Annotated in this window: 61 protein-coding genes, 3 pseudogenes and 1 other annotated feature (1 of these 65 only partly in view); of the genes and pseudogenes, 58 read left to right on the top strand and 6 right to left on the bottom strand. The window is 41.0% G+C overall.

Features of this window, described 5'->3' with window-relative positions; translation table 11 throughout:
* The 14 genes from cbpE to OVN23_RS06215 form a co-directional block, all read left to right on the top strand.
* Positions 1-1,819 carry the 3' portion of a phosphorylcholine esterase CbpE gene (gene cbpE, locus OVN23_RS06280; protein WP_173218247.1) on the top strand. Its footprint begins 65 nt before the window's first position, so the window shows 1,819 of its 1,884 coding nt (coding positions 66-1,884); its start codon lies beyond the left edge, outside the window; it ends in the stop codon at positions 1,817-1,819.
* A 99-nt stretch (positions 1,820-1,918) separates the two neighbouring features.
* Positions 1,919-3,028, top strand: a complete 1,110-nt coding sequence (gene proB, locus OVN23_RS06275; RefSeq protein WP_240147146.1) for a glutamate 5-kinase — start codon at positions 1,919-1,921, stop codon at positions 3,026-3,028.
* 9 nt (positions 3,029-3,037) lie between these two features.
* Positions 3,038-4,300 carry a glutamate-5-semialdehyde dehydrogenase gene (locus OVN23_RS06270; protein WP_173218251.1) on the top strand — a complete coding sequence of 421 codons (1,263 nt, stop codon included), beginning with the start codon at positions 3,038-3,040 and terminating at the stop codon, positions 4,298-4,300.
* Positions 4,301-4,303: 3 nt separating this feature from the next.
* Positions 4,304-5,101, top strand: a complete 798-nt coding sequence (gene proC / locus OVN23_RS06265; protein WP_173249608.1) for a pyrroline-5-carboxylate reductase — start codon at positions 4,304-4,306, stop codon at positions 5,099-5,101.
* 229 nt (positions 5,102-5,330) lie between these two features.
* Complete coding sequence (gene tmk / locus OVN23_RS06260; RefSeq protein WP_164226002.1) at positions 5,331-5,969, top strand: dTMP kinase; 639 nt, start codon at positions 5,331-5,333, stop codon at positions 5,967-5,969.
* The gene (locus OVN23_RS06255) at positions 5,966-6,856 is read left to right on the top strand and encodes a DNA polymerase III subunit delta' (protein ID WP_173218255.1); all 891 of its coding nucleotides are present in this window, start codon (positions 5,966-5,968) and stop codon (positions 6,854-6,856) included. Before tmk ends, OVN23_RS06255 begins: the two co-directional genes overlap by 4 nt.
* Positions 6,857-6,895: 39 nt before the next feature.
* Entirely contained in the window at positions 6,896-7,213 is a 318-nt protein-coding gene (yabA, locus tag OVN23_RS06250; protein ID WP_000358227.1) for a DNA replication initiation control protein YabA, read from the top strand.
* 2 nt (positions 7,214-7,215) lie between these two features.
* Complete coding sequence (gene rsmI / locus OVN23_RS06245) at positions 7,216-8,094, top strand: 16S rRNA (cytidine(1402)-2'-O)-methyltransferase (protein WP_267240840.1); 879 nt, start codon at positions 7,216-7,218, stop codon at positions 8,092-8,094.
* A gap of 134 nt (positions 8,095-8,228) precedes the next feature.
* Positions 8,229-9,563 (top strand): methylenetetrahydrofolate--tRNA-(uracil(54)-C(5))-methyltransferase (FADH(2)-oxidizing) TrmFO, encoded by a 1,335-nt coding sequence (trmFO, locus tag OVN23_RS06240; protein WP_000083709.1) that lies wholly within the window; start codon positions 8,229-8,231, stop codon positions 9,561-9,563.
* An 83-nt stretch (positions 9,564-9,646) separates the two neighbouring features.
* Positions 9,647-10,384 (top strand): UMP kinase, encoded by a 738-nt coding sequence (gene pyrH / locus OVN23_RS06235; protein ID WP_039704027.1) that lies wholly within the window; start codon positions 9,647-9,649, stop codon positions 10,382-10,384.
* A gap of 8 nt (positions 10,385-10,392) precedes the next feature.
* A complete protein-coding gene (gene frr, locus OVN23_RS06230; protein ID WP_173212318.1) occupies positions 10,393-10,950 on the top strand; it encodes a ribosome recycling factor in 558 nt (185 codons plus the stop codon).
* A gap of 60 nt (positions 10,951-11,010) precedes the next feature.
* Positions 11,011-11,865 (top strand): RNA-binding virulence regulatory protein CvfB, encoded by an 855-nt coding sequence (gene cvfB / locus OVN23_RS06225; RefSeq protein WP_001095459.1) that lies wholly within the window; start codon positions 11,011-11,013, stop codon positions 11,863-11,865.
* A gap of 8 nt (positions 11,866-11,873) precedes the next feature.
* Positions 11,874-12,089, top strand: coding sequence for a YozE family protein (locus OVN23_RS06220; protein WP_001232089.1), 216 nt, complete (start codon positions 11,874-11,876; stop codon positions 12,087-12,089).
* 84 nt (positions 12,090-12,173) lie between these two features.
* Entirely contained in the window at positions 12,174-13,169 is a 996-nt protein-coding gene (locus OVN23_RS06215; protein WP_173233924.1) for a PhoH family protein, read from the top strand.
* Positions 13,170-13,224: 55 nt separating this feature from the next.
* On the opposite strand, the gene ald is transcribed toward OVN23_RS06215, so the two are convergent.
* Positions 13,225-14,337, bottom strand: a complete 1,113-nt coding sequence (gene ald / locus OVN23_RS06210; protein ID WP_267240839.1) for an alanine dehydrogenase — start codon at positions 14,335-14,337, stop codon at positions 13,225-13,227.
* 171 nt (positions 14,338-14,508) lie between these two features.
* Here ald and OVN23_RS06205 point away from each other — a divergent pair, with 171 nt between their 5' ends.
* The 13 genes from OVN23_RS06205 (at position 14,509) to OVN23_RS06145 (ending at position 25,929) form a co-directional block, all read left to right on the top strand.
* Positions 14,509-15,078, top strand: coding sequence for a GNAT family N-acetyltransferase (locus OVN23_RS06205; protein ID WP_267240838.1), 570 nt, complete (start codon positions 14,509-14,511; stop codon positions 15,076-15,078).
* A 66-nt stretch (positions 15,079-15,144) separates the two neighbouring features.
* A complete protein-coding gene (locus OVN23_RS06200) occupies positions 15,145-15,792 on the top strand; it encodes a helix-hairpin-helix domain-containing protein (protein ID WP_267240837.1) in 648 nt (215 codons plus the stop codon).
* The gene (locus tag OVN23_RS06195; protein ID WP_267240836.1) at positions 15,776-18,016 is read left to right on the top strand and encodes a DNA internalization-related competence protein ComEC/Rec2; all 2,241 of its coding nucleotides are present in this window, start codon (positions 15,776-15,778) and stop codon (positions 18,014-18,016) included. The genes OVN23_RS06200 and OVN23_RS06195 overlap by 17 nt, the downstream gene beginning before the upstream one ends.
* A 190-nt stretch (positions 18,017-18,206) precedes the next feature.
* Positions 18,207-18,395, top strand: coding sequence for a hypothetical protein (locus OVN23_RS06190; RefSeq protein WP_319946283.1), 189 nt, complete (start codon positions 18,207-18,209; stop codon positions 18,393-18,395).
* A gap of 32 nt (positions 18,396-18,427) precedes the next feature.
* Complete coding sequence (locus OVN23_RS06185) at positions 18,428-19,015, top strand: ATP-binding cassette domain-containing protein (protein WP_173252988.1); 588 nt, start codon at positions 18,428-18,430, stop codon at positions 19,013-19,015.
* A 3-nt stretch (positions 19,016-19,018) separates the two neighbouring features.
* Complete coding sequence (locus OVN23_RS06180; protein WP_173252987.1) at positions 19,019-20,200, top strand: hypothetical protein; 1,182 nt, start codon at positions 19,019-19,021, stop codon at positions 20,198-20,200.
* Positions 20,201-20,360: 160 nt separating this feature from the next.
* Positions 20,361-20,492, top strand: a sequence feature (ribosomal protein L20 leader region).
* Between the two features lie 15 nt (positions 20,493-20,507).
* Positions 20,508-21,038, top strand: a complete 531-nt coding sequence (infC, locus tag OVN23_RS06175; protein ID WP_000848180.1) for a translation initiation factor IF-3 — start codon at positions 20,508-20,510, stop codon at positions 21,036-21,038.
* Between the two features lie 32 nt (positions 21,039-21,070).
* The gene (gene rpmI / locus OVN23_RS06170; RefSeq protein ID WP_001125943.1) at positions 21,071-21,271 is read left to right on the top strand and encodes a 50S ribosomal protein L35; all 201 of its coding nucleotides are present in this window, start codon (positions 21,071-21,073) and stop codon (positions 21,269-21,271) included.
* Between the two features lie 51 nt (positions 21,272-21,322).
* The gene (rplT, locus tag OVN23_RS06165) at positions 21,323-21,682 is read left to right on the top strand and encodes a 50S ribosomal protein L20 (protein WP_000124834.1); all 360 of its coding nucleotides are present in this window, start codon (positions 21,323-21,325) and stop codon (positions 21,680-21,682) included.
* Positions 21,683-21,739: 57 nt separating this feature from the next.
* Positions 21,740-22,120 (top strand): VOC family protein, encoded by a 381-nt coding sequence (locus OVN23_RS06160; RefSeq protein ID WP_173252986.1) that lies wholly within the window; start codon positions 21,740-21,742, stop codon positions 22,118-22,120.
* Between the two features lie 248 nt (positions 22,121-22,368).
* A complete protein-coding gene (locus tag OVN23_RS06155) occupies positions 22,369-23,169 on the top strand; it encodes a dihydroorotate dehydrogenase electron transfer subunit (RefSeq protein WP_173252985.1) in 801 nt (266 codons plus the stop codon).
* Positions 23,132-24,118, top strand: coding sequence for a dihydroorotate dehydrogenase (locus tag OVN23_RS06150; RefSeq protein WP_319946282.1), 987 nt, complete (start codon positions 23,132-23,134; stop codon positions 24,116-24,118). The genes OVN23_RS06155 and OVN23_RS06150 overlap by 38 nt, the downstream gene beginning before the upstream one ends.
* A gap of 41 nt (positions 24,119-24,159) precedes the next feature.
* The gene (locus tag OVN23_RS06145) at positions 24,160-25,929 is read left to right on the top strand and encodes a glucosaminidase domain-containing protein (RefSeq protein WP_267240832.1); all 1,770 of its coding nucleotides are present in this window, start codon (positions 24,160-24,162) and stop codon (positions 25,927-25,929) included.
* A gap of 179 nt (positions 25,930-26,108) precedes the next feature.
* Here the strand turns inward: OVN23_RS06145 and pavA are convergent, their stop codons facing one another.
* Positions 26,109-27,779 carry an Rqc2 family fibronectin-binding protein PavA gene (gene pavA / locus OVN23_RS06140; RefSeq protein ID WP_267240831.1) on the bottom strand — a complete coding sequence of 557 codons (1,671 nt, stop codon included), beginning with the start codon at positions 27,777-27,779 and terminating at the stop codon, positions 26,109-26,111.
* 104 nt (positions 27,780-27,883) lie between these two features.
* Between pavA and ybeY the strand changes: the two genes are divergently transcribed.
* The 19 genes and pseudogenes from ybeY (at position 27,884) to OVN23_RS06045 (ending at position 42,373) form a co-directional block, all read left to right on the top strand.
* Positions 27,884-28,381 carry an rRNA maturation RNase YbeY gene (ybeY, locus tag OVN23_RS06135; protein WP_173218283.1) on the top strand — a complete coding sequence of 166 codons (498 nt, stop codon included), beginning with the start codon at positions 27,884-27,886 and terminating at the stop codon, positions 28,379-28,381.
* Complete coding sequence (locus tag OVN23_RS06130) at positions 28,362-28,757, top strand: diacylglycerol kinase family protein (RefSeq protein WP_173218285.1); 396 nt, start codon at positions 28,362-28,364, stop codon at positions 28,755-28,757. Before ybeY ends, OVN23_RS06130 begins: the two co-directional genes overlap by 20 nt.
* A 16-nt stretch (positions 28,758-28,773) precedes the next feature.
* The gene (era, locus tag OVN23_RS06125; RefSeq protein WP_173218287.1) at positions 28,774-29,673 is read left to right on the top strand and encodes a GTPase Era; all 900 of its coding nucleotides are present in this window, start codon (positions 28,774-28,776) and stop codon (positions 29,671-29,673) included.
* A 48-nt stretch (positions 29,674-29,721) separates the two neighbouring features.
* Positions 29,722-30,546 (top strand): DNA-formamidopyrimidine glycosylase, encoded by an 825-nt coding sequence (gene mutM, locus OVN23_RS06120; RefSeq protein WP_173282788.1) that lies wholly within the window; start codon positions 29,722-29,724, stop codon positions 30,544-30,546.
* Positions 30,546-31,151, top strand: coding sequence for a dephospho-CoA kinase (gene coaE, locus OVN23_RS06115; protein ID WP_173218291.1), 606 nt, complete (start codon positions 30,546-30,548; stop codon positions 31,149-31,151). Before mutM ends, coaE begins: the two co-directional genes overlap by 1 nt.
* Complete coding sequence (locus OVN23_RS06110; protein WP_173218293.1) at positions 31,138-32,337, top strand: multidrug efflux MFS transporter; 1,200 nt, start codon at positions 31,138-31,140, stop codon at positions 32,335-32,337. Before coaE ends, OVN23_RS06110 begins: the two co-directional genes overlap by 14 nt.
* The gene (gene rpmG / locus OVN23_RS06105) at positions 32,337-32,486 is read left to right on the top strand and encodes a 50S ribosomal protein L33 (RefSeq protein ID WP_001809104.1); all 150 of its coding nucleotides are present in this window, start codon (positions 32,337-32,339) and stop codon (positions 32,484-32,486) included. Before OVN23_RS06110 ends, rpmG begins: the two co-directional genes overlap by 1 nt.
* 39 nt (positions 32,487-32,525) lie before the next feature.
* A complete protein-coding gene (gene secG / locus OVN23_RS06100; protein ID WP_000282517.1) occupies positions 32,526-32,759 on the top strand; it encodes a preprotein translocase subunit SecG in 234 nt (77 codons plus the stop codon).
* Positions 32,760-32,859: 100 nt separating this feature from the next.
* Positions 32,860-35,214, top strand: coding sequence for a ribonuclease R (gene rnr / locus OVN23_RS06095; RefSeq protein ID WP_267240827.1), 2,355 nt, complete (start codon positions 32,860-32,862; stop codon positions 35,212-35,214).
* Positions 35,177-35,644 carry an SsrA-binding protein SmpB gene (smpB, locus tag OVN23_RS06090; RefSeq protein WP_001051750.1) on the top strand — a complete coding sequence of 156 codons (468 nt, stop codon included), beginning with the start codon at positions 35,177-35,179 and terminating at the stop codon, positions 35,642-35,644. The genes rnr and smpB overlap by 38 nt, the downstream gene beginning before the upstream one ends.
* A gap of 14 nt (positions 35,645-35,658) precedes the next feature.
* Positions 35,659-36,519 (top strand): SAM-dependent methyltransferase TehB, encoded by an 861-nt coding sequence (gene tehB / locus OVN23_RS06085; RefSeq protein ID WP_173218297.1) that lies wholly within the window; start codon positions 35,659-35,661, stop codon positions 36,517-36,519.
* 121 nt (positions 36,520-36,640) lie between these two features.
* A complete protein-coding gene (locus OVN23_RS06080) occupies positions 36,641-36,829 on the top strand; it encodes a type II toxin-antitoxin system HicA family toxin (protein WP_001122912.1) in 189 nt (62 codons plus the stop codon).
* Between the two features lie 27 nt (positions 36,830-36,856).
* The gene (locus OVN23_RS06075; protein WP_050252888.1) at positions 36,857-37,234 is read left to right on the top strand and encodes a type II toxin-antitoxin system HicB family antitoxin; all 378 of its coding nucleotides are present in this window, start codon (positions 36,857-36,859) and stop codon (positions 37,232-37,234) included.
* Positions 37,235-37,312: 78 nt separating this feature from the next.
* Entirely contained in the window at positions 37,313-38,266 is a 954-nt protein-coding gene (locus OVN23_RS06070) for a competence protein CoiA (RefSeq protein ID WP_173218299.1), read from the top strand.
* A gap of 18 nt (positions 38,267-38,284) precedes the next feature.
* A complete protein-coding gene (gene pepF, locus OVN23_RS06065) occupies positions 38,285-40,087 on the top strand; it encodes an oligoendopeptidase F (protein ID WP_173218301.1) in 1,803 nt (600 codons plus the stop codon).
* 1 nt (position 40,088) lies between these two features.
* The gene (locus tag OVN23_RS06060) at positions 40,089-40,802 is read left to right on the top strand and encodes an O-methyltransferase (protein ID WP_004259562.1); all 714 of its coding nucleotides are present in this window, start codon (positions 40,089-40,091) and stop codon (positions 40,800-40,802) included.
* Between the two features lie 66 nt (positions 40,803-40,868).
* Entirely contained in the window at positions 40,869-41,810 is a 942-nt protein-coding gene (gene prsA, locus OVN23_RS06055; protein WP_173218303.1) for a peptidylprolyl isomerase PrsA, read from the top strand.
* Between the two features lie 297 nt (positions 41,811-42,107).
* Positions 42,108-42,203, top strand: a pseudogene (locus OVN23_RS06050) (IS630 family transposase); the annotation flags it as partial.
* Between the two features lie 11 nt (positions 42,204-42,214).
* A complete protein-coding gene (locus OVN23_RS06045) occupies positions 42,215-42,373 on the top strand; it encodes a hypothetical protein (RefSeq protein WP_025173180.1) in 159 nt (52 codons plus the stop codon).
* Positions 42,374-42,637: 264 nt separating this feature from the next.
* Here OVN23_RS06045 and OVN23_RS06040 read toward each other — a convergent pair whose 3' ends face one another.
* The 4 genes from OVN23_RS06040 to OVN23_RS06025 form a co-directional block, all read right to left on the bottom strand.
* Positions 42,638-43,258: a histidine phosphatase family protein gene (locus OVN23_RS06040; RefSeq protein ID WP_267240823.1), complete on the bottom strand. Its 621-nt coding sequence runs from the start codon at positions 43,256-43,258 to the stop codon at positions 42,638-42,640.
* Positions 43,258-43,740: an aminoacyl-tRNA deacylase gene (locus tag OVN23_RS06035; protein ID WP_267240822.1), complete on the bottom strand. Its 483-nt coding sequence runs from the start codon at positions 43,738-43,740 to the stop codon at positions 43,258-43,260. Before OVN23_RS06035 ends, OVN23_RS06040 begins: the two co-directional genes overlap by 1 nt.
* Positions 43,740-44,582, bottom strand: coding sequence for a DUF368 domain-containing protein (locus tag OVN23_RS06030; RefSeq protein ID WP_173218308.1), 843 nt, complete (start codon positions 44,580-44,582; stop codon positions 43,740-43,742). The genes OVN23_RS06035 and OVN23_RS06030 overlap by 1 nt, the downstream gene beginning before the upstream one ends.
* Positions 44,583-44,676: 94 nt before the next feature.
* Entirely contained in the window at positions 44,677-45,477 is an 801-nt protein-coding gene (locus tag OVN23_RS06025; protein ID WP_267240821.1) for a glycoside hydrolase family 25 protein, read from the bottom strand.
* 144 nt (positions 45,478-45,621) lie between these two features.
* Between OVN23_RS06025 and glmU the strand changes: the two genes are divergently transcribed.
* The 12 genes and pseudogenes from glmU to OVN23_RS05965 all read left to right on the top strand — a co-directional run.
* Complete coding sequence (gene glmU, locus OVN23_RS06020) at positions 45,622-47,001, top strand: bifunctional UDP-N-acetylglucosamine diphosphorylase/glucosamine-1-phosphate N-acetyltransferase GlmU (protein WP_267240820.1); 1,380 nt, start codon at positions 45,622-45,624, stop codon at positions 46,999-47,001.
* 9 nt (positions 47,002-47,010) lie between these two features.
* A complete protein-coding gene (locus OVN23_RS06015; protein ID WP_218764130.1) occupies positions 47,011-47,556 on the top strand; it encodes an NUDIX hydrolase in 546 nt (181 codons plus the stop codon).
* 11 nt (positions 47,557-47,567) lie between these two features.
* Positions 47,568-47,882, top strand: coding sequence for a cell wall synthase accessory phosphoprotein MacP (macP, locus tag OVN23_RS06010; protein ID WP_000517865.1), 315 nt, complete (start codon positions 47,568-47,570; stop codon positions 47,880-47,882).
* A 16-nt stretch (positions 47,883-47,898) separates the two neighbouring features.
* On the top strand, positions 47,899-48,591 hold the full coding sequence (locus tag OVN23_RS06005) for a 5'-methylthioadenosine/adenosylhomocysteine nucleosidase (RefSeq protein ID WP_049534950.1): 693 nt from the start codon (positions 47,899-47,901) through the stop codon (positions 48,589-48,591).
* A gap of 76 nt (positions 48,592-48,667) precedes the next feature.
* On the top strand, positions 48,668-49,159 hold the full coding sequence (gene rocS / locus OVN23_RS06000) for a chromosome segregation protein RocS (protein WP_000021242.1): 492 nt from the start codon (positions 48,668-48,670) through the stop codon (positions 49,157-49,159).
* Between the two features lie 78 nt (positions 49,160-49,237).
* Positions 49,238-49,441 (top strand): hypothetical protein, encoded by a 204-nt coding sequence (locus tag OVN23_RS05995; protein ID WP_240153447.1) that lies wholly within the window; start codon positions 49,238-49,240, stop codon positions 49,439-49,441.
* A 12-nt stretch (positions 49,442-49,453) separates the two neighbouring features.
* On the top strand, positions 49,454-50,044 hold the full coding sequence (locus OVN23_RS05990) for a 3'-5' exonuclease (protein WP_172924589.1): 591 nt from the start codon (positions 49,454-49,456) through the stop codon (positions 50,042-50,044).
* Between the two features lie 8 nt (positions 50,045-50,052).
* Positions 50,053-51,816, top strand: a complete 1,764-nt coding sequence (locus OVN23_RS05985; RefSeq protein WP_172924590.1) for a glycerophosphoryl diester phosphodiesterase membrane domain-containing protein — start codon at positions 50,053-50,055, stop codon at positions 51,814-51,816.
* Between the two features lie 325 nt (positions 51,817-52,141).
* Entirely contained in the window at positions 52,142-53,113 is a 972-nt protein-coding gene (locus OVN23_RS05980) for an Rpn family recombination-promoting nuclease/putative transposase (RefSeq protein ID WP_267240813.1), read from the top strand.
* A gap of 14 nt (positions 53,114-53,127) precedes the next feature.
* A pseudogene (locus OVN23_RS05975) lies at positions 53,128-53,562 on the top strand (hypothetical protein); the annotation flags it as partial.
* Positions 53,559-53,987 (top strand): annotated as a pseudogene (locus tag OVN23_RS05970) (hypothetical protein); the annotation flags it as partial. The pseudogenes OVN23_RS05975 and OVN23_RS05970, both read left to right, overlap by 4 nt.
* Positions 53,988-54,707: 720 nt before the next feature.
* Positions 54,708-56,391: YSIRK-type signal peptide-containing protein (locus tag OVN23_RS05965; protein WP_267240812.1), on the top strand; the 1,684-nt coding region annotated here is incomplete at its 3' end.

The raw sequence follows: 56,391 nt of genomic DNA, 5'->3' as shown, positions 1-56,391 counted from the left end.
TGTTCAAGCTCAAGAAAGTTCAGGAAATAAAATCCACTTTATCAATGTTCAAGAAGGTGGCAGTGATGCGATTATTCTTGAAAGCAATGGACATTTTGCCATGGTGGATACAGGAGAAGATTATGATTTCCCAGATGGAAGTGATTCTCGCTATCCATGGAGAGAAGGAATTGAAACGTCTTATAAGCATGTTCTAACAGACCGTGTCTTTCGTCGTTTGAAGGAATTGGGTGTCCAAAAACTTGATTTTATTTTGGTGACCCATACCCACAGTGATCATATTGGAAATGTTGATGAATTACTGTCTACCTATCCAGTTGACCGAGTCTATCTTAAAAAATATAGTGATAGTCGTATTACTAATTCTGAACGTCTATGGGATAACCTGTACGGTTATGATAAGGTTTTACAGACTGCTTCAGAAAAAGGTGTTTCAGTTATTCAAAACATCACACAGGAAGATGCTCATTTTCAGTTTGGGGACATGGATATTCAACTCTATAACTATGAAAATGAAACTGATTCATCAGGTGAATTAAAGAAAATTTGGGATGACAATTCCAATTCCCTGATTAGTGTAGTGAAAGTCAATGGCAAGAAAATTTACCTTGGGGGCGACTTAGATAATGTGCATGGAGCGGAAGATAAGTATGGACCTCTTATTGGAAAAGTTGATTTGATGAAGTTTAATCATCACCATGATACAAACAAATCAAATACCAAGGATTTCATTAAAAATTTGAGTCCGAGTTTGATTGTTCAAACTTCGGATAGTCTACCTTGGAAAAATGGTGTTGATAGTGAGTATGTTAATTGGCTCAAAGAACGAGGAATTGAGAGGATCAACGCAGCCAGCAAAGACTATGATGCAACAGTTTTTGATATTCGAAAAGACGGTTTAGTAAACATTTCAACTTCCTACAAGCCGATTCCAAGTTTTCAAGCTGGTTGGCATAAGAGTGCGTATGGGAATTGGTGGTATCAAGCACCTGATTCTACAGGAGAGTATGCTGTCGGTTGGAATGAAATCGAAGGTGAATGGTATTACTTTAACCAAACGGGTATCTTGTTACAGAATCAATGGAAAAAATGGAACAATCATTGGTTCTATTTGACAGACTCTGGTGCTTCTTCTAAAAATTGGAAGAAAATTGATGGAATCTGGTATTATTTCAACAAAGAAAATCAGATGGAAATTGGTTGGGTAAATACTGGAGGTCAGAATTATTATTTATCCAAGGATGGTTCGCTGCAAACAGGTTGGCTTCAATATAAGGGGCAATGGTATTACTTTGCTCAATCAGGAGAAATGAAAACGGGCTGGGTAAAAGATAAAGAAACTTGGTACTATATGAATTCTACTGGTATTATGAAGACAGGTGAAATAGAAGTTGCAGGTCAACATTACTATCTAGAAGAATCAGGAGCTATGAAGCAAGGCTGGCTTAAAAAGGCAAACGATTGGTATTTCTATAAGGAAGACGGTTCACGAGCTGTGGGTTGGATCAAGGACAAGGATAAATGGTACTTCTTGAAAGAAAATGGTCAATTGCTTGTGAACGGTAAGACACCAGAAGGCTATACTGTTGATTCAAGTGGTGCCTGGTTAGTGGATGTTCCGGTAGAGAAATCTGCTACAATTAAAACTACAAGTAATTCAGAAATAAAAGAATCTAAAGAAGTAGTGAAAAAGGATCTTGAAAATCAAGAAACGAGTCAACATGAAAGTGTTGCAAGTTCATCAACTAGGCAAGATTTTACTTCATCAACTTCAAAAAGCTCTGAGACGAGTACAAACAAATCGGAATCAGAACAGTAGTAAAAAAGAAGGTTTTAGGGCCTTCTTTTTCTATCAACTCTTTTCTATTTCCTGTCATTCATGTTATAATGGATGAATATGAAGAATCGGAGTGAGACTATGAAATACAAACGGATTGTCTTTAAGGTGGGGACTTCTTCTCTGACAAATGAGGATGGAAGTTTATCACGTAGTAAGGTAAAGGCTATTACCCAGCAGTTGGCTATGTTGCACGAGGCTGGTCATGAATTGATTTTGGTGTCGTCAGGTGCCATTGCGGCTGGTTTTGGGGCCTTAGGATTTAAAAAGCGTCCGACTAAGATTGCTGATAAGCAGGCTTCAGCAGCGGTAGGGCAAGGGCTTTTGTTGGAAGAATACACGACCAATCTTCTCTTGCGCCAAATCGTTTCTGCACAAATCTTGCTGACCCAGGACGACTTTGTGGATAAGCGTCGTTATAAAAATGCCCATCAAGCCTTGTCAGTTCTACTTAGCCGTGGGGCGATTCCTATTATTAACGAGAATGACAGTGTCGTCATTGATGAGCTCAAGGTCGGGGACAATGACACTCTAAGTGCCCAGGTAGCAGCTATGGTCCAAGCAGATCTTTTGGTCCTCTTGACAGACGTAGACGGTCTATATACAGGAAATCCTAATTCAGATCCAAGAGCAAAACGCTTGGAGAAAATCGAGACTATCAATCGTGAGATTATTGATATGGCCGGTGGAGCAGGTTCGTCTAATGGTACAGGGGGCATGTTAACCAAAATCAAAGCTGCAACTATCGCGACGGAATCAGGAGTTCCTGTTTATATCTGCTCATCCTTGAAGTCAGATGCCATGATTGAGGCAGCTGAGGAGACCAAGGATGGTTCCTACTTTGTTGCTCAAGAGAAAGGACTTCGTACCCAGAAACAATGGCTGGCCTTTTATGCTCAGAGTCAAGGTTCTATTTGGGTTGATAAAGGGGCTGCAGAAGCTCTCTCCCAACATGGAAAGAGTCTTCTCTTATCTGGTGTTGTTGAAGCAGAAGGAGCCTTTTCTTACGGTGATATCGTGACAGTATTTGACAAGGAAAGTGGAAAATCACTTGGAAAAGGGCGTGTGCAATTTGGTGCATCTGCTTTGGAGGATATGTTGCGTTTTCAAAAAGCCAAGGGGGTCTTGATTCACCGTGATGACTGGATTTCCATTACTCCTGAAATCCAACTACTCTTTACAGAATTTTAGAGGTAAACTATGGTAAGTACACAAGAACAATTTGAACAGGTACAGGCTGTTAAAAAATCAATCAATACAGCTAGTGAAGACGTGAAAAACCAAACCTTGCTAGCCATGGCTGATCACTTAGTAGCTGCTACAGAGGAAATTTTAGCAGCCAATGCCCTTGATATGGAAGCGGCCAAAGGTAAAATCTCAGATGTGATGCTGGATCGTCTTTATTTGGATGCAGGTCGTATAGAAGCGATGGCAACTGGTATTCGTGAAGTGGTTGCTTTACCAGATCCAATCGGTGAAGTTTTAGAAACAAGTCAGCTTGAAAATGGTTTGGTTATCACCAAGAAACGTGTGGCCATGGGTGTTATCGGTATAATCTATGAAAGCCGTCCAAATGTGACGTCTGATGCGGTTGCTTTGGCTCTTAAGAGTGGAAATGCAGTTGTTCTTCGTAGTGGTAAGGATGCCTATCAAACAGCACATGCTATTGTCACAGCCTTGAAGAAGGGCTTGGAGACGACTACTATTCACCCAGATGTGATTCAACTGGTGGAAGATACCAGCCGAGAAAGCAGCTATGCCATGATGAAGGCAAAGGGCTATCTAGACCTTCTCATTCCTCGTGGAGGAGCTGGTTTGATCAATGCCGTAGTTGAGAATGCTATCGTACCCGTTATCGAGACAGGAACTGGGATTGTCCATGTTTATGTCGATAAGGACGCAGATGACGACAAGGCACTGTCTATCATCAACAATGCTAAAACAAGTCGTCCTTCTGTCTGCAATGCCATGGAGGTTCTGCTGGTTCATGAAGACAAGGCAGCAAGCTTCCTTCCTCGCTTGGAGCAAGTTCTAGTTACAGAGCGTAAGGAAGCTGGACTGGAACCAATTCAATTCCGCTTGGATAGCAAAGCAAGTCAGTTTGTTTCAGGCCAAGCAGCTGAGGATCAAGACTTTGACACCGAGTTTTTGGACTATGTCCTAGCTGTTAAAGTAGTTTCAAGTCTTGAGGAAGCCGTCGAGCATATTGAAGCACACAGTACTCATCATTCGGATGCCATTGTGACGGAAAACGCTGCAGCTGCAGCTTACTTTACAGATCAAGTGGACTCTGCAGCGGTTTATGTCAATGCCTCAACTCGTTTCACAGATGGAGGCCAATTTGGTCTGGGTTGTGAAATGGGAATTTCTACTCAGAAACTGCACGCGCGTGGTCCAATGGGCTTAAAAGAATTGACTAGCTACAAGTATGTGGTTACTGGTGACGGACAGATAAGGGAGTAAGAGATGAAGATTGGATTTATCGGATTGGGGAATATGGGTGCTAGTTTGGCCAAGGCTGTTTTGCAGGCCAAGACGGGTGCTCAGATTCTCCTTGCCAATCGTAGCCAAGACAAGGTGGATGCTTTCATCGCCAACTTTGGTGGTCAGGCTTCCAGCAATGAAGAAATTTTTGCAGAAGCAGATGTGATTTTTCTAGGAGTTAAGCCTGCTCAGTTTTCTGAACTGCTTTCTCAATACCATACTATCCTTGAAAAGCGAGCATGTCTTCTTTTAATCTCCATGGCAGCTGGATTGACTTTAGAAAAACTAGCAAGTCTTATCCCAAATCAACACAGAATTATTCGTATGATGCCAAATACCCCTGCTTCTATTGGTCAAGGAGTCATTAGTTATACCTTGTCAGCCAACTGCCAAGCAGATGATAAGGAAGTCTTTTGTCAACTTTTACAACATGCCGGTTTATTGTTTGAAATCAGTGAAGGCTTAATCGATGCAGCGACAGGTCTTGCAGGCTGTGGGCCGGCCTTTGTCTATCTCTTTATTGAGGCCTTGGCAGATGCAGGTGTTCAGACTGGATTGCCACGAGAGACAGCATTGAAAATGGCGGCTCAAACTGTGGTAGGAGCTGGTCAATTGGTCCTAGAAAGCCAAGAGCATCCTGGAGTATTGAAAGACCAAGTCTGCAGCCCAGGAGGTTCGACTATCGCTGGTGTAGCAAGCTTAGAAGCGCATGCTTTTCGAGGAACAGTCATGGATGCAGTTCATCAAGCCTATAAACGAACACAAGAATTAGGTAAATAAGAGGTGGATTTGTCTGCCTCTTTTATGGTGGTTGATACTCTTCGAAAATCTCTTCAAACTGCGTCAGCTTCCATTTGCAACCTCAAAACAGTGTTTTGAGCAACCTGCGGCTAGCTTCCTAGTTTGCTCTTTGATTTTCATTGAGTATGAAATGAGAAGACAAAAAAGATTGTCACAAACCTCTATTTTTTTGATAGAATAGAAGTAGTAAAAAAGAAATGAGTTAGACATGTCAAAAGGATTTTTAGTCTCTCTTGAGGGACCAGAGGGAGCAGGAAAGACCAGTGTTTTAGAGGCTCTGCTCCCAATTTTAGAGGAAAAAGGGGTAGAGGTGCTGACGACCCGTGAACCTGGCGGAGTCTTGATTGGGGAGAAGATTCGGGAAGTAATTTTGGATCCAAGTCATACTCAGATGGATGCGAAGACAGAGTTGCTTCTTTATATTGCCAGTCGCAGACAGCACTTGGTGGAAAAAGTTCTTCCAGCACTTGAAGCTGGCAAGTTGGTCATTATGGACCGCTTCATCGATAGTTCGGTTGCCTATCAGGGATTTGGTCGTGGCTTGGACATTGAAGCCATTGACTGGCTTAACCAGTTTGCGACAGATGGCCTCAAACCCGATTTGACACTCTATTTTGATATTGAGGTGGAAGACGGACTGGCTCGCATTGCTGCTAATAGCAATCGTGAGGTCAATCGTTTGGACTTGGAAGGGTTGGACTTGCATAAAAAAGTCCGTCACGGTTACCTTTCTCTTCTGGATAAAGAGGGAAATCGCATTGTCAAGATTGATGCTAGTCTTCCTTTTGAGCAAGTTGTGGAAACTACCAAGGCTGTCTTGTTTGACAGAATGGGCTTGGCCAAATGAAACAAGATCAACTAAAGGCTTGGCAGCCAGATCAGTTTGACCGCTTTGTCCGTATCTTGGAGCAAGACCAGCTCAATCATGCCTACCTCTTTTCAGGTTTCTTTGGAAGTTTGGAAATGGCGCAATTTTTAGCTAAGAGCCTCTTTTGTACGGATAAAGTTGGCGTCTTACCATGTGAGAAATGCCGAAATTGCAAGCTGATTGAACAGGAAGAGTTTCCAGATGTCACCTTGATTAAGCCAGTTAATCAGGTCATTAAGACAGAACGCATTCGGGAATTGGTGGGTCAGTTTTCCCAAGCAGGGATTGAAAGTCAGCAACAGGTCTTTATTATCGAGCAAGCTGAGAAAATGCATCCTAACGCAGCCAATTCTTTGCTCAAGGTCATCGAAGAACCCCAGAGTGAGGTTTATATTTTCTTCTTGACTAGCGATGAGGAAAAGATGTTGCCGACAATCCGAAGTCGGACCCAGATTTTTCACTTTAAAAAGCAAGAAGAGAAGCTCATCTTGCTCTTAGAACAAATGGGGCTGGTTAAGAAAAAAGCAACTCTATTAGCCCAGTTTAGTCAATCGCGAGCTGAAGCAGAAAAGTTAGCCAATCAGGCAAGTTTTTGGACCTTGGTCGATGAAAGTGAACGCCTGCTGACTTGGTTAGTAGCTAAGAAAAAAGAAAGTTATTTGCAAGTTGCCAAACTAGCTAGCTTGGCAGATGACAAGGAAAAGCAGGATCAGGTTTTACGGATTCTTGAAGTGCTCTGTGGGCAGGACCTCTTGCAAGCAAGAGTAAGGGTGATTCTACAAGATTTGCTAGAAGCTAGAAAAATGTGGGAAACTAATGTCAGCTTTCAAAATGCCATGGAATATCTGGTCTTGAAAGAAATATAAACTAAAAAATGAATGATAAAGAAAGGAAAGGGCTGGTTTATGGACAAAAAAGAATTATTTGACGCGCTGGATGATTTTTCCCAACAGTTATTGGTAACCTTAGCTGATGTGGAAGCCATCAAGAAAAATCTCAAGAGCTTGGTAGAAGAAAATACAGCTCTTCGCTTGGAAAATTCTAAGTTGCGCGAACGCTTAGGTGAGGTGGAAGCAGATGCTCCCGTCAAGGCCAAGCATGTTCGTGAAAGTGTTCGTCGCATTTACAAAGACGGATTTCACGTATGTAATGATTTTTATGGACAACGTCGAGAACAGGACGAAGAATGTATGTTCTGTGACGAGTTGTTATACAGGGAGTAAACATGCAGATTCAAAAAAGTTTTAAGAGGCAGTCTCCCTATGGCAAGCTGTATCTAGTGGCAACACCGATTGGCAATCTAGATGATATGACCTTTCGCGCCATCCAAACCCTGAAAGAAGTGGACTGGATTGCGGCTGAGGACACGCGCAATACAGGTCTATTGCTCAAGCATTTTGACATTTCTACCAAGCAGATTAGTTTTCATGAGCACAATGCCAAGGAAAAGATTCCTGATTTGATTGGTTTCCTGAAAGCAGGGAAAAGTATTGCTCAAGTATCCGATGCGGGTCTGCCTAGTATCTCAGACCCTGGTCATGATTTGGTTAAGGCAGCTATTGAGGAAGAAATTGCGGTTGTCACAGTCCCAGGTGCTTCTGCAGGGATTTCTGCCTTGATTGCCAGTGGTTTAGCGCCACAGCCACATATCTTTTACGGCTTTTTACCAAGAAAATCAGGCCAGCAAAAGCAATTTTTCGATTTGAAAAAAGACTATTCTGAAACACAGATTTTCTATGAATCCCCCCATCGTGTGGCGGATACGTTGGAAAATATGCTAGAAGTCTACGATGATCGCTCGGTCGTCTTGGTCAGGGAATTGACCAAAATCTATGAAGAATACCAAAGAGGTACCATTTCTGAATTGCTGGAAAGCATTTCTGAAACGCCACTCAAGGGTGAATGCCTTCTCATCGTTGAAGGTGCCAGTCAGGATGTGGAAGAAAAAGACGAGGAAGTCTTGTTCTTAGAAATCCAAGCCCGTATCCAGCAAGGCATGAAGAAAAATCAAGCCATCAAGGAAGTCGCTAAGATTTACCAGTGGAATAAAAGCCAGCTTTACGCTGCCTACCATGACTGGGAAGAAAATCAAGAAAATGACTAAACAGGGAAGTTTGCCTTCTTCCCTTTTTTTGTTATACTAGTAGAAGAAAAAAATAGAAAGATTTGTGGGTGTCAAACAGTCCAGTGGGGTGTTTTGATATGGACTTACGTCCCACCCAAAGAGGTATTAGTGTCGTGTCTCAATCTTATATCAATGTTATCGGTGCTGGTTTGGCAGGTTCTGAAGCAGCCTACCAAATTGCAGAACGTGGTATTCCAGTTAAACTTTATGAAATGCGTGGTGTCAAGTCAACACCTCAACACAAAACAGATAATTTTGCAGAGTTAGTTTGTTCTAATTCCTTGCGTGGGGATGCCTTGACTAATGCTGTTGGTCTCCTCAAGGAAGAAATGCGTCGCTTGGGTTCTGTTATCTTGGAATCTGCTGAAGCAACTCGTGTTCCTGCAGGAGGAGCGCTTGCGGTGGACCGTGATGGTTTCTCCCAAATGGTGACCGAAAAAGTGGCCAACCACCCCTTGATTGAAGTGGTGCGTGATGAAATTACAGAATTGCCGACAGATGTTATTACGGTTGTCGCTACTGGTCCTTTGACTAGCGATGCCTTGGCTGAAAAGATTCATGCCCTTAATGATGGCGATGGTTTCTATTTCTACGATGCGGCAGCGCCTATTATCGATGTCAACACTATCGATATGAGCAAGGTTTATCTCAAGTCTCGTTATGATAAGGGAGAAGCCGCTTATCTCAACGCTCCCATGACCAAGCAGGAGTTTATGGATTTCCATGAAGCCTTGGTCAATGCAGAAGAAGCACCGCTCAATTCCTTTGAAAAAGAAAAGTACTTTGAAGGCTGTATGCCTATCGAAGTTATGGCCAAACGTGGCATTAAAACTATGCTTTATGGTCCTATGAAACCAGTCGGTTTGGAGTATCCAGACGACTACACAGGACCTCGTGATGGAGAATTTAAAACACCTTATGCGGTTGTGCAACTTCGTCAGGATAATGCAGCTGGTAGCCTATACAATATTGTTGGTTTTCAGACCCACCTCAAATGGGGAGAACAAAAGCGTGTCTTCCAAATGATTCCAGGTCTTGAAAATGCCGAGTTTGTCCGTTATGGTGTTATGCATCGCAATTCTTACATGGATTCACCAAATCTTCTTGAGCAGACTTACCGTTCTAAGAAACAACCAAATCTCTTCTTTGCTGGTCAGATGACGGGTGTGGAAGGCTATGTTGAGTCCGCAGCGTCAGGATTAGTTGCGGGTATTAACGCTGCTCGTCTCTTCAAGGGAGAAAGCGAGGCTATTTTCCCAGAGACAACAGCGATTGGAAGTCTGGCTCATTACATCACCCATGCTGACAGCAAACATTTCCAACCAATGAATGTCAATTTTGGGATTATCAAGGAGTTGGAAGGCGAACGTATTCGTGATAAGAAGGCTCGTTATGAAAAAATTGCAGAGCGTGCCCTTAGTGACTTAGAGGAATTTTTAACGGTCTAATTTTTTTGAAAGAATTGCTCATGATACTATAAAAATCTTAGAAATTGTGATAAAATAGGTAGGATAAAAGAAGGAGAGTGAAAATGGCGAATCCCAAGTATAAACGTATTTTAATCAAGTTATCAGGTGAAGCCCTTGCCGGTGAACGTGGCGTAGGGATTGATATCCAAACAGTTCAAACAATCGCAAGAGAGATTCAAGAAGTTCATAGCTTAGGTATCGAAATTGCCCTTGTTATTGGTGGAGGAAATCTCTGGCGTGGAGAACCTGCTGCAGAGGCAGGAATGGACCGCGTTCAGGCAGATTACACAGGAATGCTTGGGACTGTTATGAATGCTCTTGTGATGGCAGATTCATTGCAACAAGTTGGGGTTGATACACGTGTGCAAACAGCTATTGCCATGCAACAAGTGGCAGAGCCTTATGTCCGTGGACGTGCCCTTCGTCATCTTGAAAAAGGCCGTATCGTTATCTTTGGTGCTGGAATTGGTTCACCTTACTTCTCAACAGATACAACAGCGGCCCTTCGTGCAGCTGAAATCGAAGCGGATGCTATCCTTATGGCTAAAAATGGCGTAGATGGTGTTTACAATGCCGATCCTAAGAAGGACAAGACAGCTGTTAAATTTGAAGAATTGACTCACCGTGACGTTATCAATAAAGGTCTTCGTATCATGGACTCAACAGCTTCAACCCTCTCAATGGACAACGACATTGACTTGGTTGTCTTTAACATGAACCAACCAGGTAACATCAAACGTGTCGTATTTGGCGAAAATATCGGAACAACAGTTTCAAATAATATTGAAGAAAAGGAATAAGAAAGATTATGGCTAACGCAATTATTGAAAAAGCTAAAGAGAGAATGACCCAATCTCACCACTCACTTGCTCGTGAATTTGGTGCTATCCGTGCCGGTCGTGCTAATGCAAGTTTGCTCGACCGTGTACATGTAGAATACTATGGAGTAGAGACTCCTCTTAACCAAATCGCTTCAATTACGATTCCAGAAGCGCGTGTTTTGTTGGTGACACCATTTGATAAGTCTTCATTGAAAGACATCGAACGTGCTTTGAACGCTTCTGATCTTGGTATCACACCAGCTAACGATGGTTCTGTGATTCGCTTGGTTATCCCAGCTCTAACAGAAGAAACTCGTCGTGATCTTGCTAAAGAAGTGAAGAAGGTCGGTGAGAGTGCTAAAGTGGCTGTCCGCAATATCCGTCGCGATGCTATGGATGAAGCTAAGAAACAAGAGAAAGCAAAAGAAATCACTGAAGACGAATTGAAGACTCTTGAAAAAGACATTCAAAAAGTAACAGACGATGCTGTTAAACACATCGACGACATGACTGCCAACAAAGAGAAAGAACTTTTGGAAGTCTAAGAAATAAACAGAAAAACTCAGTTGGCATTGCTGGCTGAGTTTTATTCGAAAGAAGGAAATATGAATACAAATCTTGCAAGTTTTATCGTTGGACTGATCATCGATGAAAACGATCGTTTTTACTTTGTGCAAAAGGATGGTCAAACCTATGCTCTTGCTAAGGAAGAAGGTCAACATACAGTAGGGGATACGGTCAAAGGTTTTGCCTACACGGATATGAAGCAAAAACTCCGCCTGACAACCTTAGAAGTGACTGCCACTCAGGACCAATTTGGTTGGGGAACTGTAACGGAAGTTCGTAAAGACTTGGGTGTCTTTGTGGATACAGGTCTTCCTGACAAGGAAATCGTTGTGTCACTCGATATTCTCCCTGAGCTCAAGGAACTCTGGCCTAAGAAGGGCGACCAACTCTACATCCGTCTTGAGGTGGACAAGAAAGACCGTATCTGGGGACTCTTGGCCTATCAAGAAGACTTTCAACGTCTGGCTCGTCCTGCCTACAACAACATGCAGAACCAAAACTGGCCAGCCATTGTTTACCGTCTCAAGTTATCAGGAACTTTTGTTTACCTGCCAGAAAACAACATGCTTGGCTTTATCCATCCTAGCGAGCGTTACGCAGAGCCACGTTTGGGGCAAGTGTTGGATGCGCGCGTTATTGGTTTCCGTGAAGTGGACCGTACCTTGAACCTCTCCCTCAAACCACGTTCTTTTGAAATGTTGGAAAATGATGCTCAGATGATTTTGACCTATTTGGAAAGCAATGGTGGTTTCATGACCTTAAATGATAAGTCATCTCCAGACGACATCAAGGCAACCTTTGGCATTTCTAAAGGTCAGTTCAAGAAAGCTTTAGGTGGTCTTATGAAGGCTGGTAAAATCAAGCAAGACCAGTTTGGGACAGAGTTGATCTAGGGTGACTTATGAGAAAATCATTTTACACTTGGCTCATGACCGAGCGCAATCCTAAAAGTAACAGTCCCAAAGCTATCTTGGCAGACCTAGCTTTTGAAGAGTCATCTTTCCCAAAACACACAGATGATTTTGATGAGGTGAGTCGCTTTTTGGAAGAACATGCCAGTTTTTCTTTCAACCTAGGAGACTTTGACGCTATCTGGCAAGAATACTTAGAACACTAGCATGATTCATTGGGTTTGGGCTAGTAATTTCTCCACCCCTTTGCTATAATAAAAAGAAATAAAAGGATTAGAGAGGTTCTTTATTTGAAGGAACATTCAATAGACATTCAACTGAGTCATCCAGATGACCTGTTTCATCTTTTTGGTTCCAATGAACGCCATCTTCGTTTGATGGAAGAAGAGCTTGATGTGGTAATTCATGCTCGTACGGAGATTGTCCAGGTTTTGGGAGAAGAGACTGCCTGTGAGGAAGCCCGTCAAGTTATTCAGGCTTTGATGGTCTTGGTAAATCGTGGGATGACCGTTGGTACACCAGATGTGGTCACTGCGATTAGTATGGTCAAAAACGATGAAATCGACAAGTTTGTCGCCCTTTACGAAGAAGAAATCATCAAGGATAATACTGGTAAACCTATTCGTGTCAAAACCCTAGGGCAAAAACTTTATGTGGGCAGTGTTAAACAGCATGATGTGACCTTTGGAATTGGGCCAGCAGGTACAGGGAAGACCTTCCTTGCAGTGACATTGGCAGTGACTGCCCTTAAACGTGGGCAGGTCAAGCGGATTATCTTGACACGTCCAGCGGTGGAAGCAGGAGAGAGTCTAGGTTTTCTTCCGGGTGATCTCAAGGAGAAGGTAGATCCTTACCTTAGACCTGTTTATGATGCCTTGTATCAGATTTTGGGGAAAGACCAAACGACTCGTCTTATGGAGCGTGAAATTATCGAGATTGCACCCCTTGCTTACATGCGTGGAAGGACCTTGGATGATGCCTTTGTCATTCTCGATGAGGCGCAAAATACGACCATCATGCAGATGAAGATGTTTTTGACTCGTTTAGGCTTTAATTCTAAGATGATTGTCAATGGAGATATCAGTCAGATTGACCTTCCGCGTAACGTCAAGTCTGGTCTGATTGATGCTCAAGAAAAACTCAAGAACATCCATCAGATTGACTTTGTTCATTTTTCAGCTAAGGATGTGGTTCGCCATCCTGTTGTCGCTCAGATTATCCGAGCTTATGAACCAGCTCCAATTAAAAATGAAGAGAATGAAGAAGTCCAAGAAGAAACAGAATAGCAAAAAAGAGCAGTTCGGTTGGACTTGCTCTTTCTTTTATCTGATAATTAGATTTTTATACTAGTTCATCAATTGGAGTATGTTTTTTATTGAGGCCTTGGGCTACTGGAAGACTGGTTAAGTAACCTTGATAAGTGGTAACACCTTGGCGCAAGCCCTCATCTTCAGCAATTGCTTGCATAAATCCTTTACCAGCCAAAGCTTCGATATAAGGAAGAGTGACATTGGTTAGGGCAATGGTTGAAGTACGAGCAACCGCACCAGGTATATTGGCAACGGCATAGTGGAGAACACCGTGTTTTTCATAGACAGGTTCATCATGCGTTGACACACGGTCAGCTGTTTCGATAACGCCACCTTGGTCAACGGCAACATCCACAATGACTGAACCTGGGCGCATTTGCTTGACCATCTCATCAGTCACCAATTTTGGTGCTTTGGAACCAGGGATAAGAACCGCTCCGATCACCACATCCGCATCTCTCACACTTGCTTCGATGTTAAATGAATTTGACATAAGTGTTTGGATTTGATGGCCAAAGACCTCCTCTAAAATGGAGAGACGTTTAGCACTGTTATCAAGGATGGTTACTTGTGCACCAAGACCAAGAGCAATTCGAGCAGCATGGGTACCTACGACACCGCCACCGATGATGGTTACTTTCCCTTTAGGTACACCTGGCACACCACCCAGTAAGACACCAGAACCTCCTGCTTGCTTAGTTAGGAAATGAGCACCGATTTGGACTGCCATACGGCCTGCAACCTCACTCATAGGTACGAGGAGTGGTAATTGACCTTGGGAATCACGGACAGTTTCATAGGCAATCCCAGTTGTTTTTGCTTCCAACATAGCATCTGCTAATTCTGGAGCAGCGGCCATGTGCAAGTAGGTGAAGAGAAGCAGGTCGTCACGTAAGTAATCATATTCAGAAGCTAATGGTTCTTTTACTTTCACGACTAACTCTGCAGACCAGGCCTCACCAGCAGTAGCGACAATTTCAGCTCCTTGCTTTTGATAGTCAGCATCAGTAAAGCCAGAACCGAGACCAGCATTTGTTTCGATAAGGACACGATGACCACGACCGACTAAGCTGTGGACACCAGCAGGTGTGAGGGCAACACGGTTTTCATTATTCTTAATCTCTTTTGGAATTCCGATTAACATAGAGAAAAACTCACTTTCTATTGACGGGTTGTAAATGATTTATCACAATTATCTATAAAATAAGGTGATGATTTTATTCTATATGAAACCGCTTTAAAAAGCAAGAAAAATTTGTTATCACTTCTTTTTTATGCTATACTGATAGAAAATACTTTTGAATGGTAGAAACGTATGGAATCAATTTTTGTAAAACTTGCCCAGTATCCGTCTATAGAAACGGAGCGTTTATTGCTTAGACCTGTAACTTTGGACGATGCGGAAGCAATGTTTGACTATGCCTCGGACAAGGATAATACACGTTACACTTTTCTAACCAATCAAAATTTAGAAGAAACCAAAAATAATATTGCTCAGTTCTACTTGGCTAATCCCTTGGGACGTTGGGGAATAGAACTAAAAAGCAATGGTCAGTTTATCGGAACCATTGACTTGCACAAGATTGATTCTGTTCTTAAGAAGGCAGCTATTGGCTACATTATCAATAAAAAGTATTGGAATCAAGGATTGACGACAGAATCCAATCGTGCCGTAATTGAGCTGGCTTTTGAGAAGATTGGAATGAACAAGTTGACCGCCCTTTACGATAAGGCTAATCCCGCGTCAGGAAAGGTCATGGAGAAATCAGGAATGCGTTTTTCACATGAAGAACCATATGCTTGTATGGACCAGCATGAAGAAGGCCGAATTGTTACAAGAGTTCATTATGTCTTGATCAAGGAAGACTATTTTGCAAATAAATAAGCAGTTGAAAAGAAATTTTCGACTGTTTTTTCTTTCTCTTACGAATAATCTAAGAGAGGAGAAAATATGGAAGCAATTATCGAGAAAATTAAAGAGTATAAAATCATTGTCATCTGTACTGGTCTGGGCTTGCTTGTAGGAGGATTTTTCCTGCTAAAGCCAACTCCACAAACACCTGTAAAAGAAACGAATTTGCAGGCAGAAGTTGCAACTGTTTCCAAGGATTCATCGACCGAAAAGGAAGTGAAGGAAGAAAAGGAAGAACCCCTTGAACAAGATCTAATCACAGTAGATGTCAAAGGCGCTGTTAAAGCACCTGGAATTTATGATTTGCCGGTAGGTAGTCGGGTCAATGATACTGTTCAAAAGGCGGGTGGCTTGACAGAGCAAGCAGACAGCAAGGGGCTCAATCTAGCTCAGAAAGTTAGTGATGAGGCTCTGGTTTACGTCCCAACTAAGGGAGAAGAATTAGCTAGTCAGCAGGCAGGTTCTGGGACAGCTTCTTCGACGAGCAAGGAAAAGAAGGTCAATCTCAACAAGGCCAGTCTGGAAGAACTCAAGCAGGTCAAGGGACTGGGAGGAAAACGAGCTCAGGACATTATCGACCATCGTGAAACAAATGGGAAATTCAAGTCGGTTGATGAACTCAAGAAAGTCTCTGGAATTGGTGCTAAAACGATAGAAAAGCTAAAAGACTATGTTACAGTGGATTAAGAATTTCCCCCTTCCCCTAATCTATCTGAGTTTTCTGTTACTTTGGCTTTACTACGCCATTTTCTCAGCATCCTATCTTGCTTTGTTGGGCTTCGTTTTTCTGCTCGTCTGTCTCTTTATTCAATTTCCTTGGAAATCATCAGGCAAAGTTCTAGTGATTTGTGGAATATTTGGATTTTGGTTTCTGTTTCAAACTTGGCAACAGAGTCAAGCTAGTCAAAACTTAGCGGATTCTGTTGAGAGGGTACGGATTTTGCCTGACACTATTAAGGTTAATGGTGATAGTCTATCCTTTCGTGGTAAGTCTAACGGTCGTGCTTTTCAAGTTTATTATAAACTCCAGACAGAGGAGGAGAAAGAAGCCTTTCAAACCTTGACAGACCTTTATGATATAGAACTAGAAGGGAAGCTTTCGGAGCCAGAAGGGAAGAGAAATTTTGGTGGCTTTGACTACCAAGCCTATCTGAAGACTCAGGGAATTTACCAGACTCTCAATATCAAAAAAATCCAGTCAGTTCAAAAGGTTGGCAGTTGGGATATAGGTGAAAACCTGTCCAGTTTACGTCGAAAGTCTGTGGTTTGGATTAAGACGCACTTTCCAGACCCTATGCGAAATTATATGACAGGGCTCTTGTTAGGACATTTGGACACTGACTTTGAGGAGATGAATGAGCTTTATTCTAGTCTAGGAATTATCCACCTTTTTGCCTTGTCGGGCATGCAGGTAGGTTTTTTCATGGATGGCTTTAAGAAAATCCTCTTGCGATTGGGCTTGACCCAAGAAAAGTTGAAATGGCTGACTTATCCCTTTTCCATTATCTATGCAGGTATGACAGGATTTTCAGCTTCGGTTATTCGCAGTCTCTTGCAAAAGTTACTGGCTCAACATGGTGTTAAGGGCTTGGATAATTTTGCCTTGACGGTGCTTGTCCTCTTTATCATCATACCCAACTTTTTCCTGACTGCAGGAGGAGTCTTGTCCTGCGCTTATGCTTTTATCTTGACCATGACCAGCAAAGAAGAGGAGGGGCTTAAGGCTATTGCCAGAGAAAGTCTGGTTATTTCTTTGGGAATATTACCCATTCTATCCTTCTATTTTGCAGAATTTCAGCCTTGGTCCATCCTTTTGACCTTTGTCTTTTCCTTTCTTTTTGACTTGGTCTTCTTACCGCTCTTGTCCATCTTATTTGCCCTTTCCTTTCTCTATCCAGTCATTCAGCTGAATTTTATCTTTGAATGGTTAGAGGGAATGATTCGCTTTGCATCACAGGTGGCAAGTAGACCTCTGGTCTTTGGACAACCTAATGCGTGGCTTTTAATCTTGTTGTTAATTTCCTTGGCTTTGGTCTATGATTTGAGGAAAAACATTAAAATGTTAACGGTATTGAGCTTATTGATTACAGGTCTCTTTTTCCTGACCAAGAATCCACTAGAAAATGAAATCACCATGCTGGATGTGGGGCAAGGCGAAAGTATTTTCCTACGGGATGTAACTGGTAAGACTATTCTCATAGATGTCGGTGGCAAGGCAGAATCTGATAAGAAAATTGAAAAATGGCAAGAAAAGACGACGACCAGCAATGCCCAGCGAAGCTTGATACCCTATCTTAAAAGTCGAGGAGTAGCTAAGATTGACCAGCTAATTTTGACTAACACGGACAAGGAGCATATTGGCGATTTGTTGGAGGTGACCAGGGCTTTTCATGTAGGCGAAATTTTAGTGTCAAAAGGCAGTTTGAAACAGAAGGAATTTGTGGCAGAACTAGAGGCGACTCAAACCAAGGTTCGTAGTGTGTCAGTGGGAGAGAATTTGCCAATTTTCGGAAGTCAGTTAGAAGTCTTATCTCCAAGGAAAATTGGAGATGGAGGTCATGAAGATTCCATAGTTCTGTATGGGAAACTCTTGGATAAGCACTTCCTCTTCACAGGAAACTTGGAGGAGAAAGGAGAGAAGGACTTGCTGAAGCACTATCCAGACTTGAAGGTGGATGTCTTGAAAGCTAGCCAACATGGCTCCAAAAAATCATCAAGTTCAGCCTTTTTAGAACAGTTCAAACCAGAGATGACTCTCATCTCAGTTGGAAAGAATAATCGAACGAAATTACCCCATCAGGAAACCTTGACCCGACTGGAAGATATCAATAGCAAAGTTTACCGAACTGACCAGCAAGGAGCTATACGCTTTAAAGGGTGGAGGAGTTGGAAAATAGAAAGCGTTCGATAGGAAGGACAAATATTATATATTAGTAAAATAAATCCAAAAAACTATTGCATAACAGAGGAAAAAATGATATAATTAAAGCGCTTTCGAAAGTAAATATATTAGTGAGGTGAAAACCATGAAAAAATCAGCAAAAGTTGTTTTATTAGCTACTTTGTTATCACTTGGTCTTTTTCAGTCCAGTGTATCTGCTGTGAGCGTTCTTAAAACTTATCGGTATGATTGGAATATCTTCTATAGGTCTAGTATGAATTATCACAAACATAGATATAGTGATATTCCGGAATGGTCTCGTTATTACAGCTATTCTGAGTATAAAGTTGGCGGAGGTTGGAACTATGATCGTTATGAGGTAATAAACTACTACAGCGGAGGCTATTAATCCTTAAAGAGTGATAAAAAGGAGGACTAGATATGTTGCAGCTTACTCATGTGACCTTAAAAACGCGACAAGTCATCTTACAAGATGTTGATTTTACATTTGAAAAGGGTAGGATTTATGGTATTCTTGCTATCAATGGTTCTGGAAAGACGACACTATTCCGCGCCATTAGCAATTTAATTCCTATAAGTAGCGGAAATATTGCAGCCCCTCCTTCTTTATTTTATTATGAGAGCGTTGAATGGCTGGATGGAAACTTAAGTGGGATAGACTATCTTCGCCTTATCAAAAATATCTGGAAGTCAGGTCTGAACTTGAGGGATGAAATTGATTACTGGGAAATGTCTGACTATATCAGCCTTCCCATTCGCAAGTATTCCTTAGGCATGAAGCAACGCTTGGTGATTGCCATGTATTTCCTGAGTCAGGCCAAATGCTGGCTCATGGATGAGATTACAAATGGCTTAGATGAGTATTATCGACAGAAGTTTTTTGATAGGCTTGTACAAATCGATAGGCAAGAACAGCTGGTTCTTTTAAGTTCCCACTATAAGGAAGAGTTGGTTGATGTCTGCGATAGAGTAGTAACCATTCATCAGGGGCAGATAGAAGAGGTTTAGTTTATGAAAGATGTTAGTCTATTTTTATTGAAAAAAGTTTTCAAAAGTCGCTTAAACTGGATTATCTTACTTTTATTTGCATCTGTACTCGGTGTTACCTTTTATTTTAATAGTCAGACTGCAAACTCAGTCAGCTTAGAGACTAGCTTGGATGCCCATCTTGTAGCAAATGAGAGAGCTATCAATGAAAATGAAGCGAAACTTTCCCAAATGTCTGACACCAGCTCGGAGGAATACCAGTTTGCTAAAAGTAATTTAGAATTACAAAAAAATCTTTTGAAGCGAAAGACAGAAATTTTGACTTTATTAAAAGAAGGGCGCTGGAAAGAGGCCTACTATCTGCAGTGGCAAGATGAAGAGAAGAATTATGAATTTGTATCAAATGACCCGACTGCTAGCTCTGGCTTAAAAATGGGGGTTGACCGCGAACGGAAGATTTACCAAGCCCTGTATCCCTTGAACATAAAAGCACATACTTTGGAGTTTCCGACCCACGGGATTGATCAGATTGTCTGGGTTTTAGAGGCTATCATCCCAAGCTTGTTTGTGGTTGCTATTATTTTTATGCTAACGCAACTATTTGCAGAAAGATATCAAAATCATCTGGACACAGCTCAGTTATATCCTTTTTCAAAAGTGGCATTTGCCATGTCCTCTCTTGGAGTTGGAGTGGGCTATGTAACTGTGCTGTTTATCGGAATCTGTGGATTTTCTTTTCTAGCGGGAAGTCTGATAAGTGGTTTTGGACAGTTAGATTATCCCTACCCGATTTATGGCTTAGTGAATCAAGAGGTAACTATTGGAAAGATACAAGATGTGTTATTTCCTGGCTTGTTCTTAGCTTTCTTAGCCTTTATCGTCATTGTGGAAGTAGTGTACTTGATTGCTTACTTTTTCAAGCAAAAAATGCCTGTCCTTTTTCTTTCACTCATTGGGATTGTTGGCTTATTGTTTGGTATCCAAACCATTCAGCCTCTTCAAAAGATTGCACATCTGATTCCATTTACTTACTTGCGTTCAGTGGAGATTTTATCTGGAAGATTACCTAAGCAAATTGATAATGTCAATCTAAATTGGAGTATGGGGATGTTCTTACTTCCTTGCCTGATTATCCTTTTGTTAGTGGGGATTCTATTTATCGAAAGATGGGGAAGTTCACAGAAAAAAGAATTTTTTAAGGCTTAGTTTTCCTATAGGGAAAATAAGTAAAAACTAACATAGAGAGGGAATCAACTTGGTTCTCTCTTTTTGATGCGTAAACCAAGTCAAAATACAAACAGAAACTTTTCAAAAAAATAACTTTTTATCTTGACAAGAGCTAGAAAACTTGGTATCATATAAAAGTTGAGAAAAGCAGAAGTGAGAGCTTCTCGCCTTGTGACATTAAGTTGCCTGGCCCTACGGATGAAAAGTTTCTAAGAAACGCTATCATAACGTGCGGGCTTGTATATTTACGAGTCCGCTATTGTTTTTCTCTAATAAAACAAAAGAGGTGAAAACCATAGCAAAGCAAGACTTATTCATCAATGATGAGATTCGTGTACGTGAAGTTCGCTTGATTGGTCTTGAAGGAGAACAGCTAGGCATCAAGCCACTCAGTGAAGCGCAAGCTTTGGCTGATAACGCTAATGTTGACCTAGTATTGATTCAACCCCAAGCCAAACCGCCTGTTGCAAAAATTATGGACTACGGTAAGTTCAAATTTGAGTACCAGAAGAAGCAAAAAGAACAACGTAAAAAACAAAGTGTTGTTACTGTGAAAGAAGTTCGTCTAAGTCCAACGATTGACAAGGGTGACTTTGATACAAAACTTCGCAATGCACGCAAATTCCTTGAAAAAGGAAATAAAGTTAAGGTATCTATTCGCTTTAAGGGTCGTATGATTACCCATAAAGAGATTGGTGCAAAAGTTTTAGCCGAGTTTGCTGAAGCAACTCAAGATATTGCCATCATCGAACAACGTGCTAAAATGGATGGACGTCAAATGTTCATGCAATTGGCGCCAGCGACTGACAAAAAATAATTGTCAGAAAGTTAAATAAAGGAGAAAAAATCATGCCAAAACAAAAAACACACCGCGCATCAGCTAAACGTTTCAAACGTACAGGTTCTGGTGGACTTAAACGTTTCCGTGCTTACACTTCTCACCGTTTCCACGGAAAAACTAAGAAACAACGTCGTCATCTTCGTAAAGCATCTATGGTGCATTCAGGAGATTACAAACGTATCAAAGCAATGCTTACTCGCTTGAAATAATAGCTTGACTGTAAGTAAACAATTCTAGGAAATATTTGGAGGAAATAAAACATGGCACGTGTTAAAGGTGGCGTTGTATCACGCAAACGTCGTAAACGTATTCTTAAATTAGCAAAAGGTTACTATGGAGCTAAACACATCTTGTTCCGTACTGCAAAAGAACAAGTAATGAACTCTTACTACTATGCATACCGTGACCGTCGTCAGAAAAAACGTGACTTCCGCAAATTGTGGATCACTCGTATCAACGCGGCAGCTCGTATGAACGGACTTTCATACTCACAATTGATGCATGGTTTGAAATTGGCTGAGATTGAAGTTAACCGTAAAATGCTTGCTGACTTGGCTGTTAACGATGCAGCAGCTTTCACAGCTCTTGCAGATGCGGCTAAAGCAAAACTTGGTAAATAATAACTGATAAGACTGGAACAGGATTGTCCAGTCTTTTTAAAAATAAAGGAGAAAAATATGGCTTCAAAAATGCTACACACTTGCTTGCGAGTAGAAAATCTTGAAAAATCAATTGCATTCTATCAAGATGCTTTTGGATTTAAAGAATTGCGTCGCAGAGATTTTCCAGATCATGCCTTCACGATTGTCTATCTAGGACTTGATGGTGACGATTATGAGTTGGAGTTGACTTATAACTATGATCATGGCCCTTATGTAGTTGGAGATGGTTTTGCCCATATCGCCCTAAGTACACCTGATCTTGAGGCTCTTCACCAAGAGCACAGTGCAAAAGGCTATGAAGTGACTGAGCCAAATGGTCTACCAGGAACTGCACCAAACTATTACTTTGTCAAAGACCCTGATGGATACAAGGTCGAAGTCATTCGTGAAAAATAATCCCGTGAAGTCAAGTAGAATGTTCGTTTTCTACTTGACTTTTTTTAGCTGAAAGAGTATACTAGTAAAAATTTAACCTTTAAGGGGAGTCCAGAGAGACTCACAAGGTGTCGGATAAAAGAATAGTACAATTTTCCAGAGGAGACTTTTTGAGTGTGCTCTCTTGTGTTGTACGATTTTAACTGAGGCCTTGCAATCGCAAGGTCTTTTCTTTGTCTGGTCCCCTTAAAATTTAAGGAGGAAAAATCATGAATCCCACATGTAAGAAGCGTTTGGGTGCCATTCGTTTGGAAACCATGAAGGTGGTTGCACAGGAGGAAATTGCGCCAGCAATCTTTAAATTAGTCCTAGAAGGGGAAATGGTTGAAGCTATGCGAGCAGGTCAATTTCTTCATCTGCGTGTGCCTGATGATGCCCATCTCTTGCGTCGTCCTATTTCAATTTCGTCTATCGATAAGGTTAAGAAGCAGTGTCGCCTTATTTATCGGATTGAGGGAGCTGGGACAGCTATTTTTTCAACCTTAGGTCAGGGAGATACTCTTGATGTGATGGGGCCTCAGGGAAATGGTTTTGACTTGTCTGAACTGGACAATCAGAGCCAGGTTCTCTTAGTTGGTGGGGGGATTGGTGTTCCGCCCTTGCTTGAAGTAGCCAAGGAATTGCATGCGCGTGGTGTGAAAGTGGTGACAGTCCTTGGTTTTGCTAACAAGGATGCTGTTATCCTTGAAACGGAATTGGCCCAATATGGGCAGGTCTTTGTAACGGCAGATGATGGTTCTTATGGCATCAAGGGGAATGTTTCTGTTGTCATCAAGGATTTAGACAGTCAGTTTGATGCTGTTTATTCTTGTGGGGCGCCTGGAATGATGAAGTATATCAATCAAACCTTTTATGACCACCCAAGAGCCTATCTATCTCTGGAATCTCGTATGGCTTGTGGGATGGGTGCCTGCTATGCCTGTGTCCTAAAAGTGCCAGAAAGCGAGACGCTCAGCCAACGTGTCTGTGAAGATGGCCCTGTTTTCCGCACAGGAACAGTTGTATTATAAGGGGAAAATCATGTCTACAAATCGTTTACAAGTTTCTCTACCTGGTTTGGATTTGAAAAATCCGATTATTCCAGCATCAGGCTGTTTTGGTTTTGGACAAGAGTATGCCAAGTACTATGATTTAGATCTTTTAGGTTCTATTATGATCAAGGCGACAACCCTTGAAGCCCGTTTTGGCAATCCAACTCCAAGGGTGGCAGAAACACCTGCTGGCATGCTCAATGCAATTGGCTTGCAAAATCCTGGTTTGGAAGTTGTTTTGGCCGAAAAGCTACCTTGGTTGGAAAGAGAATATCCAAATCTTCCTATTATTGCCAATGTGGCTGGTTTTTCAAAACAAGAGTATGCGGCTGTTTCTCATGGTATTTCCAAGGCAGCTAATGTAAAGGCTATCGAGCTCAATATTTCTTGCCCCAATGTTGACCACTGTAATCACGGACTTTTGATTGGTCAAGATCCAGATTTGGCTTATGATGTGGTGAAAGCAGCTGTGGAAGCCTCCGAAGTGCCAGTTTATGTCAAATTAACCCCGAGTGTGACCGATATCGTTACTGTCGCAAAAGCTGCAGAAGATGCGGGAGCAAGTGGCTTGACCATGATCAATACTCTAGTTGGAATGCGCTTTGACCTCAAAACCAGAAAACCAATCTTGGCCAATGGAACAGGTGGAATGTCTGGTTCAGCAGTCTTTCCAGTAGCACTCAAACTCATCTGCCAAGTCGCCCAAATAACAGACCTGCCTATCATTGGAATGGGGGGAGTGGATTCGGCTGAAGCAGCCCTAGAAATGTATCTGGCTGGAGCATCTGCCATCGGAGTTGGAACAGCCAACTTTACCAATCCCTATGCCTGTCCTGATATCATCGAAAATTTACCAAAAGTTATGGACAAATACGGCATTAGCAGTCTGGAAAATCTCCGCAAGGAAGTAAAAGAGTCTCTTAGGTAAACTGCAATCAATCTGTTCTTGATTTTTTATTAGTTTGTAATATGAATTTAGGAGAATTTTGGTACAATAAAATAAATAAGAACAGAGGAAGAAGGTTAATGAAGAAAGTAAGATTTATTTTTTTAGCTCTGCTATTTTTCTTAGTTAGACCAGAGAGTGCAATAGCCAGTGATGGTACTTGGCAAGGAAAACAATACCTGAAAGCAGACGGCAGTCAAGCAGCCAATGAGTGGGTTTTTGATGCTCATTATCAATCTTGGTTTTATATAAAAGCAGATGCTAACTATGCTGAAAATGAATGGCTGAAACAAGGTGACGACTATTTTTATCTTAAATCTGGTGGCTATATGGCCAAGTCAGAATGGGTAGAAGACAAGGGAGCCTTTTATTATCTTGACCAAAATGGAAAGATGAAAAGAACTGCTTGGGTAGGAACTTCCTATGTTGGTGCAACAGGTGCCAAGGTAATAGAAGACTGGGTATTTGATTCTCAATACGACTCTTGGTTTTATATAAAAGCAGATGGCCAGCACGCAGAGAAAGAATGGCTCCAAATTAAGGGCAAGGACTATTATTTCAAATCTGGTGGTTATTTGCTAACAAGTCAGTGGATTGACCAGGCTTATGTGAATGCCAGTGGTGCCAAAGTGCAGCAAGGTTGGCTTTTTGACAAACAATACCAATCTTGGTTTTACATCAAAGAAAATGGAAAACATGCTGAGAAAGAATGGATTTTCGAAAATGGTCACTATTATTATCTAAAATCCGGTGGCTATATGGCAGCCAATGAATGGATTTGGGATAAGGAGTCATGGTTTTACATCAAATCTGATGGTAAAATGGCTGAGAAAGAATGGCTATACGATGCTAAAAGTCAAGCCTGGTACTACTTCAAATCTGGTGGCTACATGGTGAAAAATGAAACAGTAGATGGTTATCAGCTTGGAAACGATGGTAAATGGCTTGGAGAAAAAGCTACAAATGAAAATGCTGCTTATTATCAAGTAGTACCTGTCACAGCAAATGTTTATAATGCAGATGGTGAAAAGCTCTCCTATATATCGCAAGGTAGTGTCGTCTGGCTAGATAAGGATAGAAAAAGTGATGACAAGCGCTTGGCTATTACTATTTCTGGTTTGTCAGGCTATATGAAAACAGAAGATTTACAAGCGCTAGATGCTAGTAAGGACTTTATCCCTTATTATGAGAGTGATGGACACCGTTTTTATCACTATGTGGCTCAGAATGCTAGTATTCCAGTAGCTTCTCATATTTCTGATATGGAAGTAGGCAAGAAATATTATTCGGCAGATGGGCTGTATTTTGATGGTTTTAAGCTTGAAAATCCCTTCCTTTTCAAAGACTTGACAGAGGCTACAAACTATAGTGCTGAAGACTTGGATAAGGTATTTAGTCTGTTAAATATTGACAATAGTCTCTTGGAAAATAAGGGAGCTACCTTTAAGGAAGCCGAAGAGCATTACCATATCAATGCCCTTTACCTCCTTGCCCATAGTGCTTTAGAAAGTGATTGGGGACGAAGTAAAATTGCCAAAGATAAGAATAATTTCTTTGGAATTACAGCCTATGATACGACACCTTACCTTTCTGCCAAGACATTTGATGATGTGGATAAGGGAATTTTAGGAGCAACCAAGTGGATCAAGGAAAATTATATCGATAGGGGCAGAACTTTCCTTGGAAACAAGGCGTCTGGTATGAATGTGGAATATGCCTCAGACCCTTATTGGGGCGAAAAAATTGCTAGTGTGATGATGAAAATCAATGAGAAGCTAGGTGGTAAAGATTAGTCATATAATTGGATATGATTTGAGTGAATAGTAAGTTAAAAATAGTCGGGGACAAAAAGATTTTGATTTTAGGAATTCTTTATTATAAGTTTTTAAAATCGATAGATTAGACAAAAAAGCGAACAAAACAGAATTCTGAGTGTCAGATAACTTGTTTTGTTCGCTTTTTATATTTAAGGTTAGACTTTTGTCCCAGACTCTTTTTTCATGGATGCAATTTTTTCTGGGTCTGGTGTGACACGGAGGGTCTTTTGTCCTGTGTAAGTGACAAATCCTGGTTTTCCACCAGTTGGTTTATTGAGTTTTTTGACTTCAATCATATCTACTTGAACTAGATTTGATAAGCGCCCTTGAGAGAAGAAGGCAGCCAGCTCTGCTGCGTCTGTCTTGATTTCATCAGATGGGTCAAGATTGCCTGAGATGACAACGTGGCTTCCAGGAATGTCCTTGGCATGGAACCAAAGTTCCTCCTTGCGGGCCATTTTAAAGGTTAGCTCCTCGTTTTGTAGGTTGTTTCGGCCGACATAGATGATGGTTTTGCCATCGCTTGCTAGATATTGTTCTGGTTTTTTGCGTTTCTGTATTTTCTCCCGTTGTCTTCTGCGGATAAAGCCAGTTTGAATCAATTCTTCACGGATTTCAGCGATTTCTTCCAGTCCAGCTTGGTTGAGGACGGTTTCTACACTTTCCAAATAGAGAATAGTGGCCTTGGTTTCTTCAATCAGATCAGTCAAGTATTTGACAGCTTCTTTGAGTTTCTGGTAACGTTTAAAATAGCGTTGGGCATTCTGGTTGGGAGTCAGAGCCTTATCAAGCGCAATCGTGATAGGTTGGTTGGTGTAGTAGTTGTCTAGGATAACCTGGTCTTGGTCGTTTGGCACTTGATGAAGGAAGGTTGTCAGCAATTCTCCTTTTTGACGAAATTCTTCAGCATTGTCTGTCGCCAGTAACTCTTTTTCTTGTTTTTTCAGCTTATGACGATTTTTTTGAAGTTCATTTTCAACACGACGAATGAGTTCACTAGCTTGCTGTTTGACGCGGTCGCGCTCAGCCTTATCCTTATAGTAGGTGTCCAACAAATCAGAAAGACTGGAAAAAGGCTCTCCCACCTGATTTGCAAAAGGAACTGGGCTGAAGGAAGTCTCAGTCAAGCATGGTTTGGTTTCTTGATTGAAAAAGTTTCGGAAAGTAGATAGTTTATCAATAATCAGAATGTTTTCCAATTCATTTGCCGTATCGCGTCCCAGACCTTGAAAGAGGCTTTGAAGGTTTTTAGCTGTCGTTTCCTGTGTTTGTAGGATTTCAAAGAGTTTCTCGTCCTTGATTGTAAAAGGATTGAGAGATTCCGTACTTGGCGGAGCGATGTAGGTCGACCCAGGAAGCAAGGTACGGTAGCTATTTTGTGAAAAACCAACATGTTTGATGACTTCGAGGATTTTGTGGCTACTTTTATCAACCAGTAGAATATTACTGTGTTTACCCATAATCTCAATAATCAAGGTAGCCTGGATATGGTCTCCAATCTCGTTTTTATTGGAAACTGTCATTTCCACAATACGGTCATTTTCCACTTGCTCAATCGACTCAATCAGGGCACCCTGCAAATATTTTCTCAAAACCATGATAAAGGTGGAAGGTTGAGCTGGATTTTCAAAAGTCGTTTGGGTCAGCTGAATGCGTCCAAAAACTGGATGGGCAGAAAGGAGCAGGCGATGACTTTGGCGATTGCTACGGATTTGCAAGACCAACTCTTGTTCAAAAGGTTGATTGATTTTCTGAATGCGACCGTTCACTAATTCTCTTCGCAATTCCTCAACCATGTGGTGTAAAAAAAATCCGTCAAATGACATCGTTCTCTCCTTGTGATTGTATTCCATAGTATTATATCAAAAAGGTAGAATAAAATCATGGAAATGTGGTATAATAAAGCCAAGTAAAGAGAAACGAGAAGCACATGTATATTGAAATGGTAGATGAAACTGGTCAAGTTTCAAAAGAAATGTTGCAACAAACCCAAGAAATTTTGGAATTTGCAGCCCAAAAATTAGGAAAAGAGGACAAGGAGATGGCAGTTACCTTTGTGACCAATGAGCGTAGTCATGAACTCAATCTGGAGTACCGTGACACAGACCGTCCGACAGATGTTATCAGCCTTGAATACAAGCCAGAGTTGGAAATTGCCTTTGCCGAGGAAGATTTGCTTGAAAATCCGGAATTGGCAGAGATGATGTCTGAGTTTGATGCCTATATTGGGGAACTGTTCATCTCTATTGATAAGGCTCATGAGCAGGCCGAGGAATACGGTCACAGCTTTGAGCGTGAGATGGGCTTCTTGGCAGTACACGGCTTTTTACATATCAACGGCTATGATCACTACACTTCGGAAGAAGAAGCGGAGATGTTCGGTTTACAAGAAGAAATTTTGACAGCCTATGGACTCACAAGACAATAAACGAAAATGGAAAAATCGTGACCTGATATCCAGTTTAGAATTTGCCATCACAGGGATTTTTACTGCTAGCAAGGAAGAACGCAATATGCGAAAACATGCCGTGACGGCTCTAGTGGTCATCCTTGCAGGTTTTGTTTTTCAGGTGTCACGAATCGAATGGCTCTTTCTCTTATTGAGCATTTTCTTGGTAGTAGCCTTTGAAATTATCAACTCTGCTATTGAAAATGTGGTGGATTTGGCCAGTCACTATCACTTTTCCATGCTGGCTAAAAATGCCAAGGATATGGCAGCTGGCGCGGTATTAGTGGTCTCTCTTTTCGCAGCCTTAACAGGCGCATTGATTTTTCTCCCACGAATCTGGGATTTATTATTTTAAACAGTAAGAGGAAATTATGACTTTTAAATCAGGCTTTGTAGCCATTTTAGGACGTCCCAATGTTGGGAAGTCAACTTTTTTAAATCATGTCATGGGGCAAAAGATTGCCATCATGAGTGACAAGGCGCAGACAACGCGCAACAAAATCATGGGAATTTACACGACTGATAAGGAACAAATCGTCTTTATCGACACACCAGGGATTCACAAACCTAAAACGGCCCTTGGAGATTTCATGGTCGAATCCGCCTACAGCACCCTTCGTGAAGTGGATACTGTTCTTTTTATGGTGCCTGCGGATGAAGCGCGTGGTAAGGGGGACGATATGATTATCGAGCGTCTTAAGGCTGCCAAGATTCCTGTTATTCTGGTGGTGAATAAAATCGATAAGGTTCACCCAGACCAGCTTTTGTCTCAGATTGATGATTTCCGTAATCAGATGGACTTTAAGGAAATCGTTCCAATCTCAGCCCTTCAGGGGAATAACGTGTCTCGTCTAGTGGATATTTTGAGTGAAAATCTGGATGAAGGATTCCAATATTTCCCAGCTGACCAAATCACAGACCATCCAGAACGCTTCTTAGTATCAGAGATGGTTCGCGAGAAAGTCTTGCACCTAACTCGTGAAGAAATTCCGCATTCTGTTGCAGTAGTAGTGGATTCTATGAAACGAGATGAAGAGACAGACAAGGTTCACATCCGTGCAACCATCATGGTCGAGCGCGATAGTCAGAAAGGGATTATCATCGGTAAAGGTGGCGCTATGCTTAAGAAAATTGGTAGCATGGCCCGTCGTGATATTGAACTCATGCTAGGAGACAAGGTTTTCCTAGAAACCTGGGTCAAGGTCAAGAAAAACTGGCGCGATAAAAAGCTAGATTTGGCTGACTTTGGCTATAATGAAAAAGAATACTAAGTAGAGGTGGGCTCATGCCTGCTTCTTGTTTTTACAGAAGGAGGACGTATGCCTGAATTACCTGAGGTTGAAACCGTTCGTCGTGGTTTAGAAAAATTGATTCTGGGTAAGAAGATTTCGAGTGTAGAAATTCGCTATACCAAGATGATTAAGACAGATTTGGACGAGTTTCAAAAGGAGGTGCCTGGTCAGATTATTGAGTCAATGGAACGTCGGGGCAAATATTTGCTTTTTTACCTGACAGACAAGGTCTTGATTTCCCATTTGCGCATGGAAGGCAAGTATTTTTATTATCCGTATCAGGTTCCCGAACGCAAGCATGCCCATGTTTTCTTTCAGTTTGAGGACGGTGGCACGCTTGTTTATGAGGATGTTCGCAAGTTTGGTACTATGGAACTCTTGGAGCCTGATCTTTTAGACGCCTACTTTATTTCTAAAAAATTAGGGCCTGAACCAACAGACCAGGACTTTGATTTAGAGAATTTTATAGGTGCCCTGAAGAAATCTAAAAAGCCTATCAAATCCCATCTCCTAGACCAGACCTTGGTAGCTGGACTTGGCAATATCTATGTGGATGAGGTTCTCTGGCGAGCTCAGGTTCATCCGGCAAGACCTTCCCAGACTTTGACAGCAGCAGAAACGACAGCCATTCATGACCAAACCATTGCTATTTTGGGCCAGGCCGTTGAAAAAGGTGGTTCGACCATTCGGACCTATACCAATGCCTTTGGGGAAGATGGAACCATGCAGGATTTTCATCAGGTCTATGACAAGGCTGGTCAAGAGTGTTCACGCTGTGGGACAGTGATTGAGAAAATCCAACTAGGCGGACGTGGAACCCACTTTTGTCCTCAGTGCCAAAGGAGGGGCTGATGGGAAAAATCATCGGAATCACTGGGGGAATTGCCTCTGGTAAGTCAACCGTGACAAATTTTCTAAGAAAGCAAGGCTTTCAAGTAGTGGATGCCGACGCAGCCGTCCACCAACTACAGAAACCTGGTGGTCGTCTGTTTGAAGCTCTAGTCCAGCACTTTGGTCAAAAAATTATCTTAGAAAATGGAGAACTCAATCGCCCTCTCCTAGCTAATCTCATCTTTTCAAATCCTGAAGAACAGGAATGGTCTAAGCGAATCCAAGGAAAGATTATCCGTGAGGAACTAGCTACGTTGAGAGATCAGTTTGCTCAGACAGAAGAGATTTTTTTCATGGATATCCCCTTACTTTTTGAGCAGAACTACGTCTCTTGGTTTGATGAGACTTGGTTGGTCTATGTGGACCGAGATGTCCAAGTAGAACGCTTAATGAAAAGGGACCACTTGTCCAAAGATGAAGCTGAGTTTCGTCTGGCAGCCCAGTGGCCTTTAGAGAAAAAGAAAGATTTGGCCAGTTATGTTCTAGATAACAATGGAAATCAGGACCAGCTTCTTACTCAGGTGTTCTCCCTGCTTGAGGGAGGTAAGCAAGATGACAGAGATTAACTGGAAGGATAATCTGCGCATTGCCTGGTTTGGTAATTTTCTGACAGGAGCCAGTATTTCTTTGGTAGTGCCCTTTATGCCCATCTTTGTGGAAAATTTAGGTGTAGGGAGTGATCAAGCTGCTTTTTACGCAGGTTTAGCTATTTCTGTCTCTGCCATTTCTGCAGCACTTTTCTCTCCTATCTGGGGCATCCTTGCTGATAAATACGGTCGAAAACCCATGATGATTCGTGCTGGTCTGGCCATGACTATCACTATGGGAGGCTTGGCCTTTGTGCCAAATATCTATTGGTTAATCTTTCTTCGTTTACTGAATGGTGTATTTGCGGGTTTTGTTCCCAATGCAACGGCCTTGATAGCCAGTCAGGTTCCAAAGGAGAAATCAGGCTCTGCCTTAGGTACTTTGTCTACTGGCGTAGTTGCAGGTACTCTAACTGGTCCCTTTATCGGGGGATTTATCGCAGAATTATTTGGTATTCGTACAGTTTTCTTACTGGTTGGTAGTTTTCTGTTTTTAGCTGCTGTTTTGACTATTTGCTTTATCAAGGAAGATTTTCAACCAGTAGCCAAGGAAAAGGCCATCCCAACAAGGGAATTATTTACATCAGTTAAATATCCCTATCTTTTGGCCAACCTCTTTCTGACCAGTTTTGTCATCCAATTTTCAGCCCAATCAATCGGCCCTATCTTAGCTCTGTATGTACGCGACTTAGGGCAGACAGAGAATCTTCTTTTTGTATCTGGTTTGATTGTATCCAGTATGGGCTTTTCCAGTATGATGAGTGCAGGAGTCATGGGAAAGCTAGGTGACAAGGTGGGCAACCATCGCCTCTTGGTTGTAGCCCAGTTTTATTCAGTCATCATCTATCTCCTCTGTGCCAATGCCTCTAGCCCCCTTCAACTAGGACTTTATCGTTTCCTCTTTGGATTGGGAACCGGTGCCCTGATTCCCGGGGTTAATGCCCTACTCAGCAAAATGACTCCCCAAGCCGGCATTTCGAGGGTCTTTGCCTTCAATCAGGTATTCTTTTATCTGGGAGGTGTCGTTGGTCCCATGGCAGGTTCTGCAGTAGCAGGTCAATTTGGCTACCATGCAGTCTTTTATGCGACAAGCCTTTGTGTTGCCTTTAGTTGTCTCTTTAACCTGCTTCAATTTCGAACATTATTAAAAGTAAAGGAAATCTAGTGCGAGTAAAAATTAATCTCAAATGCTCCTCTTGTGGCAGTATCAATTACCTAACCAGTAAAAATTCAAAAACTCATCCAGACAAGATTGAGGTTTTAAAGTATTGTCCCAAGGAAAGAAAAGTAACCCTACATCTTGAATCTAAGTAGATTTTATGGTAAAATAATAAGGATTTTAAGGAGTTTGATATGTATAACCTATTATTAACCATTTTATTAGTATTATCTGTTGTGATTGTGATTGCGATTTTCATGCAACCAACTAAAAACCAATCCAGCAATGTATTTGATGCCAGCTCAGGTGATTTGTTTGAACGTAGTAAAGCACGCGGTTTCGAAGCTGTAATGCAGCGTTTGACAGGGATTTTAGTCTTTTTCTGGCTAGCCATTGCCTTAGCATTGACGGTATTATCAAGTAGATAAGAAAATAATGGGCAGGACTAGGTCTTTGCCTCTTTTTATTTTTAAAAGATATTTGAGAAGGTTTTACAGTAAAAGAAAATAAAAAATCTAGAAAGAAAATATGAAAGACAGAATAAAAGAATATTTACAAGATAAGGGAAAGGTAACTGTCAATGACTTGGCTCAGGCTTTGGGAAAAGACGGTTCCAAGGACTTTCGTGAGTTGATTAAAACCTTGTCCTTAATGGAAAGAAAGCACCAGATTCGCTTTGAAGAAGATGGAAGTCTGACCTTGGAAGTCAAGAAAAAACATGAGATTACTCTCAAGGGGATTTTTCATGCCCATAAAAATGGCTTTGGCTTTGTCAGTCTAGAAGGGGAAGAGGACGACCTTTTTGTAGGAAAAAACGATGTCAACTATGCTATTGATGGTGATACCGTTGAGGTCGTCATCAAGAAAGTCGCTGACCGCAATAAGGGAACAGCAGCAGAAGCAAAAATTATTGATATCTTAGAACACAGTTTGACAACTGTTGTTGGCCAAATCGTTCTGGATCAGGAAAAGCCTAAGTATGCTGGCTACATCCGTTCGAAAAATCAGAAAATCAGCCAACCCATCTATGTTAAGAAACCAGCCCTTAAACTGGAGGGAACAGAAGTTCTCAAGGTCTTTATCGATAAATACCCAAGTAAGAAACATGATTTCTTTGTCGCGAGTGTCCTCGATGTGGTGGGGCATTCAACGGATGTCGGAATTGATGTTATTGAGGTCTTGGAATCAATGGACATTGTATCCGAGTTTCCAGAAGCTGTTGTCAAGGAAGCAGAAAGTGTGCCTGATGCTCCGTCTCAAAAGGATATGGAAGGTCGTCTGGATCTAAGAGATGAGATTACCTTTACCATTGACGGTGCTGACGCCAAGGACTTGGACGATGCGGTGCATATTAAGCCTATGAAAAATGGAAATATCGAACTCGGAGTTCACATAGCAGATGTTTCCTATTATGTGACCGAGGGTTCTGCCCTTGACAAGGAAGCCCTTAACCGCGCGACTTCAGTCTATGTAACAGACCGAGTGGTTCCAATGCTTCCAGAACGACTGTCAAATGGTATCTGTTCTCTCAATCCTCAAGTTGACCGCCTGACCCAGTCTGCCATTATGGAGATTGATAAACATGGTCGTGTAGTCAACTACACCATCACACAAACGGTTATCAAGACTAGCTTCAGGATGACCTATAGCGATGTCAATGATATCCTAGCTGGCGATGAAGAAAAGAGAAAAGAATATCATAAAATTGTACCAAGTATCGAACTTATGGCCAAGCTTCATGAAACTTTAGAAAACATGCGTGTGAAACGTGGAGCTCTCAATTTTGATACCAATGAAGCGAAGATTTTAGTGGATAAACAAGGTAAGCCTGTTGATATCGTTCTTCGTCAGCGTGGCATTGCCGAGCGTATGATTGAGTCCTTTATGTTGATGGCCAATGAAACAGTTGCTGAGCATTTCAGCAAGTTGGATTTGCCTTTTATCTATAGAATTCACGAGGAGCCTAAGGCTGAAAAGGTTCAGAAGTTTATTGATTATGCTTCGAGTTTTGGCTTGCGCATTTATGGGACTGCCAGTGAGATTGGCCAGGAGGCACTTCAAGACATTATGCGTGCTGTTGAGGGAGAACCTTATGCAGATGTATTGTCCATGATGCTTCTTCGCTCTATGCAGCAGGCTCGTTATTCGGAGCACAATTACGGCCACTATGGACTAGCTGCTGACTATTATACTCACTTTACCAGTCCGATTCGTCGTTATCCAGACCTTCTTGTTCACCGTATGATTCGTGATTACGGCCGTTCTAAAGAAATAGCAGAGCATTTTGAACAAGTGATTCCAGAGATTGCGACCCAGTCTTCCAACCGTGAGCGTCGTGCCATCGAGGCGGAGCGTGAAGTCGAAGCCATGAAAAAGGCTGAGTACATGGAAGAGTACGTAGGCGAAGAGTACGATGCAGTTGTATCAAGTATTGTCAAATTCGGTCTCTTTGTTGAATTGCCAAACACAGTTGAAGGCTTGATTCACATCACTAATCTACCTGAATTTTATCATTTCAATGAGCGTGATTTGACTCTTCGTGGAGAGAAATCAGGAACAACCTTCCGTGTAGGTCAGCAGATTCGCATTCGCGTTGAAAGAGCTGATAAGATGACGGGCGAAATTGACTTCTCTTACATTCCAAGTGAGTTTGATGTGATTGAAAAAGGCTTGAAACAGTCTAGTCGCAGTGACAGAGGGCGTGGTTCAAGTCGTCGTTCAGATAAGAAGGAAGATAAGAGAAAATCAGGACGCTCAAATGATAAGCGCAAGCATTCACAAAAAGACAAGAAGAAAAAAGGAAAGAAACCTTTTTACAAGGAAGTAGCTAAGAAAGGAGCCAAGCATGGCAAAGGGCGAGGGAAAGGTCGTCGCACAAAATAAAAAGGCGCGCCACGACTATACAATCGTAGATACGCTAGAAGCAGGAATGGTCCTGACTGGAACTGAAATCAAGAGTGTGCGAGCTGCTCGAATCAATCTCAAGGACGGTTTTGCACAAGTAAAAAATGGGGAGGTCTGGTTGAGCAACGTTCATATCGCTCCTTACGAAGAGGGTAATATCTGGAATCAGGAACCAGAACGTCGCCGCAAACTCCTGCTCCATAAGAAACAAATTCAAAAATTGGAACAAGAGACCAAAGGGACAGGAATGACCCTGGTTCCCCTTAAAGTCTATATCAAAGATGGTTACGCTAAACTCCTTTTAGGTCTAGCTAAAGGAAAGCATGACTATGATAAACGGGAGTCAATCAAGCGACGTGAGCAGAATCGCGATATTGCGCGCGTGATGAAAGCTGTCAATCAGCGATAAAAAGAGGAATGAAGATGGAAAAACTAGTTGCCTATAAACGCATGCCTTTGTGGACTAAAGAAACTATGCCAGAGGCTGTTCAGCAGAAACACAATACCAAGGTTGGGACTTGGGGGAAAATTACTGTCTTGAAGGGAGCTCTCAAGTTTATTGAATTGACAGAAGATGGTGAGGTTTTAGCTGAGCACCTCTTTGAAGCAGGAGCCGACAATCCCATGGCACAACCTCAAGCTTGGCATCGAGTCGAGGCTGCTACAGACGATGTGGAATGGTACTTGGAGTTTTATTGTAAACCTGAAGATTATTTCCCTAAGAAATACAATACTAATCCTGTTCATTCAGAGGTCCTAGAGGCTATGCAGACAGTAAAACCAGGGAAAGCCTTGGATTTGGGCTGTGGTCAAGGCCGTAATGCATTCTTTTTAGTCCAACAAGGTTTTGATGTGACAGCTGTGGATCAAAATGAACTGGCCCTTGAAATCTTGCAAAGCATTGTGGAGCAGGAAAATCTGGACATGCCAGTTGGTCTTTACGATATCAATTCAGCTAGTATTGGGCAAGCGTATGATTTCATCGTATCGACAGTTGTTTTGATGTTTTTGCAAGCAGACCGCATTCCTGCAATTATCAAAAATATGCAGGAGCATACTACGGTCGGTGGTTATAATCTTATCGTTTGTGCTATGGATACGGAAGATTACCCTTGCTCTGTGAACTTCCCATTTACCTTTAAAGAAGGGGAATTGTCAGACTATTACAAGGACTGGGAATTGGTTAAGTACAATGAAAATCCAGGTCAATTGCACCGTCGCGATGAAAATGGCAATCGCATTCAACTACGCTTTGCGACCATGCTAGCTAAGAAAATTAAATAAACATGAATGAAGATTAGGAATTTTTCTGATCTTTTTTTTCTTTTTTTACGAATAGATAAGATAGAAGAATTGACAAAAATACGCATTATAAGTATAATTTTAGCTAGAAAGGTGACAATGAATGCCAATCACAGGTAAGGAAATGGTAAAATTAGCTCTTGCAAATGGATGGATTGAAGTTCGTAAGAGAGGAAGTCATCATCATTTTAAGAAAGAAGGAGTTCCCTATCTTGTCACTATTCCAGTTCACGGTAATGATGATCTAGGAAAAGGGTTAGAGAGAAAAATATTAAAAGATTTGGGATTGTAGTTGATTTGGAAATTGTGGAGGTGTATTATGCTAAAATCTTATCCTGCTATTTTTCATAAAGAAGGTACTGGATACTGGATTGAATTTCCGGAGTTTGGAGGTGGGACAGAGGGAGCAACGATTGAACTTGCAATGAAAAATGCTCGGGAAATGCTTGAGAGTGTTTTAGCTTCTTATATTGATGAAGGACTGGCTCTGCCTACTCCTAGTGACATTGCTGAGTTGAAAGCTCCTGATGGATTTGTGACTTTGATTCAGGTCAATCCCTTGCCTTTCGTAAAGAATAATAAAGCGATTCGAAAAAATGTTACGGTTCCAGAGTGGCTAGTCAGACTTGCAGATCGTGAGAAAGTGAACTATTCTGAAGTTTTGACACAAGCTCTTGAAAGTCGCTTGCAACTCTAAAATTATAGAGTGATGAAGATTAGGAAATTTCCTGATCTTTTTTCTTTTTTTCGAATAATATAGAAAAGGAGGGAAATCATGTTTGTTGCGAGAGATACTAGGGGAGAATTGGTAAATGTGTTAGAGGATAAGCTTGAGAAGCAAGCCTACACTTGCCCAGCTTGTGGAGGTCAGCTCCGTTTGCGGCAAGGACCAAGTGTCCGAACCCATTTTGCCCATAAATCCTTAAAAGACTGTGATTATTCCTCTGAAAATGAAAGCCCAGAACACCTGTCCAATAAAGAATCACTTTATCACTGGTTGAAAAAAGATGCAGAGGTGCAATTAGAATACCCGCTTCCAGAGCTTAAACAGATTGCGGATGTGTTTGTAAATGGCAATCTAGCTTTAGAGGTTCAATGTAGTCCCTTGCCTCAAAAAGTTCTTAAAGAGCGCAGTGAGGGCTATTGTAGTGAGGGTTACCAAGTACTGTGGTTGCTGGGGCAAAAACTGTGGCTCAAAGACCGTTTGACTCGTCTGCAACAAGGTTTTCTCTATTTCAGTCAAAACATGGGCTTTTATGTTTGGGAAGTAGACAAGGAAAAACAGGTTTTAAGGCTTAAATATCTCATCCACCAGGATCTCCGAGGCAGACTCTATTATCAAATCAAGGAATTTCCCTATGGACAAGATAGTTTACTGGAGATATTACGTCTTCCCTATAAGAAACAAAAAATATCTCATTTTACAGCTTCTCAGGACAAGGACATCTGTCGCTATATCCGGCAACAACTCTATTATCAAAATCCTTTTTGGATGAAAGAACAAGCGGAAGCCTATAAAAAGGGAGAAAATCTCCTAACTTATGGTCTAAAAGAATGGTATCCACAAATAAGACCACTAGTAGGTAATTTTTGCCAAATTGAGCAAGATTTGACTCGCTATTATCAGTATTTTCAAACCTATTACCAAGAAAATCCTCAAAATGATTGGCAAAAGCTTTATCCACCAGCCTTTTATCAGCAATATTTCTTGAAAAATATGGTAAAATAGAAAGGATGGAGGAATCTAATGGTATTACAAAGACATGAAATAAATGAAAAAGATACATGGGATCTATCAACGATTTACCCAACTGACCAGGCTTGGGAAGAAGCCTTAAAAGATTTAACAGAACAACTGGAGAAAGTAAGCCAGTATGAAGGCCATCTCTTGGATAGTGCGGATAGCCTACTCGAAATCACTGAATTTTCTCTTGAAATGGAACGCCAGATGGAGAAGCTTTACGTTTATGCTCATATGAAGAATGACCAAGATACACGTGAAGCCAAGTACCAAGAGTACTATGCTAAGGCTATGACTCTATACAGCCAGCTAGACCAAGCCTTTTCATTCTATGAGCCTGAATTTATGGAAATCAGTGAAGAGCAGTATGCTGACTTTTTAGAAGCTCAACCAAAATTGCAGCTTTATCAACACTATTTTGATAAGCTTTTGCAAGGCAAGGATCACGTTCTTTCACAACGTGAAGAAGAATTATTGGCTGGAGCTGGAGAAATCTTTGGTTCGGCAAGTGAAACCTTCGCTATCTTGGACAATGCGGATATTGTGTTCCCTTATGTCCTCGACGATGATGGTAAGGAAGTTCAGCTATCTCATGGGACTTACACACGTTTGATGGAGTCTAAAAATCGTGAGGTGCGTCGTGGTGCCTATCAAGCTCTTTATGCGACTTATGAACAATTCCAACATACCTATGCCAAAACCTTGCAAACCAATGTTAAGGTGCAAAACTACCGTGCTAAAGTTCGCAACTACAAGAGCGCTCGTCATGCAGCCCTAGCAGCCAATTTTGTTCCAGAGAGTGTTTATGACAATTTGGTAGCAGTAGTTCGCAAGCATTTGCCCCTCTTGCATCGTTACCTTGAACTTCGTTCAAAAATCTTGGGGATTTCAGACCTTAAGATGTACGATGTCTACACACCGCTTTCATCTGTTGAATATAGTTTTACCTACCAAGAAGCCTTGAAAAAGGCAGAAGATGCTTTGTCAGTCTTGGGTGAGGATTACTTGAGCCGTGTTAAACGTGCCTTCAGCGAGCGTTGGATTGATGTTTACGAAAATCAAGGCAAGCGTTCAGGGGCTTACTCTGGTGGTTCTTACGATACCAATGCCTTTATGCTCCTTAACTGGCAGGACAATCTTGACAATCTCTTTACTCTTGTTCATGAGACAGGCCACAGCATGCATTCTAGCTATACTCGCGAGACTCAGCCTTATGTTTATGGAGATTACTCTATCTTCTTGGCTGAGATTGCATCAACTACCAATGAAAATATCTTGACGGAGAAATTATTGGAAGAAGTGGAAGACGACGCAACGCGCTTTGCTATTCTCAATAACTTCCTAGATGGTTTCCGTGGAACAGTTTTTCGTCAAACTCAATTTGCCGAGTTTGAACACGCAATCCACCAAGCGGATCAAAATGGTGAAGTCTTGACAAGCGATTTCTTAAATAAACTCTACGCAGACTTGAACCAAGAGTATTATGGTTTGAGTAAGGAAGACAATCCTGAAATCCAATACGAGTGGGCTCGCATTCCACACTTCTACTATAACTACTATGTATACCAATATTCAACAGGCTTTGCGGCCGCCTCAGCCCTAGCTGAAAAGATTGTCCATGGTAGTCAAGAAGATCGTGACTGCTATATCGACTATCTCAAGGCAGGTAAGTCTGACTATCCACTTAATGTCATGAGAAAAGCTGGTGTTGATATGGAGAAGGAAGACTATCTCAACGATGCTTTTGCAGTCTTCGAACGTCGTTTGAATGAGTTTGAAGCCCTTGTTGAAAAATTGGGATTGGCATAAGATGGTTGAATCATATAGTAAAAATGCCAACCATAACATGCGTCGCCCTGTCGTCAAGGAAGAAATTGTAGACTTGATGCGTCAGCGCCAAAAGCAAGTCACAGGTTCCTTGAAAGAATTGGAAGACTTTGCCCGCAAGGAAAATATTCCCATTATTCCCCATGAAACGGTAGCTTATTTCCGTTTTCTCATGGAAACCATGCAACCTAAAAACATTCTGGAAATTGGGACGGCCATCGGTTTTTCAGCCCTCTTGATGGCGGAACATGCGCCAAATGCCAAGATTACAACTATTGATCGCAATCCAGAAATGATTGGTTTTGCCAAGGAAAATTTTGCCCAGTTTGATAGTCGTAAGCAAATCACTCTCCTAGAAGGAGATGCGGTAGATGTCTTATCAACCTTGACAGAGTCTTATGATTTTGTCTTTATGGATTCTGCCAAGTCTAAATACATCGTCTTTCTACCAGAAATCCTCAAACATTTGGAAGTTGGAGGTGTGGTTGTCTTGGATGATATTTTCCAAGGCGGTGATGTTGCCAAGGACATTATGGAAGTCCGTCGAGGTCAGCGAACCATCTATCGAGGCCTTCAAAGACTATTTGATGCAACCTTAGACAATCCAGGACTCACTGCAACATTAGTCCCTCTGGGGGACGGCATTCTCATGCTTCGTAAAAATGTAGCAGATGTTCAATTGCCTGACAGCGAATGATTTTCAGAAAAATTTAAGAAAATATAGTACAATAGATAGAGTAACACTTATCTCAAAGGAGTAGACATGAAGAAAAAACTATTGGCAGGTGCCATTACACTATTATCAGTAGCAACTTTAGCAGCTTGTTCGAAAGGTTCAGAAGGGGCAGACCTTATCAGCATGAAAGGGGATGTCATCACAGAACATCAATTTTATGAGCAAGTGAAAAGCAACCCTTCAGCCCAACAAGTCTTGTTAAATATGACCATCCAAAAAGTTTTTGAAAAACAATATGGCTCAGAGCTTGATGATAAAGAGGTTGATGATACTATTGCCGAAGAAGAAAAACAATATGGCGAAAACTACCAACGTGTCTTGTCACAAGCAGGTATGACGATTGAAACACGTAAAGCTCAAATTCGTACAAGTAAATTAGTTGAGTTGGCAGTTAAGAAGGCAGCAGAAGCTGAACTGACAGATGATGCCTATAAGAAAGCATTTGACGAGTACACTCCAGATGTAACGGCTCAAATCATCCGTCTTGATAATGAAGATAAGGCCAAAGAAGTTCTCGAAAAAGCCAAGGCAGAAGGTGCTGATTTTGCTCAATTAGCCAAAGATAATTCAACTGATGAGAAAACTAAAGCAAATGGTGGAGAAATTACCTTTGATTCTGCTTCAACGGAAGTACCTGAGCAAGTCAAGAAAGCCGCTTTCGCTTTAGATGTAAATGGCATTTCTGATGTGATTACAGCAACTGGCACACAAGCCTACAGTAGCCAATATTACATTGTAAAACTCATTAAGAAAACAGAAAAATCATCTAATATTGATGACTACAAAGAAAAATTAAAAACTGTTATCTTGACTCAAAAACAAAATGATTCAACATTTGTTCAAAGCATTATCGGAAAAGAATTGCAAGCAGCCAATATCAAGGTTAAGGACCAAGCCTTCCAAAATATCTTTACCCAATATATCGGTGGTGGAGATTCAAGCTCAAGCAGTAGTACATCAAACGAATAGTCCAAATCAATAAGTCAGGGAAAAAACTCGACTTCAGGAAAAAATGAAGTAAATCTTTCCACAATAAAACGCATAGTACAAGGTTTTCAATACCTGATATTATGCGTTTTTTGATTTTAAAGACTTTTTGACCAGACTCATTTTTTTAACTTAATACTCAGTGAAAAGCAAAGATTAAACTAGGAAGCTAGCTGTAGGCTGCTCAAAGAACAGCTTTGAAGACTTATGAGGTCACCAACATATATAATGTGAAGCTGACGTGGTTTGAATCGATTTTAGAAGAGTATGAGTCTGGAAGTTTTAATGGATAATGCAAGATTCCATAGAATGGGTAAGATAGAGTTCTTATGTGAAGAGTTTGGGCATAAACTTTTACCTCTTCCTCCCTACTCATCTTATACTCAATGAAAATCAAAGAGCAAACTAGGAAACTAGCCGCAGGTTGCTCAAAGCACTGCTTTGAGGTTGTAGATAGAACTGACGAAGTCAGCTCAAAACACTGTTTTGAGGTTGCAGATAGAACTGACGAAGTCAGTAACATATATACGGCAAGGCGACGTTGACGCGGTTTGAAGAGATTTTCGAAGAGTATTAGTATAGAAAAGTGAATCTGAACTAGTACATCACTACTTCTAAAACATTCTTATAAATTAGTTTAAATTCTCAAATCACATTATTCAGTTCTTATTTCATTTTGCTCTACAATCCTGTTGAGAAGACACGTGTTCATATCAAAAAGGTATTGGCAAGTTGCAATACCTTTTTACGAGGCTCTTTTGTCTTATTTTTGTTTCAACTGACTATATCTCCAGAAGGCTAGGCTATAATTATGATTGATAAGAAGTATCATTCCACGTATCGAGAGTGAATGTTTCAAAATCATGGGTTTCTAGAATGGTCAGGCTGGCATTTGCTAGACCGCCATCTTTACGAAGAAGTGGTTCTTTATATCCTAGAAGAGTACGAAGACTGGCAGTAAGATTGGCACCGTGACCGACAATTAGAATACGCTCAGCTGGACTATCTTTGAGTGATTTGATAAATTGGATGGTCCGTTGCGTGGTGCTATAGAGGGATTCGGCTCCAAACATTTGAGTATCAAATTGAGCAAGATTAGTACGGAAAGCCTGGATTTGTTGCGGGTAAATAGCTTCCAAGGTTGCAATTTTCAAACCTTCCAACTTCCCCAGCTGCCATTCACGAATATTAGGAACACTTTCTAAAGGACAGGGCGTCTTGAGTTGACTTTGGATAATCTCGGCAGATCTGACTGCTCGAGGTAAGTCACTTGAATAGATCTGATCAAAAGGAATATCCTTGAGATACTGGCCTAGTTGTTTTAGGGTTTCAATGGATTCAGGAAGAAGGGGGGAATCTCCACTAGCACCTTGAAAGCGTCCTTCTTGGTTCCAGACTGTACGACCGTGGCGGACAAAGTAGAGTTTCATTACTTGCTGTCCTCCAAAATATCTACAAAGTCTGCCTTTACAAAGCTAGCCAAGTCTTGTGGCACGACGATAATGCTGTGACCAACTTCCCCAGCAGAGACAATCACTTGATCCAAGTCTAGGGCGATTTTATCGATAAAAATGGGGTAATTGTGTTTCTGACGAATTCCGACAGGATTATTGGCTCCATGAATGTAACCAGTTGTTTTTTCCAAGTCCTTTTGTGGAATCATGCTCACTTTTTTATTGCCAGAAATTTTGGCTAGTTTCTTTTCAGACAAGTGTTGAGTGATAGGGACAATTCCGATAATCGGTCCTGTCTTGTCTCCCAAAAGAGCCAAGGTTTTGAAAATCTGATCTCGTTCATAACCTTGAGGAAGCTCTCCTTCCAGGGCATTGATTTGAATCCCCTGATGTGGGATACCTGCTTTAGATAGGATTTGTTCTACTAATGTTTTTTTGACTTTAACTTTTTTTGCCATTATTTATATTTATCCTCCAATTGACTCATCCAAATACCAAGCCAAATTCCTAGAGCAAAGAAGAAGGCGATGATGACATAACCGACAAGTGAAAGACCTGTGTATTGGATACTTTCAGCGTTTCCTGCATTTGGAATCAAGATCAAAAGGGTACTTGATAGGACGATACCGATGATGAAATGATAGACGCATGAGTGGTAGTTGTTTAAGGCATAATCCATCAATTTTGAAAAAACGATGAGAGTGGCACCTGCTCCGATTCCAATCGGGAAGAAGGTTCCCAAGAGGTCAAAGGTTTTAAAACCAGTCAACATCGGAGCATAGAGACCCAAAATCAAAAGTAGATTTGATGGACTGAGGCCAGGAACCAAGACGCCAAGAGCCAGCAGTGCACCTGCTAGGACCAAATTAAGAAAGCTAGCACTTAAGGTTCCAACGACAAAATTTAAGGCATAGAGTCCTAGTCCAGAAATGATAAAGGTTGTCCAGAACCAAGCTAAATCAATCTTGTCTCGGTCAGATTCTCGAGTTGATTCCTTGAGAAGGCTAGGAACTGTACCAATGATGGCACCCGCAAAGCTCCATAAGACAAAGACCTGATAATTTTCAAGCAGGTATTCAATCGGGTAGGAAAATAAGCCGATTCCCAGAAGCATACCGATGGCAACTGGAATAAAGTACAAAACATTTTCTTTAAAGTCTTTAAAGGGATGGGCCAGAAAGCCAATCATCCGTTCGTAAATGCCTAAGATTGCTGCTAGAACCCCTCCGGAAATTCCCGGTAAGATAAATCCAAGAGCAATCACAATCCCTTTAATAATGCGCGCTAACCATGAGAGCATATAGTTCCTCCAACTATTTCTATTTCAAAAAATCCTTACTATATTGTATCACAATCAAACACAAAAAGAAAAAGCAAATGCTAAACAAATGCTTTTAAGGTTTTAAAAAGATTTTTCTAAAGGTTTCTTCTTTGTTTTTTAAAGGAGAGATGACGTTGATATCCAAATCGTGGTCAAAGCCGGCAATTTTTCCTTTAGATGTGTATTGGTGAATATCATAATCTAAGTCAGTTTTAGGACTGCTCTCCAAAAATCCTGAGTTAGAGCCGTAGGACGGAATCCAAACAGAGGTAAACTTGCCTGTATCAATACTGTGTTCTTCCATGAAATAGACCCCAACGTAGATTCCGATGTTTTTAGCACCTAGTGATGCTAGTTTTGCTCGAAAGGCTTCAACACCCTCGTTCATATTGGACATGGTTTTGTCTTCTACGTCTAGCCAGTAGTAACTAGGGCTGTAAGGAGAGGCTGCATTGTAGAAAACCTCAGCGGCTTTTTCCATTTCTTGGACACTTTTTCCAGCTACATAAGTGTAGACAGCAACTGGGACATTCCGCTTTTGAAGTTCAGTGATATGACTCTTATAGGCCTTGTCTATTCCATTGATAAAGGAAGCATCATTTTCTTTTGTCGTTTGAGCACCACTGTGAACACGAACAATAGCGCCTGAAATATTTTGTGAGAGGGCGTCGTAGTTGATTTCCTCAGGACGCTGCCAGCCAGAGAGGTCAATAATCGGTTTGTCTAAGTGTTTCAAAGCCTGTGCTTCAATCTGCGCTATGTTGGATTTTGTTTTAAAGGATTGGTTGTCATTAAGTGGGCGATTGATGATTAAAATGAACATCATAATCCCAAAAAAACCAAATAAAATAAGTGGATGAATTTGTTTTCTCATATCTCATAATTTTACCCTAAAAATGAAAAAAAATCAAAAAAAATGGGTTAAGGAAAGGACTTTGGAGCATTTTTTCATTCAAGGGCGCGGAATGATTTGAAATATGGTATAATAAAAGGGAATTTCTACAGAAAAGAGAAGATTATGTCAAATTTTGCCATTATTTTAGCAGCGGGTAAAGGGACTCGCATGAAATCTGATTTGCCAAAAGTGTTGCACAAGGTTGCGGGTATTTCTATGTTGGAACATGTTTTCCGTAGTGTGGGAGCTATCCAACCTGAAAAGACAGTAACAGTTGTGGGACACAAGGCAGAATTGGTTGAACAGGTCTTGGCTGGACAGACAGAATTTGTGACTCAATCTGAACAGTTAGGGACTGGTCATGCAGTTATGATGACAGAGCCTATCCTAGAAGGTTTGTCAGGTCACACCTTGGTCATTGCAGGAGATACTCCTTTAATCACAGGTGAAAGCTTGAAAAACTTGATTGATTTCCACATCAATCATAAAAATGTGGCCACTATCTTGACTGCTGAAACAGATAATCCTTTTGGTTATGGGCGAATTGTTCGTAATGACAATGCTGAAGTTCTTCGCATTGTTGAGCAAAAGGATGCTACAGATTTTGAAAAGCAAATCAAGGAAATTAACACTGGAACTTACGTTTTTGACAACGAGCGTTTGTTTGAGGCTTTGAAAAATATCAATACCAACAACGCTCAAGGAGAATACTATATTACAGATGTTATTGGTATTTTCCGTGAGGCTGGTGAAAAAGTTGGCGCTTATACTTTGAAAGATTTTGATGAAAGTCTTGGGGTAAATGACCGTGTAGCTCTTGCGACTGCTGAGTCAGTCATGCGTCGTCGCATCAATCACCAACACATGGTCAACGGTGTTAGCTTTGTCAACCCAGAAACAACTTATATTGATATTGATGTTGAGATTGCTCCTGAAGTTCAAATCGAAGCCAATGTTACCTTGAAGGGGCAAACGAAAATTGGTGCTGAGACTGTTTTGACAAATGGTACTTATGTAGTGGACAGCACTATCGGAGCAGGAGCTGTTATTACTAACTCTATGATTGAAGAAAGTAGTGTTGCTGACGGAGTGACAGTCGGTCCTTATGCCCACATTCGTCCAGGTTCAAGTATCGCTAGCCAAGCACATATTGGAAATTTTGTTGAGGTTAAAGGGTCTTCAATCGGCGAGAATACCAAGGCTGGTCATTTGACTTATATCGGAAACTGTGAAGTGGGTAGCCATGTTAATTTTGGTGCAGGAACCATTACAGTCAACTATGACGGTAAAAACAAATACAAGACAGTCATCGGCAACAATGTCTTTGTTGGTTCAAATTCAACCATTATTGCGCCAGTAGAACTTGGTAACAATTCCCTCGTTGGTGCTGGTTCAACTATTACTAAAGACGTGCCAGCGGATGCGATTGCGATTGGTCGCGGTCGTCAGGTCAACAAAGACGAATATGCAACACGTCTTCCTCATCATCCTAAGAATCAGTAGGAGCCTATCATGGAATTTGAAGAAAAAACGCTTAGCCGAAAAGAAATCTATCAAGGACCAATATTTAAACTGGTCCAAGATCAGGTTGAATTACCAGAAGGCAAGGGAACTGCCCAACGGGATTTGATTTTCCACAATGGAGCTGTCTGTGTTTTAGCAGTAACGGATGAGCAAAAACTCATCTTGGTCAAGCAGTACCGCAAGGCCATCGAGGCTGTCTCTTACGAAATTCCAGCCGGAAAGTTGGAAGTAGGAGAAAATACAGACCCTGTCGCAGCAGCCCTTCGTGAATTAGAGGAAGAAACAGCCTATACAGGGAAGTTAGAACTCTTGTACGACTTTTACTCAGCCATTGGCTTTTGTAATGAAAAGTTAAAACTATACCTAGCAAGCAATTTGACGAAAGTGGAAAATCCGCGTCTGCAGGATGAAGATGAGACCTTGGAAGTCCTTGAAGTGAGTCTAAAAGAAGCCAAGGAATTGATCCAATCAGGTCATATTTGTGATGCCAAGACAATTATGGCTGTTCAGTATTGGGAATTGCACAAAAAATAGAGGAGGTCAGTATGGGTAAACCTTTATTAACGGATGAAATGATTGAAAGAGCTAATAGAGGCGAAAAAATTTCAGGTCCTCCTTTGCTAGATGATAATGAGGAGACTAAGATTTTACCAACATCTTCTTCCCGTTTTGGTTATGCCAATCCTAAGGATCATGGTTTTAGCCAGGAAACCTTGAAGATTCAGGTCGAACCGTCTATTCATAAAAGCCGTCGCATTGAGAATACCAAGAGAAATGTCTTCAATTCTAAGTTAAATAAAATATTATTTGCAGTCATTTTTCTCTTGATTTTGCTTGTCTTAGCAATGAAACTGTTGTAATAGAAAAGGAATTGAAATGAAAATAGGAATTATTGCTGCTATGCCAGAAGAACTGGCTTATCTGGTCCAGCATCTAGACAATGCCCAAGAACAAGTTGTTTTAGGGAATACCTATCATACAGGAACTATTGCATCTCATGAAGTCGTTCTTGTAGAAAGTGGAATTGGTAAGGTCATGTCTGCTATGAGTGTGGCGATTTTGGCTGATCATTTTCAAGTGGATGCTCTAATTAATACAGGATCAGCTGGGGCAGTAGCAGAGGGTATTGCAGTTGGTGATGTTGTGATTGCTGACAAATTGGCTTATCATGACGTGGATGTCACAGCTTTTGGCTATGCTTATGGACAAATGGCGCAACAACCGCTTTATTTCGAATCAGATAAAACCTTTGTTGCCAAAATCCAAGAGAGTTTATCTCAATTGGATCAAAACGGGCATCTTGGTTTGATTGCTACAGGAGATAGTTTTGTTGCAGGAAATGATAAGATAAAAGCGATTAAATCCCATTTCCCAGATGTTTTGGCTGTTGAGATGGAGGGGGCAGCTATTGCTCAGGCAGCGCATGCCCTTAATCTCCCAGTCTTAGTCATCCGAGCTATGAGTGACAATGCTAACCATGAAGCAAATATCTCTTTTGATGAGTTTATTATCGAAGCTGGACGTCGCTCTGCCCAAGTCTTATTAGCCTTTTTGAAGGCTTTAGATTAAGCGAAAATTTGACAGTTTTTCTAGCTTATGATAAGATTTAAGTAAAGAAAAGCTAGAAAACGTTTCAGAGGATATTATGAGTATTGAAATGACCGTCAGTGAGATTGCAGAGGTCTTAGGATTATCTCGCCAAGCAATCAATAACCGTGTCAAAGAATTACCAGAAGAAGACACAGATAAAAATGACAAAGGGGTAACAGTCGTTACCAGAAGTGGCTTGATTAAGCTAGAAGAAATCTATAAAAAAACGATTTTTGAAGATGAGCCTGTCAGTGAAGATGTCAAGCAACGTGAGCTGATGGAGATTCTAGTTGATGAGAAGAATGCAGAAATTCTCCGTCTCTATGAACAATTAAAAGCCAAGGATCGTCAGTTATCAGAAAAAGATGAGCAGATGCGCATCAAAGACCGTCAGATTGCTGAGAAAGACAAACAACTCGATCAGCAGCAACAATTGACCCTTCAAGCTATGAAGGATCAAGAAAATCTTAAGTTAGAGCTGGACCAAGCAAAAGAAGAAGTCCAATCCACTAAGAAAGGCTTTTTTGCTCGTTTATTTGGAGGATAATCAAGGAGCTGTTTAGGTTAAATGCTAACCTGATGGCTTCTTTTGTTTCTAATAGTATAGTTGCTCAAGTAATACTCAATGAAAATCAAAGAGCAAACTAGGAAGCGAACCGCAGGCTGCTCAAAGCACTGCTTTGAGGTTGTAGATAAGACTGACGAAGTCAGTTCAAAACATGTTTTTGAGGTTGCGGATAAAACTGACGAAGTCAGTAACTATATCTACGGTAAGGCGACGCTGACGTGGTTTGAAGAGATTTTCGAAGAGTATAAAATAACAGTATAGGAGAGGTAGAAAATGGAACGATTAGAAGATTATATTGCTTTTGACTTAGAATTTAATCAGCACGAAGGACAAATACACTTGATTCAAGTATCGGCAGTGCGTTTTAGAGATGGTCAGGAAATCGACGCCTATGATTCCTATGTCCATACTAGTGTGCCTCTAAAGAGTTTTATCAATGGATTGACGGGGATTACAGCTGAGACCTTAAAAGATGCTCCCCCAGTGGAGGAAGTTATCAAAGATTTCCAAGAGTTTGTGGGTTCTTTACCCATGGTAGGCTACAATGCTGCTAAAAGTGATTTGCCTATTCTAGCAGAGCATGGTTTAGACTACACCCAGCAGTACAAGGTGGATCTGTATGATGAAGCCTTTGAACGTCGTAGTTCAGATTTACATGGCATTGCCAATCTCAAATTGCAAACTGTTGCCTCATTTCTTGGATTTCAAGGTCAGTCTCATAATAGCTTAGAGGATGCTCGGATGACGGCGCGTGTGTATGAGTCCTTCCTAGAATCAGATCAAGCTAGAGAATTGTTAGAGACGGAAAGCAGCTTATCAAACAATCCTTTTGGCGGCTTGGACTTGTCTCAATTATTTGACTAGGAGTGCCTATGAAACCTGAAAAACCTAAAAAATTGGGTTTTAAACAGATTTACCTCAATCTTGATAAAATCCTCTTTCTCTTTTTCTTAATTTTTATGATAGTGGAGTATTTGTGGGTCCCATTCAATTCATGGTTGGCTAGCTTCTTATTAGATCAGACAGGTTATCTTTTTATTTCCTATAATAATGTCTTAGCCATCCTCACTCATTCTCCATTGATTAGTCTAGCTTTTTTAGCCTTGATTGTCATTAACCTTCTGGTTGCTTATTTTCAAATAGGACTCCTCTTTATTGGTGCTCGTCATCTTCTCTATCATGAAAAGCGAAGGCTAATTGAGTATATCCGCAAGGTTTTCCATGAAAGTTTTGGATTTATGAAAAAGCTAACTTGCGCTAAAGCCTTGTTTATCTTTTTCTATATAGCTATGCTTTTTCCTTTTATACGGAAAATGCTGAAGATTTATTATCTCAATAAAATCGTTATTCCAGAGTTTATCCAAGATTATTTAGAAGATAAATATTGGATGTGGTGGCTGAGCATCCTACTTCTATCTCTTATTTTTCTCTATATCTCTGTCAGATTGATGTTTGCCCTTCCGAAGATTGTATATGATCAGCTGACTGTTCGAGAAGCAGTGATGTTTAGCTTGGAGAAAACCAAGAAAAGAGTTGCTTTTTATGCTTGGAATTTATTTTATATCTTGCTAAAGGCAAATTTATTATTTTATCTTCCTTTGATTCCTTTGTTATTGGCTCAAACTTTGGTAGATGACATCACTCAGAGAGAGTCTCTGATTCTTGGTATTTTGAATTTTGTTGTGATTAAAAATCTTTATTATATGGCTCTGACTTACTTTTTGGTTAAATTTGTTTCATTTTTGACAGGAAAGGAGCTGGATATGCTTCCTCGGAGAGAAAAAGATCACATCATGCGATGGGGAGTCATGACTTGTGCCAGTCTTTTCTTTGCCTTAGAAGGTTATATTTATCTGGAGGCTCCCATGGTTCATCTACCTCAGCTTATTTCTCACCGAGGGGTTTCCAATGCAAATGGGATTCAAAATACAGTAGAGTCCTTGGAAACTACAGCACAACTCAAACCAGACTTGGTGGAGACGGACGTGCAGGAGACAAAAGATGGGCAGTTTGTCATGATGCATGATGCAAACTTGAAAAATCTAGCAGGTATCAATAAAAGTCCTCAAGACTTAAACTTGGAGGAGCTTAAAGGGATTGATATTTTTGAAAATGGCTACCAGACTAAAATTTCAAGCTTTGAAGACTATCTCAGTCGAGCCAACGAACTTGGTCAAAAATTACTAATTGAAATCAAAACCAGTAAAAAAGATAGTCCAGACATGATGGACCGCTTTTTAGCCCGTTATGCTGCAAAGCTCAAGATTTATGGGCATCAAATCCAATCTTTAGACTACCATGTTGTTGAAAAAGTAAGACAGTATGATGCCGAACTGCCAGTTTATTTTATCATGCCCTACAATTCTGTCTTTCCTAAAACAAGGGCGACAGGATATACTATGGAGTACTCAACCTTGGATGAATATTTTGTAAGCAAACTATGGACAACGGACCAGAAACTTTATGTCTGGACTGTCAATGATTCAGAAGCTATTAGCAAATCTCTTCACTTAGGAGTAGATGGAGTGATTACAGATGATTTGGAAAAAGTTCAGTGGGAAATAGAAGTAGCCCAAGAAGATCCAGAATATACGGATTTGCTCTTGAAAAAAGCTCTGGAATTCTTTGAATTTTAGTAATAAAAAAGAGGAACAACTATTCCTCTCATGATAGGTAAGTATTCTTGTGAATGCTTGCTTTTTTGTGGTTGCAATTCGTTTACGATAAATGTATGTCTTGTTTTTATTTCAATCAACTTTATAGTAATTTGAGATTGGAATAGTACATTACAACTTCTAAAATGGTACTAAAAATTGGGAAAATTCCTTTATTCTCTATATCCATTAGAAAGAATTGATTAAAAATTAGGAGACTTTTAATTTCTTTTCCGAATAAATAGATAGAAGCATCAAATCTAGTAAATTAGATTAAAAAATGTGCTATAATGAGAGGAGAAGAAATATGACTGTACGTCATCCGGGCATCAGCCCAACTAATGACTTGGTTGCTAAGAAAATTTTCAGCAATCCAGAAATCACTTGTCAATTTATCCGCGATATGCTGGACTTGCCAGCAAAAAATGTGACGATTTTAGAGGGGAGCAACATTCATGTCTTGCCTCCCATGCCCTACTCGGCCCAGGACTTCTATACAAGTATAGATGTTTTAGCTGAACTAGATAATGGAACCCAAGTTATCATTGAGATTCAAGTCCATCATCAGAATTTTTTCATCAATCGCCTGTGGGCTTATCTGTGTAGTCAGGTCAATCAAAATCTTGAAAAAATTCGCCAACGAGAAGGTGATACACACCAGAGTTACAAACATATCGCACCAGTATATGCCATCGCAATCGTGGACAGCAATTACTTTTCAGATGACTTAGCTTTTCATAGCTTTAGTATGCGAGAAGATACGACAGGTGATGTTTTAACCATTACCAACAATGGTCAGGAAAACCATCTAGTCAAGATGGCATTCTTGGAATTAAAAAAATACAGAGAAACCAGCAAAGACGAGGTTCGCAAGCCATGGTTGGAGTTTTTTGGGAACAAGCCCTTTACCCAACACCCCGAGCGAGCCATCAGCCAAGCAGACCAACTACTGGACTATAAGAGCTGGTCCGAGGAGGACAGGAAGATGTTTAGTCAACTACGTATGCGTGAAGAACAAGCCTTGTTAGCACAGGACTATGCCTTGGAACAAGCAGAGGAAAAGGGCTTAGAACTTGGACTTGAACGTGGTCGTGCAGAAGGTATTGAACGAGGTTTAAAGCGTGGTCGTGCAGAGGGTCTTGAACAGGGACTGGAGCGTGGGAAAGTCGAAGGAAGTTTGTCCGTGCTACTAAATCTAGTCCGTCAAGGTCTTTTGACATCTGAGGTTGCCAGTCAACAGCTAGGAATGACCGTGGCTGAGTTTGAGACATTGTTGTAAGACTAGCAATAACGGTTAAGATGGCGTTCTTGGAATTAAAAAAATATAGAGAAACCAGCAAAGATAGTATTCGCAAACCATGGTTAGAGTTTTTCGGGAACAAACCCTTTACCCAACAACCAGAGCGAGCCATCAGCCAAGCAGACCAACTGCTGGACTACAAGAGCTGGTCCGAGGAGGACAGGAAGATGTTTAGTCAACTACGTATGCGTGAAGAACAAGCCTTGTTAGCACAGGACTATGCCTTGGAACAAGCTGAGGAAAAAGGCTTAGAACGTGGTCGTGCAGAGGGTCGTGAACAAGGACGAGAAGAAGGCATTGAAGAGGGATTAAAAGTAGGTTTAGTAAATCTAGTACACCAAGGTCTCCTGACTTCTGAGGTTGCCAGTCAGCAACTGGGCATGACCGTCGCTGAGTTTGAAGAACTATTGAAAGACCATCATAACTAAGAACTAAAAAATACAGAGAAACCAGCAAAGACGAGGTTCGCAAACCATGGTTAGAGTTTTTCGGCAACAAGCCCTTTACCCAGCAACCCGAGCGAGCTATCAGCCAAGCAGATCAACTGCTGGACTATAAGAGCTGGTCCGAGGAGGACAGGAAAATGTTTAGCCAACTACGTATGCGAGAAGAACAAGCATTGTTAGCGCAGGACTATGCTTTGGAAACTGCTAGGGCAGAAGGTATTGAAAAAGGTTTAGAGCGTGGACTTGAACGTGGTCGTGCAGAGGGTCTTGAACAGGGACTGGAGCGTGGGAAAGTTGAAGGAAGTTTGTCTATGCTACTAAATCTAGTACGCCAAGGTCTTCTGACTTCTGAGGTTGCCAGTCAGCAATTGGAAATGACTGTCACTGAGTTTGAGACATTGTTGTAAAATCAGCACTAACATTCAGGAAAATCATCTGGTCAAGATAGGGTTCTTGGAACTAAAAAGACAGGCAAGCGTTTTTGCTTTAGTCTCTTTATCATTTATCTATCCTTTGGCTTCTATGGTATTTGTAGGAATTTTGGAGAGACTTTGGGTATGATTTTGCTATCGGCCTTTCTTTTTGCTTCTTTCCTATATTTATCTGGGTTTTTATGAGTCTGCCTATGGCTGATTTTTGTCATGGTTAGTCTACCTCTGCTACTTGACAAAGCTGGGAGAGCCTACATCAAGTGATTTGGGATAGGAGTTATATCAAATAATATCTCAGGATTTCTGATTTTTCGGAGAGCCTGTTTTTTTATTTGCTGAGTCTAGGATAGGTTTTTCTGGCGATAGATAGCAAGATGAGCAGTTCCGTTTGAATGTCATATAAATTTAAAATTTCTGAAAATAACGAAAAATATACTAAATTTACAAATAAGGAGCCTATAAATCCTTTAAAATAAGCAACATGCATATATATATATATATAATTATCGATTTTCTAAAACAAAGTGAGGTTGAAGGAAGGGAACTAAGTTGATATAATGAAGTGTTAGTAAACACTGGGCTTTTTGTCATTTGTTTAAGATGAAAAAGGTCATGTTTTCCTGTTTTTATTGCGAGTTGATGCCTGCATGAACATGGCTAGAGGAGCAAAGACAGGGTAGAAAGAAAGGAAAAACTATGAAACAGTTTAAAATGAATGAGCGCCAACGCTTTTCTATACGCAAGTTTTCAATCGGAGCAGCCTCAGTCTTGCTAGGGTCTGTCTTTTTTGTGGCTAATCCAGCGACAGAAGTGCAGGCGGCGGAAGCAAATACAGAAGTGGTCACTCCGGATAGGGATGTCAAGCCTGACAATTCATCTGCCCTAAGCTCATCAGAGACAAGCAATCAAAATCTTAACGTAGAACAAGAAGGAGCTAAAGCAAACACTCAAGAGACAGAGAAAAAAGAGCCAGGAGCTCCATCTAAAGATGATGAAGGAAAAGCTAGCTCGATAGTAGATAAGCCAGATGAAGAAAAAGGCGGTAGTGGAGCTAAACCTGTATCTGACGAATCATCTCCCGTGTCTGAGGCAGAAAAAGATAAAAAAGAAGCTCAACCAGAGTTGGAAGAGGAAACAGTATCCATAGATCGCCGAAGCAAATCACCTCAATCTCAAGATAGAAGTGTAGAGAATCAGGAAGAGGAAAGTGTTGCAAGCAGTACAAGTTATATAAATGGTGAAGGAAGTTACTCTCTATCAGATGATATACACAAGCTTCTTCAAAATCTCAAGAACAGTGCTGGAAATCAAGAACAAGTCCAAAAACTCAATGAAGCATACGAAAAATTCAATGCAGCATTGGGAACATCGGAAACTGGACTTGTTGATCAGGAGATTTTTAATGCGGCACTTGAAGAGTATAGAAAGGCTAGTCAACTTCAGCAGGGAGGAGCGGCTAATTTAGATGGAAATCTAAGACATTCTAGGGAAACTTCAAGTTTGAGGGTGGGATTAGCTACTGGAAGAAGCTCTGACCCTCAGTATTCTACTAATAAAGTCGTACCAGTACTGACGGGAGAAGCGGTCGGGAATAATATTCGATTGATAGCTGAGTCTTTAAGTGGTCGTACTATTACAAATATAGATGTGCAAGGACTAGATGGCTTGGGATTGACGAAGTCAAGTTTGAAAACTATAGGATCAAGGGGATATGTAGATTTAACAGGTCGTATTCCTGGAAATAAACATGGTTTATCTAATATCGTTGTCACAGCTACAGATAGCGCAGGTCATAGTGAACATACCACAGTAAGTATTGCTCGTCCTCTACCTACCCCAAGATTTACAACAACTAGTAAAAATTTAGAAGGACAAGCTAATGAGAAACCAGTAGTTTCTGGTACTATTGGCACAAAGGCGGAGCCTAACAATCTTCCATCTGATGCTGAGTTAAAAGCTTATTTAGTAACCGGAGGACGGCAAAATCCTTATAGTTACTTACCAGAGGCAGATGGTTATCATGTTGTTGCGGAAGCCCCAGTAAAGACAGATGGGAGCTTTGATTTTGTTCCTCCTAAATATAGTGATCAAACAAAAGGAATAGGAACGGATAATCTTAGACTTGTAGTGGCGTATGTTCGTAAGGGAACAAATACTACATATTACGAAGGATTGAAGACGGACTTTTCAGCAAATAGTATTCAGGCGACAGCGCCTGCACCGAAGTTAGATAAGGCTGGTGCAATAGAAGCAATTGATACTGAAGAAAGAACTCAAAAAGGCAATATTACCAATAATGGAGGATTAACTTCAGATGAAAAAGCTAGTCTAACAGCAGCTGTTACCGCAGCAGCAACAACAGCAAGAAATGAAATCAATA

The sequence above is a fragment of the Streptococcus sp. Marseille-Q6488 genome, from assembly GCF_946902925.1.
GTDB lineage: Bacteria > Bacillota > Bacilli > Lactobacillales > Streptococcaceae > Streptococcus.
This window is presented reverse-complemented; position numbering and strand designations above follow the sequence as displayed.

What these genes read in the sequence shown, in the direction of transcription:
- rsmI (WP_267240840.1), top strand. Translation starts at nt 7,216, where the DNA reads ATGCAGATTCAAAAAAGTTTTAAGAGGCAGTCTCCCTATGGCAAGCTG.
- rplT (WP_000124834.1), top strand. Translation starts at nt 21,323, where the DNA reads ATGGCACGTGTTAAAGGTGGCGTTGTATCACGCAAACGTCGTAAACGT.
- OVN23_RS06255 (WP_173218255.1), top strand. Translation starts at nt 5,966, where the DNA reads ATGAAACAAGATCAACTAAAGGCTTGGCAGCCAGATCAGTTTGACCGC.
- OVN23_RS06130 (WP_173218285.1), top strand. Translation starts at nt 28,362, where the DNA reads ATGGACTCACAAGACAATAAACGAAAATGGAAAAATCGTGACCTGATA.
- proC (WP_173249608.1), top strand. Translation starts at nt 4,304, where the DNA reads ATGAAGATTGGATTTATCGGATTGGGGAATATGGGTGCTAGTTTGGCC.
- OVN23_RS06205 (WP_267240838.1), top strand. Translation starts at nt 14,509, where the DNA reads ATGGAATCAATTTTTGTAAAACTTGCCCAGTATCCGTCTATAGAAACG.
- OVN23_RS06180 (WP_173252987.1), top strand. Translation starts at nt 19,019, where the DNA reads ATGAAAGATGTTAGTCTATTTTTATTGAAAAAAGTTTTCAAAAGTCGC.
- OVN23_RS06035 (WP_267240822.1), bottom strand. Translation starts at nt 43,740, where the DNA reads ATGGCAAAAAAAGTTAAAGTCAAAAAAACATTAGTAGAACAAATCCTA.
- OVN23_RS06145 (WP_267240832.1), top strand. Translation starts at nt 24,160, where the DNA reads ATGAATTTAGGAGAATTTTGGTACAATAAAATAAATAAGAACAGAGGA.
- prsA (WP_173218303.1), top strand. Translation starts at nt 40,869, where the DNA reads ATGAAGAAAAAACTATTGGCAGGTGCCATTACACTATTATCAGTAGCA.
- ald (WP_267240839.1), bottom strand. Translation starts at nt 14,337, where the DNA reads ATGTTAATCGGAATTCCAAAAGAGATTAAGAATAATGAAAACCGTGTT.
- OVN23_RS06270 (WP_173218251.1), top strand. Translation starts at nt 3,038, where the DNA reads ATGGTAAGTACACAAGAACAATTTGAACAGGTACAGGCTGTTAAAAAA.
- glmU (WP_267240820.1), top strand. Translation starts at nt 45,622, where the DNA reads ATGTCAAATTTTGCCATTATTTTAGCAGCGGGTAAAGGGACTCGCATG.
- coaE (WP_173218291.1), top strand. Translation starts at nt 30,546, where the DNA reads ATGGGAAAAATCATCGGAATCACTGGGGGAATTGCCTCTGGTAAGTCA.
- OVN23_RS06015 (WP_218764130.1), top strand. Translation starts at nt 47,011, where the DNA reads ATGGAATTTGAAGAAAAAACGCTTAGCCGAAAAGAAATCTATCAAGGA.
- cvfB (WP_001095459.1), top strand. Translation starts at nt 11,011, where the DNA reads ATGAATACAAATCTTGCAAGTTTTATCGTTGGACTGATCATCGATGAA.
- smpB (WP_001051750.1), top strand. Translation starts at nt 35,177, where the DNA reads ATGGCAAAGGGCGAGGGAAAGGTCGTCGCACAAAATAAAAAGGCGCGC.
- OVN23_RS06040 (WP_267240823.1), bottom strand. Translation starts at nt 43,258, where the DNA reads ATGAAACTCTACTTTGTCCGCCACGGTCGTACAGTCTGGAACCAAGAA.
- pepF (WP_173218301.1), top strand. Translation starts at nt 38,285, where the DNA reads ATGGTATTACAAAGACATGAAATAAATGAAAAAGATACATGGGATCTA.
- tehB (WP_173218297.1), top strand. Translation starts at nt 35,659, where the DNA reads ATGGAAAAACTAGTTGCCTATAAACGCATGCCTTTGTGGACTAAAGAA.
- OVN23_RS06025 (WP_267240821.1), bottom strand. Translation starts at nt 45,477, where the DNA reads ATGAGAAAACAAATTCATCCACTTATTTTATTTGGTTTTTTTGGGATT.
- tmk (WP_164226002.1), top strand. Translation starts at nt 5,331, where the DNA reads ATGTCAAAAGGATTTTTAGTCTCTCTTGAGGGACCAGAGGGAGCAGGA.
- OVN23_RS06155 (WP_173252985.1), top strand. Translation starts at nt 22,369, where the DNA reads ATGAATCCCACATGTAAGAAGCGTTTGGGTGCCATTCGTTTGGAAACC.
- OVN23_RS06080 (WP_001122912.1), top strand. Translation starts at nt 36,641, where the DNA reads ATGCCAATCACAGGTAAGGAAATGGTAAAATTAGCTCTTGCAAATGGA.
- OVN23_RS06195 (WP_267240836.1), top strand. Translation starts at nt 15,776, where the DNA reads ATGTTACAGTGGATTAAGAATTTCCCCCTTCCCCTAATCTATCTGAGT.
- frr (WP_173212318.1), top strand. Translation starts at nt 10,393, where the DNA reads ATGGCTAACGCAATTATTGAAAAAGCTAAAGAGAGAATGACCCAATCT.
- ybeY (WP_173218283.1), top strand. Translation starts at nt 27,884, where the DNA reads ATGTATATTGAAATGGTAGATGAAACTGGTCAAGTTTCAAAAGAAATG.
- yabA (WP_000358227.1), top strand. Translation starts at nt 6,896, where the DNA reads ATGGACAAAAAAGAATTATTTGACGCGCTGGATGATTTTTCCCAACAG.
- OVN23_RS05980 (WP_267240813.1), top strand. Translation starts at nt 52,142, where the DNA reads ATGACTGTACGTCATCCGGGCATCAGCCCAACTAATGACTTGGTTGCT.
- OVN23_RS05985 (WP_172924590.1), top strand. Translation starts at nt 50,053, where the DNA reads ATGAAACCTGAAAAACCTAAAAAATTGGGTTTTAAACAGATTTACCTC.
- mutM (WP_173282788.1), top strand. Translation starts at nt 29,722, where the DNA reads ATGCCTGAATTACCTGAGGTTGAAACCGTTCGTCGTGGTTTAGAAAAA.
- OVN23_RS06045 (WP_025173180.1), top strand. Translation starts at nt 42,215, where the DNA reads ATGAAAATCAAAGAGCAAACTAGGAAACTAGCCGCAGGTTGCTCAAAG.
- OVN23_RS06200 (WP_267240837.1), top strand. Translation starts at nt 15,145, where the DNA reads ATGGAAGCAATTATCGAGAAAATTAAAGAGTATAAAATCATTGTCATC.
- OVN23_RS06110 (WP_173218293.1), top strand. Translation starts at nt 31,138, where the DNA reads ATGACAGAGATTAACTGGAAGGATAATCTGCGCATTGCCTGGTTTGGT.
- OVN23_RS06005 (WP_049534950.1), top strand. Translation starts at nt 47,899, where the DNA reads ATGAAAATAGGAATTATTGCTGCTATGCCAGAAGAACTGGCTTATCTG.
- pavA (WP_267240831.1), bottom strand. Translation starts at nt 27,779, where the DNA reads ATGTCATTTGACGGATTTTTTTTACACCACATGGTTGAGGAATTGCGA.
- OVN23_RS06185 (WP_173252988.1), top strand. Translation starts at nt 18,428, where the DNA reads ATGTTGCAGCTTACTCATGTGACCTTAAAAACGCGACAAGTCATCTTA.
- pyrH (WP_039704027.1), top strand. Translation starts at nt 9,647, where the DNA reads ATGGCGAATCCCAAGTATAAACGTATTTTAATCAAGTTATCAGGTGAA.
- OVN23_RS06070 (WP_173218299.1), top strand. Translation starts at nt 37,313, where the DNA reads ATGTTTGTTGCGAGAGATACTAGGGGAGAATTGGTAAATGTGTTAGAG.
- OVN23_RS06220 (WP_001232089.1), top strand. Translation starts at nt 11,874, where the DNA reads ATGAGAAAATCATTTTACACTTGGCTCATGACCGAGCGCAATCCTAAA.
- OVN23_RS05990 (WP_172924589.1), top strand. Translation starts at nt 49,454, where the DNA reads ATGGAACGATTAGAAGATTATATTGCTTTTGACTTAGAATTTAATCAG.
- rnr (WP_267240827.1), top strand. Translation starts at nt 32,860, where the DNA reads ATGAAAGACAGAATAAAAGAATATTTACAAGATAAGGGAAAGGTAACT.
- era (WP_173218287.1), top strand. Translation starts at nt 28,774, where the DNA reads ATGACTTTTAAATCAGGCTTTGTAGCCATTTTAGGACGTCCCAATGTT.
- macP (WP_000517865.1), top strand. Translation starts at nt 47,568, where the DNA reads ATGGGTAAACCTTTATTAACGGATGAAATGATTGAAAGAGCTAATAGA.
- OVN23_RS06060 (WP_004259562.1), top strand. Translation starts at nt 40,089, where the DNA reads ATGGTTGAATCATATAGTAAAAATGCCAACCATAACATGCGTCGCCCT.
- rocS (WP_000021242.1), top strand. Translation starts at nt 48,668, where the DNA reads ATGAGTATTGAAATGACCGTCAGTGAGATTGCAGAGGTCTTAGGATTA.
- OVN23_RS05995 (WP_240153447.1), top strand. Translation starts at nt 49,238, where the DNA reads ATGAAAATCAAAGAGCAAACTAGGAAGCGAACCGCAGGCTGCTCAAAG.
- OVN23_RS06150 (WP_319946282.1), top strand. Translation starts at nt 23,132, where the DNA reads ATGGCCCTGTTTTCCGCACAGGAACAGTTGTATTATAAGGGGAAAATC.
- OVN23_RS06075 (WP_050252888.1), top strand. Translation starts at nt 36,857, where the DNA reads ATGCTAAAATCTTATCCTGCTATTTTTCATAAAGAAGGTACTGGATAC.
- rpmI (WP_001125943.1), top strand. Translation starts at nt 21,071, where the DNA reads ATGCCAAAACAAAAAACACACCGCGCATCAGCTAAACGTTTCAAACGT.
- proB (WP_240147146.1), top strand. Translation starts at nt 1,919, where the DNA reads ATGAAATACAAACGGATTGTCTTTAAGGTGGGGACTTCTTCTCTGACA.
- OVN23_RS06030 (WP_173218308.1), bottom strand. Translation starts at nt 44,582, where the DNA reads ATGCTCTCATGGTTAGCGCGCATTATTAAAGGGATTGTGATTGCTCTT.
- secG (WP_000282517.1), top strand. Translation starts at nt 32,526, where the DNA reads ATGTATAACCTATTATTAACCATTTTATTAGTATTATCTGTTGTGATT.
- OVN23_RS06160 (WP_173252986.1), top strand. Translation starts at nt 21,740, where the DNA reads ATGGCTTCAAAAATGCTACACACTTGCTTGCGAGTAGAAAATCTTGAA.